The following is a 56,976-nucleotide window of genomic DNA, read 5'->3' on the forward strand; positions in this document are numbered from 1 at the left end:
TGCCGGTTCCGTTCGAGGGCACCGTGATCGAACTACACGGGGCCGCGGGCGACACGCTGAAGGTCGGCACCCCGCTGGTCACCATCCGTGGCACGAACGCCGACGCGGCCGGGCCGGCACCGGCCGCACCGGCAGGTCATGAACAGTATCGGGAGGAGGAGCGCGCAGGATCGGGCAATGTGCTCATCGGGTACGGCACCGGTTTCGATGCCCCGCGCCGACGCCGGCGGGTGCACTCCGTGGACCGATCAACCGCCGCCCCCGGGGTACATGAGCAAGCGGACGTAGTGGGATCGACCAGTACCCCGGTCCCGCCGTCCGCGCCTCGAGTCATCTCGCCATTGGTGCGAAACCTGGCCCTGAGCAAGGGAATCGACCTCTCCGCACTGACCGGAACCGGGCCCGGGGGCATCATCGTCCGCGCCGATGTCGAAAGCCACGCTGATGTCGAGAGCCCGCCCGTACTCACAGCTCCCGTGTCCGGCCCCGCCCGCTTCCATCTCGAGCGGATTCCGCTGAAGGGCCTGCGCAAGACGGTCGCCGACAAGTTGTCCACCAGTCGCCGCGAGATTCCCGACGCGACCACCTGGGTCGATGTCGATGCCACCGAGCTGCTGCGGGCCCGCGCCGCCATCAATCACGGTCTGCCACCCGAGGACCAGGTGAGTCTGCTTGCGGTGGTGGCGCGCCTGACCATCGCGGCACTGTCCAGGTATCCGGAGCTCAACGCGTCGGTGGACACCGAGCACGGCGAGATCATCCGTCACGGCCAGGTGAATCTCGGCGTGGCCGCGCAAACTCCGCGCGGTCTGATCGTTCCGGTCCTCGACCACTCCGACACCATGACCACTGTGGAGCTGGCCCATGCGCTGCGCGACACCGTCGAGACCGCGCGCGAGGGCAAGCTGCCGCCTGCCCGGTTGACCGGAGGCACCTTCACCCTCAACAACTATGGCGTCTTCGGTGTCGACGGCTCGACCCCGATCATCAATCACCCGGAAGCCGCGATCCTGGGAATCGGCCGCATTGTCGACCGGCCGTGGGTGGTCGACGGTGTGCTCACCGTCCGCAAGCTCACCCAGGTCTCGCTCAGCTTCGACCATCGGGTATGCGACGGCGGAGCGGCCGGCGGATTCCTGCGACTGTTCGCCGACTACCTGGAAAACCCCGTCGCCGCGCTGGGGAGGCTGTGATGACCGAAACCCATAGTGATGTCCTGATCCTGGGCGGCGGCTCGGGCGGCTACGCCTGCGCCCTGCGCGCCGCCCAGCTGGGCCTGACCGTTACCCTTGTCGAGGCCGACAAGGTCGGCGGCACCTGTCTACATCGCGGCTGCATCCCGACCAAGGCGCTGCTGCGTGCCGCCGAGATCGCCGAAACAGCCCGCACCGCAACCTCTTTCGGTGTCCTGACTGAGCTTCACGGCATCGACGTCGACGAGCTGCACACGTACAAGAACGGTGTCGTGCAACGCTTGCACAAAGGACTGCGCGGGCTGCTCTCCGGCGGCAAGATCAGGATCGTGGAGGGTACCGGGGTGTACTCGCCGGACCGCTCTGTCACCGTCGACGGCGTGCGCTACACCGGCGAATCGGTCGTCCTGGCGACCGGATCCCGACCGCGTCTGCTCGACGGCATCGAAGCCGGTGCCCGCATCCTCACCAGTGATCAAGCGCTGGAGCTGGACTTCATCCCGCACTCGGCGATCGTGCTCGGCGGTGGCGTCATCGGCGTCGAATTCGCCAGTCTCTGGCGTTCCTTCGGCGCCGAGGTAACGATTGTCGAAGCCCTCCCCCACCTGCTCATGGCCGAAGATCCCTGGAGCTCGACGCAATTGACGCGGGCACTGCGCAGACGCGGAATCACTGTGCGCACGAAAACCCGTGTGGCAGCAGCGAAGGAGGGCGACAACGGGGTGTCGGTGGAGCTGGCCGGGGGCGAAACGCTGGCGGCCGACGTCCTCCTCGTCGCCGTCGGCCGTACCCCGCGCAGCGCCGACCTCGCGGCGGCGGGCATCGCTGTCGACAACGGCTGCGTGGTCACCGACGACCGACTGCTTACGAATGTGTCCGGGGTGTACGCCGTTGGTGACCTCGTTGCCGGGCCCCAGCTGGCGCACCGCGGATTCCAGCATGGCCTGTTCGTCGCCGAGGAGATCGCCGGCCTCTCGCCCGTCCCGGTCGCAGACCACCTCATTCCGCGCGTGGTGTACTCGCACCCGGAACTCGCCTCCGTCGGCCTTACCGAAACCGCCGCCCGCGAACAGTACGGTGCTTGCACCGCAACGGTTTACGATCTCGCCGGCAACGGCAAGAGCCAGATCCTCCGCACCACCGGAGGTGTGAAAGTCGTGCGCGCGGGTGAAACCGGTCCGGTGGTCGGCGTCCATATGGTCGGCGACCGAATCGGTGAGTCGATTGGGGAGGCCCAACTGGCGGTCGCCTGGGAGGCACTCCCCACCGACATCGCGCCCTTCATCCACGCCCACCCCACCCAGAACGAAGCCCTCGGCGAAGCCATGCTCGCCCTGGCCGGCCGCCCACTGCACAGCCACTCCTGATCGCGCAACAACGATCGGCCCGCGGTGAACAGTGTCACCGCGGGCCGATCGTTGTGGAAACTATGAGCATAGGAAGGGTGCCGGCGCCGACGAGGGCCGAGAGCGCGTCAGGCGCGAGTCCGGATCTCGCGGCTGGTGCCTCGGAATTCGGCCACGACGATCTCGCCGCGACGCACGGTGACGTCGTAGATGCCGTTGCGGCCGTAGCGGGCCCGCTCGACGGCTTCGGCGACCAGCTCGTCGCCGGCGGTCGTCGGTTCCAGGTAGGTGATCGACGCGCCAGCGGCCACCGTGGGACGGCCGTAACCATTGCACGCCACCGCGAAGGCGCTGTCGGCGAGGAGAAAGACATAGCCGCCGTGGGTGATGGCGTGGCCGTTGAGCATGTCGTCGGTGATCTTCATGGCGAGGGTGGCGGACCCGGGTCCGTTGGCCAGCAACTGAATTCCGCAGTCTGCCGACGCGGGATCCGCGTCGAGCATGGCACGGGCGAAATTGATTCCGGTGGAATCCTCGCCGACGTATTCGTTCATCGGGTACTCCCTCGGACGAGTTCAGTGGGGGCGGTTGTCGATCAGGCGGCGTACCTTGCCCGACGATCGCTCGAGGGTCTCGGGCGCGAGTACCTCGACGCCCACGGTGATACCGATCTGCTGCTTGACCAGGTGGATCAATGTCGCGGCCGCCACCTCTCGCTCCGCGGCGGTGGCGTCGGGGCGGGCTTCGACTCGCACCGTCAGCCGATCCATCCGGCCGGGCCGGTCCAGCACGCACTCGAATTGGGGTGCCAGCGTCGGCACGGTGAGGACGATTTCCTCGATCTGGGTGGGGAACAGGTTCACGCCGCGCAGGATGATCATGTCATCGCTGCGGCCGGTGATCTTCTGCATTCTGCGCATGGTGCGTGCGGTGCCGGGCAGCAGGCGGGTGATATCGCGGGTGCGGTAGCGGATGACGGGGAATGCCTCCTTGGTCAGGGAGGTGAACACGAGCTCGCCTTCGGCCCCGTCGGGCAGCACCTGTCCGGTCTCGGGATCGATGATTTCCGGGTAGAAGTGATCTTCCCAGATATGCGGTCCGTCTTTGGTTTCCGCGCATTCCATGGCGACGCCGGGGCCGATGACCTCGGACAGCCCGTAGATGTCGAGGGCGTCGATGGCCAGTTGTGATTCGAGTTCGCGGCGCATGGCCTCGGTCCACGGCTCGGCTCCGAACACGCCGATCCGCAGGGACGTCGATGCTGGGTGGATGCCCTGGCGGGTCATGGCGTCGAGCAATGTCAGCATGTAGGACGGCGTCACCATGATGGCGTCGGGCTTGAAATCCTGGATCAGGCGCACCTGGCGCTCGGTCATGCCACCCGACATGGGAATCACGGTGCAGCCCAGTCGTTCCGCGCCGTAGTGGGCGCCGAGTCCCCCGGTGAACAGCCCGTAGCCGTAGGCGATGTGCACGACGTCGGTGGAGCGCACGCCCGCGGCGCGCAGGCTGCGGGCGATGAGATCGGCCCAGTGTCCGAGATCGCCGGCGGTATAGCCGACGACAGTGGGCTGGCCGGTGGTGCCGGAGGAGGCGTGGATGCGCGACACCTGTTCGCGCGGAACGGCGAACATCCCGAAGGGATAGTTGGCTCGCAGGTCGGCCTTGGTGGTGAATGGGAATTTCGCGAGGTCGGACAGTTCTCTCAGGTCCGACGGGTGCACACCGACCGCGTCGAATGCGGTGCGGTAGTGGGAAACGTGCTCGTAGGCGTGCTGTAGTGACCAGCGCAGCCGTTCGAGTTGCAGTGCGGCGATGCGGTCGCGAGAGGCGAATTCGATATCGTCGGCGGGAACCGTGGCGGGAATGGGAGCGACGGTGCTCAAGGGAATGTCCTGTCGGTGTGGTGATCAGGCGTCGAAGTCGACGGTGAGGGCGTCGGTGATCGGGTAGCTCTGGCAGGTGAGCACGAAGCCCGCCGCGATTTCGCTGTCCTCGAGGGCGTAGTTGCGCCGCATGTCCGCCGCCCCGTCGGTGATCTTGGCGCGGCAGGTGCCGCACACTCCGCCCTTGCACGCGAAGGGCAGATCCGAGCGCACCTGTTCGGCAGCATCCAGAATCGTCCGGTCCCGTGGCAGGTCGGCGGTGGTGGAGCGGCCGTCGAGAGTGATGGTGACCCGGCTGCTCGGCCCGGTCGTCCCCGGTTCGTGGTGGGGCTCCGGCGGTGGTGGGGTGTCGCCGACGTAGAACAGCTCGCGGTGGACGCGATCGGCGGCCACCCCGAAGTCGGCCAGCACGGTGACGGTGTCGTCCACCATGCCATGCGGCCCGCAGATCCACGCGTGGTCGATACCGTCGATATCGACCAGCGCCGTGAGGATTTCACGTAGTCGGTCGGCATCGATTCGGCCGCTGAACAATTCGACGTCGCGTGGTTCTCGGGAGAGCACGTGGATGAGCGAGAAGCGTTCGCCGTAGGCGTCTTTCAGGTCGGCGAGCTCGTCGGCGAACATGACCGAGCGGGTGCGCCGGTTGCCGTACAGCAGCGTCACCCGGCTGTCGGGGTTGGCGAGCAGCGAGGCGGCGATCGACAGCAGCGGAGTGATGCCGGACCCGGCGCCCACCAGCAGATGCCGTCCGGCGCTCGACGTGTCGGCGACGAAGCTGCCGGACGGGGGCTGCACCTCTACGCGATCGCCCGGCGTGACCTCGTGGACCAGCCAGTTCGAGAACAGGCCGCCGGATACCTCCCGCACTCCGACCCGGGGCGCCGCGCCCTGAGCAGCGCAGATCGAATACGAACGCCGCTGCTCGACGCCGTCCACCGTCCGCCGCAGTGTGAGGAATTGGCCCGGCCGGAAATGGAATTCGTCGGCAAGCCGATCCGGTACGGCGAAGGTCACCGCGACGGCGTCGTCGCACAGGCGCTGCACGGCCGCGACCTCGAGCGCGTAGAACGCGCGGGATCGGCCGATGGTAGGTGCCGTGGTCGTGGTCACCTCAGATCTCCTTCACATGATCGAACGGTTCGAGACAGTCGCGGCAGCGATACAGCGCCTTGCACGCGGTGGCCGCGAACGGCGAGACGAGTTCGGTCGCGGCCGAGCCGCAGTACGGGCAGCGCACGGAGCGCGAAGGCGCGGTCAGGGTGAGCGGGATGGGCCCGCCGGTTCGCGCCGGCGCCGGGCCCGGCGGGGAGTACCCATGTTCGCGCAGCTTGCGCCGCCCGTCGGGGGTGATCCAGTCGCTGGTCCACGGCGGCGACAGCACGGTGTCCACCCGCACGGCCACGAAACCGTTTGCGCGCAGGTCGTATTCGATGTCGGCCCGAATGGTCGCCATGGCCGGGCACCCCGAGTAGGTGGGGGTGATGGTCACGACGACCACGCCCTCGGGTTCGACCCGTACGTCGCGCAGGACGCCGAGGTCTGCAATGGTGAGCATCGGCATCTCCGGGTCCGCGACCGCCGCGGCCACCGCCCGGGCACGATCTTCTCCGGCGGTGGCGGCCGCGGTCACCATGACGCTTCCGGATGGGCGCGGGCCACGCTCTGCATCTCGGCCAGGATCAGCCCCAGCGCTTCGGTGTGCAGGCCGTCGCGTCCGGCGCGCCCGCCGACAGTGGCGGCCGAAGCCCGCTCGGGTGCAGTGGTTTCCGCAGCCCGCAGAATCGTGGTGAGGGTCTCCTCGACCTCGGTGCGCACCTGCGCGGGGTCCACGGCCACCCCGGCCGCCGCGAGCGCCGTCTCGTCCGAGGAGGTGCTGAACAATTCGGGAACGAAGGGCCAGACCTGGCCGAGCGCCCGGACCAGCCGACCGTGCGACTCGTCGGTCCCCGCGCCGAGCACGACCGCCCATCGGGCCGCGTAATCACGGTGGTAGGTCAGTTCCTTGACCCCCTTGTGCGCCACTGCCGACAGCACCGGATCCCGTGAGTCCCGCAAACGCGCGAACACCGCCAGCCGCCAGGTCGAGAAGACGAGCAGCCTGGTGATCGCCTGCGCGAAGTCGCCATTGTCGAGTTCACACAGGCGCACATTGCGGAATTCTGCGTCGGTACGGAAGAACGCCAACGCATCCTCGGGCGGAATGGGTGAGGTATCCGAGAGGTACGGCACGACGGCGGGATCCGCGGCCGCAGCACGGGCCAGCAGCAGCCGCGCCTGCCCGAGCAGGTCCAGGCCGATATTGGCCAGCGCTACCTCCTCCTCCAATTCTGGTGCGTGCGTGACCAATTCGGTCATCCTCTGGGCGCTGATCAGGGCATCGTCGGCGAGCATGAGACAGTACCGCGCCAGCGCCGAGGCGTCCGCGTCCCCAGGCACGCTCGTGTCCACCCCGGCCAGGGGATCGTCGAAGCTTGTCCCGAAGGCCCAGCGGCCGTCGTCATCGGCGGCGGCGAGACCGTCGAAGGGATTGTCGTGGTCGATCATGGCGGCGCCTCACATGTGGGGGACGGTGTCGGGGATCTCGTAGAAGGTCGGGTGGCGGTAGACCTTGTCGCGGTTGGGCGCGAAGAAGGGATCCTTTTCGGCCGGGCTGGATGCGGCGATGGTGTGCGAGGGCACCACCCAGATGCTCACGCCCTCGTTGCGGCGGGTGTAGACGTCGCGGGCGTGCCGCAGTGCCATCTCGTCGTCGGCGGCGTGCAGGGAACCCACGTGGACGTGGTTGAGTCCGCGCTTGCCACGCACGAACACCTCATACAGCGGCCATTCCGAACGAGTTCCGGTCATGGTCATGCCTCCTGGTTTCCGTTGCGGTGGGCGAATGCCGCGGCTGCTTCGCGCACCCACGCCCCGTCGTCGTGAGCGGATCGCCGGACACCGATCCGCTGCGCATTGCACGCACCGTTGCCGGCCACGACCTGCGCGAACTCGTCCCAGTCGGGTCGGCCGAAGTCGTGGGCGCCGCGGTCGGCGTTCCATGCCAGTTCCGGATCGGGCAGGGTGACACCCAGCGTCGCGGCCTGCGGAACCGTCATGTCGACGAATCGCTGCCGCAGTTCGTCATTGGTGTGGCGTTTGATCCGCCAGCGCATGGACTGCGCGGTGTTGGGTGAGGCGTCGTCGGGCGGGCCGAACATCATCAGTGCCGGCCACCACCACCGGTCGACGGACTCCTGCACCATGGCCCGCTGGGCGTCGGTGCCGCGCATCATGGTCATGAGCAGCTCGTAGCCCTGACGCTGATGGAACGACTCCTCCTTGCAGACCCGGATCATCGCGCGTGCGTAGGGACCGAACGAGCTGCGGCACAGCGGAACCTGGTTGCAGATCGCCGCGCCGTCCACCAGCCACCCGATGACCCCGACATCGGCGAAGGTCAGGGTCGGATAGTTGAAGATCGAGGAGTACTTCTGCTGGCCGGAGAGCAGTTTGCCGGTGAGGTCGCCGCGGTCCGCGCCCAGGGTTTCCGCCGCCGAGTACAGGTACAGACCGTGCCCGGCCTCGTCCTGGACCTTGGCCAGCAGGATCGCCTTGCGGCGCAGCGAGGGCGCGCGGGTGAGCCAGTTGCCTTCGGGCTGCATGCCGATGATCTCGGAGTGGGCGTGCTGGGCGATCTGGCGAATCAGGGTGGCGCGGTAGGCGTCCGGCATCCAGTCGCGTGGCTCGATACGCTGATCGGCGTCGAGTGTGGCGTCGAATCCCGCCTGCAGATCGTCGGAGACAGGGGTGTTCATGACCGAACCCTTCAGTGACCGGTGAAGACCGGGTTTGTCTTGGACAGGAAGGCAGTGACCGCGGCGCGATGGTCCGCGCTCGCGCCGAGCCGCTGCTGGGCGTCGGCTTCGTGTTCCAGCGTGTCGGCCAGATCGGCGTCCGACCGCTCCAGCAGCGCCTTCACCTCTCGGTAGGCGGCGGTCGGTCCTGCGGCCAGGCGGGCCGCGAGTTGGCGTGCCGCGGTGTCCAATTCGGAGTCGTCGACGACCCGATGCACCAGTCCCCATTCCAGGGCCCGGGCGGCGTCGATCCGATCGCCGAGCAGCATGAGCCCGGCGGCGCGCGCGGTGCCGAGGGCACGTGCCAGGCTGTGGCTCAGGCCCGAATCGCTGGCCAGGCCGATGCCGGTGAACGCGGTGGCGAAGATCGACGACTGCCCGCTGATTCGGATATCGCCCGCGAGCGCGATGCCGAGTCCGGCACCGACACAGGCGCCCTGTATCGCGACGACCACCGGTACCTGGATCCCCGCCAACGCGGTGATCAGCGGGTTGTAGTGTTCCCGGACGGTCGCCATGGCGGTGGCCGGGTCGGCGTCCAGCGCGGTCACGTGCTCGGCGAGATCCTGTCCGACACAGAAGTTCCGGCCCTCCGCGCGCAGCAGGACGGCCCGGACGCTGTCGTCGGCAGCGAGGGATCGCAAGGCGTCGAGCAGTTCCTCTTTGAGGGCGCGGTCCAGCGCGTTGGATGCCGCGGGCCGCGCCAGTGTGAGGACGGCCAGGCCATCACTCATTTCCATGGTGGCGGTGGTCATCGAGTCGTTCCTTTCGTTCCGCCGTTCCAGTCGTAGAACCCGCGTCCGGTCTTGCGCCCCAGCTCACCCCGGGCGACCTTGTCGCGCAGCAGCTGTGGGGGTTCGAAGCGGGGTCCCAGGGTGGCGGCGAGGTGTTCGGCGATCGCGAGCCGGACGTCGAGCCCGACCAGATCGGTCGACCGCAACGGGCCCATCGCATGCCGGTAGCCCAGTTCCATTGCCCGGTCGATGGATTCGGCGTCCGCGACACCGTCCTCGAGCATGCGGACGGCCTCCAGACCGAGGCACACCCCGAGGCGGCTGGTCGCGAAGCCCGGGGCGTCGTTCACCAAGACCTCGGCTTTGCCCAGCGCGGCGACCCAGCCGCGCACTCGCTCCGTGACGCCGGGGGCGGTGGCGGGGGCGCGCACCACCTCGACAAGTTTCGACGCGGGAACGGGATTGAAGAAGTGCATTCCGAGGAAGCGGCTCGGGTCCTTCAGCACCGCACCCAGTTCCGTGATGGACAGGGAACTGGTGTTGGAGGCGAGCACCGTGTCCGGCCCGACCGCCCGCTCCGCGGCAGTCAGCACTTCGGCCTTGAGTCGCGGGGTCTCCGGCACCGCTTCGATCACCAGATCCGAATCGGCGGGCAGCTCGGCGATGGCCGCAGCCAGGGTGATTCTCCCCATGATCGTGTCGATATCATCACTGCCGCCCAGCGCATTTCGGTCCGCTGCCGCAGACAGGCCATTGCGAATACGCTGCCGTGCTGCCGCAAGGTCGCCTGATTCGACGACGGTGACATCGCTGCCGAGGGTGGCGAAGGACTGGGCGATGCCCGCGCCCATCCGTCCCCCGCCGATCACCCCGATCCGTACGGCCATCGCAGTGTCGGTCATCGTGTCCTCTTCTCCAGGAATGCGGTCATCCGCTCGTACTTCTCGGCGCTGTCGAACAGCACCGCTTGGGCGATGTCATCGGCACGGGAGCCGTCGGCGACCAGCTTGGTCAGCCGCAAGGCCAGCGGTGACTGGCGCACGACGCGGTCGAGGAGTTCGTGTGCGGCGGTGACGTGTGTCCCCTCCGGGACGACGTCGAGCACCAGCCCGCACCGCAGTGCGCGGTCGGCATCCAGCCGTGCACCACCGAGCAGGACCTGCTTGGCGATCGAGGCGCCAACGAGCTCCGGCAGCCGATAACTGGCGCCCGCCGCGGCCGTGATACCCAGACCTGGTTCCGGATTCGCGAAAACGGCCGTCGGCGTGGCGATCCGGATGTCGCAGGCATAGGCCAATTCGGCGCCTCCGCCGAAGGCGTAACCGCTCACCGCGGCGATCGTCGGCAGCGGCAGCCGCGCCACCCTGTCGAACAGGGTGCGGTTGATCCCGGCCAGCGCTTCGTTCAGTCCCCGGTCACGCAATTCGGTGATATCGGCGCCACCTGCGAAGTGGTCGCCACGACCGGTGAGCAGCAATGGTCTCGGCGTATGTTCCAGCCGCTCGCAGACCCGGTGCAGCTCGGAGATCATCGCGGCGTCAATGGCATTGCGTCGTTCCGGCCGATCCAGGACCACCACCGTGCGGTCGTCGGACTCGGTGACCTCGAGGGTGGAGAACAGGCGGCTCACGGGACCTCCACCAGCATCGCCGCACCCTGACCGACACCCACGCAGAGGGTCGCGAGTCCGCGGCGCGCGCCTTCGCGCTCCATACGCCCCAATAGCGTCAACAGGATTCGTGCACCGGAGCATCCGAGCGGATGCCCCAGCGCGATCGCGCCGCCGTCGGCGTTGACGATCTCCTCGTCCAGCTTCAACTGCCTCATCACGCCCAGCGACTGGGCGGCGAACGCTTCGTTCAGCTCGACCGCACCGAGATCACCGACCGCCCACCCGGCGCGGCCGAGGACTTTGCGGGTGGCGGGCACCGGACCCAATCCCATGACATTGGGCGGCACACCGGCATTCGCCGCGGCGACGATCCGGGCACGCACCCTCAGACCGTGCCGACGTACCGCCTCCGCACTGGCCACCACCAGCGCGGCCGCCCCATCGGACAATGGCGACGACGACCCCGCGGTGACAATGCCCCCCGGACGGAACACCGGACGCAAGCCCACGAGCTTTTCGAGGGTCGTGTCGCGCCGCGGGACCTCGTCGGTGCTCACCTCGCCACCGCGGACCGGGACGGGGACGATCTCCGCCACGAAACGTCCGGCGTCGATGGCCGCAGCAGCGCGCCGCTGGCTGCGCAGTGCGAATTCGTCGCTCTCCGTGCGGGAAATGCCCTCGGCGACAGCCACCTCTTCGGCGGTCTCCCCCATCGCCAATGTCACCTTGCGTACCTCCGGGCCGCTGCCGAGCACAGCCGCATCCGCTCGCGCGAAACGCTCATTGGTGAAACGCCATCCGAGGGCGGTGTCGGTCAGCTCCCCCGGCTTGGCCCATGCCACACCGGGTTTGGCGACCACCCACGGCGCTCGCGTCATCGATTCGGCGCCGCCCGCCACGATCAGATCGGCGTCGCCGCCGCGAATCATGGCGGCGGCGGTCGCGACGGCTGTCAATCCGCTCGCGCACAACCGGTTGACCGTGAATCCTGGCACCGAATCCGGCAGCCCGGCCAGCAGCGCCGCCATCCGGGCGACATTGCGGTTGTCCTCGCCGGACTGATTGGCCGCACCCAGGATCACCTCGTCCACCGCGTCATCGGGGATCGCGGCCCGGCGCACCGCTTCCCGGACCACCAGCGCCGCCATGTCATCGGGCCGGACTTCGGCCAGAGCGCCGCCGTAGCGCCCCTGGGGCGTTCGCGCCCCGTCCACCAGAAAGACCTCGCGCATCCTCACACTCCTGTCCTCGTTTCCATAATTACCGAATGTTCGGTCGGTAATCAAGCCTCGGCCGCGGGTCTGCGCGAAATGCACGCCGGGCACTGAGAAGATGGGCGGATGGCTTCTCCGCGCGTCACCCGCAGGTCCGGCCCCGGCCGGCCCGGCTACGACCTCGACTCCCTGCTGTCGGTCGCCGTCAAGGTCTTCAACGAGAAGGGCTACGACGGCACCAGCATGGAGACCCTGGCGCAGCGGCTCGGAATCACGAAATCGTCCATCTACCACCATGTCTCCGGCAAGGAAGAGCTGCTGGAACTGGCGCTCGGGCGCGCGCTCAACGGGCTGTTCGCGGTCACCACCGAACCCGAGGTCACCTCGGGCCCCTACATCGACCGGCTCGAGCACCTGGTGCGCCGCAGCGTCCACGTGCTGGCCACCGAGCTGCCGTATGTGACATTGCTGCTGCGGGTGCGTGGCAACAGCCCCGTCGAACGCCGCGCCCTCGCCCGCCGCCGCGAATTCGACGATGTGGTCGCGCGGCTGGTCAGCGAGGCCGTCTCGGAGGGCGATCTGCGCCCGGACATCGACCCCGCGCTGATCAGCCGCCTACTTTTCGGCATGGTCAACTCCCTCATCGAGTGGTACAGCCCGCGCGGGGGCACCTCCATCGATCAACTCGCCGACGCCGTGGTCCACATGACGTTCGAGGGCCTGCGCACGCACTGACCGGTCGCGGGTTCCTTGACACGGGCAAGGGCCGCGCGCGATGGTAATTACCGACCGAATGGACGGTAGATCGGAGTTGTTGTGAGCAGGTTGTTGCAAAGCTATGTGAGCGGGCGGTGGCACACTCCGCCGGATGCGGGCCAGTCGATCCTCAGCGCCGTGGACGGCAGCGAGATCGCGCGGGTCTCCTCGACCGGCGTCGACTTCGCCGCGGCGGTGCATCACGCGCACTCGGTCGGGGGGCCCGCGCTGGCGCGGCTGACCTTCCACGAGCGCGCGGGGCTGCTGAAGGCGCTCGGGCAGTCCATCCTGGCGCGCAAGGACGAGTTCTACACGGTGTCGCGAGCGACCGGCGCGACCGACCGGGACTCGGCGATCGACATCGATGGCGGCGCGGGCACCCTGCTCAGCTATGCAAGCCGGGCCAAGCGTGAATTGCCCAATGGCACCGTGTATCTCGACGGCGGGGTGGAACGGCTCGGTAAGCGCGGAACCTTCGTCGCCCAGCATGTCTACACCACCCGCCCGGGCGTGGCGGTGCAGATCAATGCTTTCAATTTCCCGGTCTGGGGTTTCCTCGAGAAGCTGGCTCCGGCGTTCATCGCGGGTGTGCCGAGCATTGTGAAGCCCGCGTCGCAGACGGCGTATCTGACCGAGGCCGTTTTCCGCCACATCATCGAATCCGGTCTGCTGCCGGAAGGTTCGGTGCAGCTGGTGTGCGGTGGCACCGGCGACCTGTTGGATCAGCTGGGTGGCCAGGACTCGCTGCTGTTCACCGGTTCCGCGCAGACCGCCGCGCTGCTGCGCACGCACCCGGCGCTCGTGCACCACGGCACCCGTTTCACCGCGGAGGCCGATTCGCTCAACGCCTCGATCCTCGGCACCGACGTGGAGCCCGGCACTGCGGAATTCGATCTGTATGTGCGCCAATTGGTTACGGAGATGACCGCGAAGGCGGGGCAGAAGTGCACGGCCATCCGGCGCGCGTTCGTTCCGGAGAACCTGGTCGACGCGGTGATCGACGCGGCCCGGGAGCGGTTGAGCAAGGTTGTGGTGGGCGCACCCGGCGACGAGGGCGTCACCATGGGCGCGCTGGCCAGCGTGCAGCAGCGCGATGAAGTGTTGAAGGCCGTCCAGGCCCTCACCGCCAGCAGCGATATCGTGGTCGGCCGAGCCCAGGCGCCGGAGGGACCGGGCGCGTTCCTGTCGCCTATCCTGTTGCGCTGCACGGACAATATGGCCGCCGAACCACACGAGATCGAGCCGTTCGGTCCGGTGGCGACGATCATCGGCTATCGCGATGCCGCCGAGGTGATCGACCTGGCGGCCCGCGGGCAAGGCAGTCTGGTCGCCTCCCTGGTCACCGCCGACGCGGCGCTCGCCCGGGAGATCGTGCTGGGCCTGGCTCCATTCCACGGCCGTGTCCTGGTTCTCGACACCGAGGATGCGAAGGAGTCGACCGGCCACGGTTCCCCACTGCCGGTGCTCGTGCACGGAGGACCCGGCCGGGCCGGGGGCGGTGAAGAGCTCGGCGGTATCCGCGGCGTCCTCCATCACATGCAGCGCACGGCCGTACAGGCGTCGCCGAACAAGCTCTCCGCTATTACCGGGCAGTGGGTCAGCGGCGCCGCCCGGCATGCCGGCGCGGTGCATCCGTTCCGGAAGAGCCTCGCGGAGTTGGCTATCGGTGACACCATCGTTGGCGGTCCGCGGCAGGTCACGGGCGAGGACATCGCGCACTTCGCGGAGTTCACCGGCGACACGTTCTACGCCCACACCGATCCCGTTGCCGCGGCGGCCAATCCGCTCTTCGGCGGCATCGTCGCCCACGGCTACCTGGTTGTATCGCTTGCGGCCGGGCTGTTCGTGGACCCCGCCCCGGGCCCCGTCCTCGCCAATTTCGGCGTCGACCACCTCCGATTCCTCACCCCCGTCAAGGTCGACGACATCCTCACCGTGACACTTACCGCGAAGGCCATCACGCCCCGGGCCACCGCCGACTACGGTGAAGTCCGCTGGGACACCGTGGTGACGAATCAGAACGCCGAACCAGTCGCGACCTACGACGTGCTCACCCTGGTGGCGAAGTCATGACCTACCGCATCGCCATCTGCTACGGCCGCCCCGCGGATCCCGCGGCCTTCGACGCGTACTACGCCGAAACCCATGTCCCGCTGGCTCGGCAGATCCCCGGACTCTCCGCATTCACCTGGGGCCTCTGCTCCGCGCTCGGTAGCGGCGAACCGCCGTACTACATGGTTGCCAGTCTGCACTTCCCCACGGCCGAGGCACTCGATCAGGCATTGGCCTCAACCGAAATGAAGGCCGCCGGCCGCGATGTCCGGAACTTCGCCACCGGCGGTGTCACCATGTTCACCCAATCCGAGCAATCAGTACTGATTCCCTGATCCGCACGCCACCCAGCGGACAGGAGCAGAGCATCGTCCTGCACCCAACCGATGGCGCAGGCGATGCCCTGCTCGGCACACCGATGAAACCGGCGGTGACCCACTGATTTCCAACCGAGGCACCGGCGCCCGGGTACTCCAGTACCGGGCGCCCGTCGCTGCCGCGATTCACTCGCCGGGATCGACCAGGCACAGAATCGTCGGATCGGGTTTCGGGTAGACGACCGCGTTGTGGGCGTCGGTCGCGTCGCCGCACGCGGTGGGGTCGGTGGAGCCCTTGATGATTCGGCCGATCTTGAAATAGGTCAGTTGCGCCTGGTGCCCACCCTGCGCCGCGGCAGTGCCGCAGTCGACCGGCTGCGCCGAGTTGTCGAGGCTGTTCTGGGCCACGCATTCGCCCTCGCGCACCTGCAATTCCAGGCACAAAGTGGTGTTGCGCATGCCGCCGATGGAGCGCACGGTGTCGTAATCGGTACCGGGACACGAGCCGCCACCCGGATCCTTCAGCACCACGCCGACGCGGTAGATCGTCGTCGGGTCGTCACAGGACACCGTCGTCACGTCGACCATGGCGGGCCCGCCGCTGACCTTCACACAGTCACCGGCGGACACCTTCCGCAGCGGATCACGGCCACTGTCTCGGACATGGCCATGATCGGTGACGTGCTGCCAGCCGTACACGACGGTAATCGACAGCGCCAAGCCGACCAGGCCGCCGATCCCACCCAGCCACCTCCGGTGTCGCCTGGGTGGCTGCGGCGGCCACGGGGACGGATAGCCGGTGACGGGCTGCTGCGTCGCAGGCCCATAGCCCTGCGGCGCGTGATGATCGGACGAACTGGTCATGAAAAGCCTTCTTGCTCACTGATTGTGGATTCGGATGAGCGCGCGCGGACTCCGTCACGAAACCTGCGCTCGCACATGAGTTTTACTTACCACTAGGTAAAATTCAAGGTCCTTCAGGGCCGGTGAACGCTGCGCGGGAGCGGCCTGAACACTTGCTCGACGGCGCCGGCCTCGAAGTCGCTCCCCCGGGCCACGAGGTACCCGTCCGGCCACCCCGACGAGCTGCGAGCCACACTGCCGCACAGCCGACAGTGGCGACGATCCCGCCCAGCCCGGAGGGAGATTCGGTTACGGAGCGGCGGATTCCAGGCGGGCGTCGATGGATTCGATGCTCTCGCCCCGGCCGCGCGGGCGGAAGGTCACACCCACGAGGCCGGACATCGCGGTGACGACGACCATCAGGGCCACCAGGACCGTGAAGCCGCGGTGCAGCAGGGTCGGCACGAAGACCAGCATCACGGCGGAGGAGATGCGCGCGAGACCGAAGCTGAGGCCGATCGCTGTGCTGCGCAATCGCGTCGGGAAACTCTCCTGACACCACAGCTTGTAGTGCACCTCACCGGCCAGAGTGTTGCCGATGCCGTATGCGATGAACGCGGCGACGAGCATGGGTGCGCTGGTGTCGACCATGAGCAGCGCAGCCCAGGACGAGGTTTGCGTGACCGCGCCCGCGACGAAAATCGTTGTCCGAGACCGGGTGTCCATCAGCGGCATCATCGCCAGCACCGTGACCGCGATGAGCGGGACCACCAGCAGCGAGGCCCCCAGCGCTCGGGACGAGTCGAGATGGCCCACGGTCTCGAGTGCGTAGAGGCCGAAGGACCCGTAGAAATTGGTGCCGAGGGTGACGCTGACATAGAAGACGAGCAAAAAGAAACTGCCGCGCCTCAGATTCGGCGCGAGCAGCTCCCGGGGGCTGCTGTCCGACGGCTGCCAACGCAGGGATTCGACCATGCGCCGCCGCAGCAGCCAAGTGATCAGCGCGAGCGCCAGCAGGTGCGCGAAGATCGCGCGCGGCAGCTGATCACCGAGCCGGGAACCGGACAGTTCCAGCCCGATCACGGCCAAAGGTCCCAGTGCCCAAAGGAATTGGGTGAAGGTCACCAGCCGCCCCCGCTCCGACGCCGGAGCATTTTCACCGACCAGCGCCAGCGCCGCCGGCACGTCGGCGCCGATGGCCAGGCCCACGATCACCACGCCGACGAACAACATGACCGGGTGGACGGCCAGCACCAGCCACAGCAGCCCGGCGATATACACCAACAGGTCCACGGCGTAGACCCGTTTGCGGCCGTAACGGTCGCCGATCCGCCCACCGGCGATGGCTCCGAGACCGATACAGACGGTCAGCGCGGCGGAAAGAAAGCCCAACTGCCACTCCGACATTCGAAAGCTCGACTGCCAATGCGAAAGCGCCGCGGAGACGGCGATGATGGTGCCGGCGTCCAGATAGGACGCCATGCCCGCCAAGGCCGCCAGCGACCAGGGCCGCGCCACGGCAACGTGACCGGTCGTCGCGGTCATCGGCGAGCGAGCCAGGTAGCGGACTGCCGATCCAGGACGGCTGCCAGATCACCCAGCGCGACACTGTAATCGGCCACGTGCAGGCCGAGTTGTGTGTCGCCGACAGTGCCGAGAACGGCATCGAGATCACCGCCGATCTCCAGCCACGCGACTGAACCGTCACTGCCTGGACCGTAGCGGCAGGTGGACGTCAGCAGGCCGGGATAGCGGGTGAAACCCGTTGCGGTGCTCGGCACCCGGTAGTCGCGGAGCACCGCCGTCAGGTGCCCGGCGGGCGCGATATCGGTGCCCTGCAGCAGATTCCGGGTCGGCATGACCGTATCGAGTGGGGTGCGCGCGGCCGGATCTGCGGTGTGGCGCAGCGCGGCCGGATCGACGCAGGCGATGCGATGGCCGGGGGCCGCGCTCCAGGCCAGGCTCTTCGACCCCGGCTCGTGCCCCGCAGCGTAAGCGGAATAGGCGATGACGCATCCGGCCGGAACGGGTGCGCTCGCGCCGCACAGCGGCAGGTGCTGGAAGGTGGAGTCCGGGTCCGCGCCGCCGCCCGTCGGACGATCGTCGGGCACCTGCATCTTTCCGCCCAGTAGCACCGCGCTGACCAGTTGTGCAGTGGTGTCGGGCCGCCCGTCGATCCGGTCGCGAATCAACTGTTCCAGCGCCACGCTGCCTTGCGAATGGCCGAGCAGGATCACCCCGCGCCGGTCGCCGCCCGGCCCGACATTGTCGTGGGCCCAGTAGTCGTCCCACGCCGCGAGCACGTCGGCGAATCCTGGTCCGGCGTAGCCGTCGGAGCCGGTGACCACATGCTGAGCCAGCTGCGGCAGGGTGTCCTGGCGGTAGAGCGGGGCGAACATGCGGCAGCGATCGAGCAGCGGCCCCACCTGTGCGAGCAACACCGCGAGCTCCTCGGCCCGAGGCTGCGGCCGGTCTCCGGTCACGGGGTTGGGCACCAGGTCCACCGTGGGATAGACGTAGAAGCAGTCCACGCCCGGAGGTGCTGAGGCGGTGGCGGTTTCGTCATCGAGGTCGCTGTGACCGACGGTGGTGACAGACAGTGCGGCTCGGCCGCCATCCGGATACCGTGCCAGCCGGGGCTGGGCCCCGGGCCTGCCGTCGGCATCCTGATCGCAGGGATCGACTGCCGTGCCGGGTCTGCACAACCACACCGTCCCGGTCGTGGCGTCGGGTGGGGCGGCCACGGCCATCCCCGATACCGAGCCGACCGCGAGCGCGGCCGCCGTGATCATGCGGATCACGTGTTTCATCGGATACTCCATGCGATTTCAGAAGCGCGCGGTGAACTTTCCGGCAGCGTGCGGGGTCGCCGTACCCGACCTGTCGACGATCTCCACCGGAACCGGCGAGTCGACCACGACACGGTTGCCGTCGATCTCCACCGACACGACGCCGTACGGCGTGGGCGCGGCGCCCGCTGCCGCGGTCAGCACGCCGGGACGCGGCGCGATGCGGACCCGCGTGAATCCGGGTTCGGCCGGGGTGATGCCGAGGGTGTAGCAGACCAGATCCCGGGTGGGCGTGGCCGACCAGCCGTGACAGTAGGATCCACCTTCCCAGCACTCCCGGAACGCGGTCGGGGCATCGGCGCGCAGGCGGTCCCAGTCCAGGCACAGTTCCGCGATCCGGTCGGCCGCACCCAATCGTGCGATGGCGTCGTGCACGACATAGCGGAAGAACGGCTGCGCCCCGACCACCGAACGCTCGGTGTCCCAATCGGGTTCGGGTCGCACGGACACCGGCTGACCAGCGCTGGGTCCCCGTGCGTCGCCGCCGTGATCGGCCAGTGGGCTGGCGGTGAACATGGCCGATCGATCCAGCAGCAGCCGCAGGATCTCCGGCTTGCGTTCGGGCGGGACGAGATCCGCGCAGACCGCCGCCGCCGCGACGTGCTCGCTCACCGAGGTGCCACGGTGGCCATCGACCAGATTGTCGCGATAGGCGTGCCGCCCCGGGTCCCAGAAGGACTCGAACCCGCGGAGCAGGTGATTGTGAAAGGCGGCCGCCCAGGTGGCCCGGCCATGATCACCGACCCAGCGCGCCATCTCGGCGAAATCCCGTAATCCGCGTGCCAGCAGGGCATTCAGTGCCGCGCTCGCGCCGGATACCTGCACCGGCGACCAGTCGACGAGGACCCACCCGGGCACCTTCTCCACGAGACCGGCAGGACCGCGATAGGGCTCGAAATAGCGCAGAATTCCTTCGGCGGTAGGCAACAGACCGCCGACCAGTTCTCGATCGCCGGTGTAGCGGAACAGGTTGTGCACGGAGCGAATCCAGTGCAGCGACCAGTCCGGAATCGTCGGCACCTGCGTGGTCGCGAAATCACCGGCTACCACCATCGGCAGCAAACCGTCTGCGCGCGGCTGCGCCGCCAGTTGCGGGTTCCACCGAGCCAGCCGCCAATCCTGGTTTGCGATCAGATCGACGGACTGATGCACCACGGCGTCCCCGGTCCAGGATCGCTGTTCCCTTGTCGGGCAGTCGATGTAGGCATCGTGGGAGGTCAGGTCCACGGTGCGCAGACCCGTGCGGTAGACGGCGTCGAGGCGTGGGTCACTGGAGTCGAACGGGGCGACCGGGTCCCGAGGGCGCAGTTGTTCACGGATCCGGAGCGCGATCGGCGTCGTCGCGTCCTCCAGTGCGAGCACGAGGTAGCGTCCGCCGACCGAGTCGGCCGAAAGATAGGTGTCAGCCGAGCCGCGGGCCACGTACCGGAATACCGGCGCACTGTCGAGCGCGGCCACTGTGGGCACCTCGACCAGAGCGCCGTCGATGACCTGACCGCGGGCTGCCTCGAAATGCAGTTCCAGCCTGCCGCTGACGATCATCGCGAAATCGGCGATCAGCAGCTCGCGATCGCCGCCCGCCCCGCCCAGCGCGGCGGCCAGGGCGGCGCGTGGATCATCGCCGGAAGGCGGGGCCGCCCTCTTGTCCATGACTGTCGCGGTGTGGATTTCACCGGTCAGGGCCGGAATGGGCCTGGGCCGCAGGACGCCCCACGGTTCGGTGGGCGGCCGCGTCCCACCGCGCGGGCCGACCACCGAGGACTCGGCCAGCACACGCGCAGACGACCAGGCAGAATCATCGAAATCCGTTGCTGTCCAACGCGGTTCCAGTAGACGGGCATCAAGGTTCTCGGGCAGCTGGGTCAGCAACATGCCCGGCGGGTGACCGGGACGCCAGGCGTCGCCGGTCGCGAACCGCCACGACGGGTCGGTCCCGATGATCTCCTCGCCGAGCCGGACCTCCGCCACCAGGCCGCCGCCACCGATGGTGAAGCTCGGCGGCGACGGCTCCCACCACGGCACCGGATAACCGTAGAAACGGGCGAGTACCGCGACCGTGTTGCCGCCCTCGCGCAGTGTGTGCCGAATGTCGTACTCGTCGAAGCACAACTGGCGCGGCCCGTGCCGCACCGGCCCCGCACCGATGTCGATTCCGTTGACGTACAACCGATACCGGGAATCGGCGGTGATTCGCACCGCGGCCCGGGCGGGCACGCTCGCCAGCTCGAAGCCCCGCCGGAACAGCACTCGCTGGTCGAAGCGACTCGGGTCCAGGGATCCGTACGGCTGCGCCTGACTGGGTCCGCCCAGTGCCGGGCGATCGGACCAGATCCACTGTCCGGTCCAAGTATCTCGCGTGGTCGCCACACTCAGAGTTTTACTTACCACTCGGTAAAACTCAAGATGGTGTTGTAAGAAGAACCCATGAAACCGCAGCCGACAGCGCCACGCCGACGAGGCCGCAAGGAGCGCGCCGACGGCCGTTCCCGCCGTGAAGAGCTGCTCCAAGCCGCGGCCACCCTTTTCGCCGAGCGCGGCTACCGCGACACCAGCATCGCCGACGTGGCCATGCGAGTCGGCGTCACCCAGCAGGCCCTGCTCTATTACTTCGGCAGCAAGGTCGGCCTGCTGCACGCGGTGATCGACGCCCGCGACGACGAAAGCCTCCGATTCGCCGAGGAACTCGCCGCCCTGGGCGGCGTCCGCGCCCTGGACAAACTGCCCGACTTCGCCCGCCGCAATATCGCCGACCCCAACCTCGCTCGCCTGTTCGCGGTCCTACTCGCCGAGAACCTCAACCCCGGCGATCTGGCCCACGACCACTTCGTCCAGCGCTACCGCAACCTGCGCGCCGTCGTCGCCGCACTCGTCGAACAGGGCCAGCACACCGGCGACTTCTCTCCCACCATCGACCCCACACTCAAAGCGATCGAAATAGTCGCCTTCATCGAGGGCGTCAATACCCAATGGCTACTCGACCCCGACTCGATCGACCTGCAAGCCGTCACCGACTCCTTCACCCGCGACCTGATCCGCACCCTCACGGCCAATTAACCAGTAGGGCAACCCCATTCGAGGCATTCGAGCCCGGCGAGACGATCAGCCCGGGCTGGTCGCTGCAATCACTTCTGGTCGCCGTTGTCCGGCGGGGATACGCTGTTCGTTACCAAAGAGTTAACGCATGTTGCGAGGTGCCGGCTACACCGGCGGATATGGGCAGCCGATGCATGAGCGGGATCCGTTCCGCACAGCCCGTGAAGTGTCAGTGCCGGTCGCAGAGGAATTGGCCGCGGCCGGGTTCGAGGATGCCGAGGAGATCGGGCGGGGCGGTTTTGGTGTGGTCTACCGCTGTACCCAGACCGAGCTCGACCGGACTGTGGCAGTGAAGGTGCTGACCGCCGAGCTGGACACCACCGGTCGGGTGCGTTTCTTCCGGGAGCAGCGGGCTATGGGTCGGCTGACTGGTCATCCGAACATCGTCACCATATTGCAGGCGGGCACCACCGCGAGTGGACGGCCGTATCTGGTGATGCCGTATCACCCGTTGGGCTCCCTGGATGCCCGGATCCGTAGGCAGGGTCGACTCCCGGTGGAGACCATGTTGTGGATCGGGGTGAGGATCGCGGGGGCGCTGGAGACCGTGCACCGCCTGGGCATCCTGCATCGAGACGTGAAACCGGGCAACATCCTCCTCACCGATTACGGCGAGCCCGCGCTGACAGACTTCGGAATCGCGCGCATCACCGGCGGATTCCAGACCACTTCGGGCACCCTGACTGGTTCCCCAGCGTTCACCGCCCCGGAGGTACTCGAAGGCGCGGCTCCCACGCCGGCTGCGGACGTGTATGGGTTGGGCGCCACTTTATTCTGTGCGTTGACCGGGCATGCGGCGTTTGAACGGCGTAGCGGAGAGAACGTGGTCACTCAGTTCCTGCGGATCACCACCCAGCCGGTGCCGGACCTGCGCGAGCACGGCATCGCTGCCGACATCTCCACGATCGTTTCGACGGCGATGAACCGTGACCCGCACCAGCGGCCCTCGTCGACCGCGCTGGGGGAGGCACTCCGGCAAGCACAGCGCAACCATGGATTCGCCGTCGATGAGATGGCATTCCGGGACGAACCCGACCGCGAGCACCCGGACCGTAAACCCGCCACCCCAGGGTGGCGTCCCCAGACGGCAGAGGTGGGTCGTCGCACCGCGGGCCTGCCGCCACTGGAGTTGACCAGTTTCGTCAACCGCCGCGCCGAGCTGGCAGAGGTAAGGAATCTGCTGTCCTCGGCCCGGCTGGTGACGTTGACCGGGATCGGCGGGATCGGCAAAACCCGGCTGGCGCTACGAGCCGCGTCGACCGCGCGTCGGGAGTTCGCCGATGGGATATGGCTGGTCGAACTGGCCGACATCTCCGACCCGTCACTGCTCGTCGCCGTGATTGCAGCCACCCTCGGACTGCGCGACGATTCAGCACGACCGCTGTCGCAGGTTGTGGTCGACTTCCTGTCCACACGCCAGTCGCTGCTGGTCCTGGACAACTGCGAACAATTGGTCGCGGCCGTGGCCGAGTCGGTCGAAACCTGGCTACAGGCCTGTCCACATCTGCGAATCTTGACCACAAGCCGCGAACCGCTCGATATCGCCGGAGAGGCGGTACTGCGGGTGCCGCCGCTGACCGCGCCGAACCCGAAACAGGAAACGCCGCTGCGCGGACTGCCCCGCTACAATGCGGTCACCTTGTTCGCCGACCGGGCGACCACAGTCGTGCCAAGTTTCGAACTCACCGACGACAACAAGGACACCATCGCCCACATCTGCGCCCGGCTGGATGGACTACCACTGGCGATCGAGCTCGCCGCAGCCCGGATGCGGACCATGTCCCCTGAACAAATCCTGCAACGCCTGGATGACCGCTTTGCCCTACTAACACGCGGCAGTCGCACGGCACCCACACGCCAACAGACCCTGCGATGGTCCATCGACTGGAGCTACCAGCTGTGCACCCCGGCCGAACAACGGCTGTGGGCGCGACTGTCAGTATTCACTGGAGGCTTCGAACTCGATGCCGCTGAACAAATCTGCGGCACCGACCTGGCACCGGACAGCCCTCTCGACGTGCTCTCCGCACTCGTGGACAAGTCGATCGTGACCCGAGACGAATCCCACGGCGTGGTGCGATTCCGAATGCTCGAGACGGTCCAGGATTTCGGTCGGCAAAAGTTACGCGAGTCCGGTGAGGATCAACTGGTGCGAAGCAAGCACCGCGACTGGTATCAACGGCTGGCGCTGGACGCGGAGGCGGGGTGGATCAGCGACCGGCAGCCGTACTGGTTCGCCAGGCTCGACCGCGAGCTACCGAATCTCCGCGACGCGCTCGAATACTGCCTGGCGGAGAATTCCGAGGAAGCGGCGGAAGCCGGGCTACAGACCGCCGCCGCACTATCTGTGTTCTGGATTTTCCCAGGTCTCTACGGCGAAGCTCGGCGCTGGATCGAGCGGGTCCTGAACCACCCTGCCCGGCAAGCTATACCCGACCGTGTCAGGGCGCTCTATGCAGGCTGCTGCCTGGCGGCGATGCAGGGCGATTTGCCGGCAGCGACGGCCCTGTTGGAACAGGGACTCGTGCTTGCCGAACAGGACCCCACTCCGATGACCCGAGCGCTGATCGCCCAGGCCGACGGCGCCGTAGCGCTCTACCGCGGTGAGCTCGCCCGCGCAACCTCGTCCCTCGAGCGCGCTGTCGAAGTGCTCAGCCCGAATCCGCGAGGATATGTCCATCTTGCTGCTCTGACCCTCCTCGGTTGGGCACACGAACTGGCTGGGGACGCACAACGGGCGATCGAGTATCACCGACAAGTGCTTTCCATCACCCAAGCGTGCGGCGAATTGTTGTACCAGTCGATGGCGTTGTGGGGCAAGGGTGTTGCCGTCTGGCGGCAAGGTGAGCGGTCTCGGGCAATTGAGCTGCTCACGAGTGCACTGCGCGTCAACCAGCGAATGCGCAGCTCGGTTATCGCCGCGGTGAGTCTCGAGTCGCTGGCCTGGACGGCCTGCGCCGGTGGCGATGCCGAGCGTGCGGCCGTGCTCATGGGAGCCGCGCACGAAGTGGACCGGTCGGCGGGGGTCGTTTCGAGCTTCGTCCCAACAATGCGGCAGCATCACGACGAATGTGTCCGGCTGATGCAATCCGCCCTCGGGGCACGCGGATTCGAATCGGCCTTCCAGCACGGCCGAGCGATGGACATGGATGCAGCCGTGGCCTACGCCCTCGGCGAGCAGCCCACCGACACGAAACTCACGTCGGGTCCCTTTGCCGAGCTGACCAAGCGTGAGCGGCAGGTCGCAGACCTCATCGCCCAAGGCTTCACGAACAAGCAGATCGCCGCCAAACTGGTGATCTCCCAACGCACCGCAGAGGGGCACGTGGAACACATCCTGACCAAGCTCGGATTCACCTCCCGTGCGCAGATCGCAGCCTGGATCGCAACAGACGCCGAACAACAGAATCATTGACCTCCTGTCATCGACCGAACCGCCTCGGCGGGCGGGAGACTTGGCGGCGCAGAGTCGGGCAATCGGGTATCTATTTGTGTTGCCGTATCCCCGTGGAGTTGCAGACACCCGCGCTGCCATGCCGCCATGGAAGTCGTTGTCCCCGTCAAGGTCGACCCGCCGCAGCCGGCAACTCCCACTTCCTCATTGCCCAAGACCGCGAGAGTGGCCTCGAGCAAGAGCTGCCCGCCGCTATCGGGCGACCGCCAGCAGCGGCACCGTCGGCCCGGGCGCGTCGAGGCGGATCTGGCCGCGCTCGACCGCAACGGCTACGTCATCCTCGAAAATCTGATTCCCCCACCGGATCTCGATCGGATCCGGGCCGTGGTCACTCCGTTGCTCGAACACACCGGTCTCGACACTTTCGAGGTGAACGCACCCGACGCGTCTACGGCGTGCCGCCCAAGGTCCCGGCCCGGCCCGGGGCCAACTCTCACTTGGTGGTGGGGGCCAGCGGCTGGCTGATCGTGGTGAAGTACTGGACGGCTGCCATGATCACCACCGGGGCGGTGACCAACAGCTGGCCCGCGATCGTGCCGAGGGAGCCGAGGGCCACGATTCCGCCCAAGCAGCCGATCGCTGCGGCCGGGAGGAAACCGCCGAACAGCCCGACAAGGGCGGCCGAAGCGACTGTCGCGCCGGCGATGCCGCCGACGAGGCAACCCACGGCCGCTCCGCCGAGGCCACCGACCAGCGTGCCGACGGTCGCGCCCATGGTGATGGTGCTAACCATCCGGCTCCAGGCGGCCTGTTCGCGGTCGTAGGAATTCTTCCAGGGCGCCTGGTCCTCGAACGGCAGGGCCACGGGGCTGTAGGTGGCGTGTTGCGGATCGAACAGCGGGGTGAGTGTCGCGGTGCGATTCGCTATCCGAGCGTCGATGGGGAAGACGAAATCGTCTATGCGGAAAGACAATTCGGTTCCGGCCAGCACTGTGCCGTCACCCGCTCGTATCGTGAATTCGCCGTTCTCGACGACCATCGATCCCGCGTCGATGTCGATGATGGTGGAGTGTTCGGTGGTGGTTGCGGTGTAGTCGACGGTGGCCGGGTTGGGAGGTGGGGTGGCGGTCGCCTGCCCCGCATCGAGTCCCACGGCCGCGACGAGCAGCATTGATGCCGCTGCAGTCTTCCTCATCGGACGTTTCCTTTTCTTCTTCTCGAACCGGATCGGTCGAGTTCTGGGCACGCCGCATCACGCCGCGACCCGGTCGGGTGCGGCGGGGCGGCCGGTCGAATTCGGGGGTGGCGCTCAGCCGAAATGTTCGGCGAGGGTGGAGATCACGGCAGCGCAGGCCGTGTCGTCGCCGTTGATGCTCGCCCGCAGGGTCTCCCACAAGGCGGCGGTCGCCGTGCCCAGTCGCGGCATGACACAATCGTCGAACTTTGTGCGCAGTTCGCGCTGTGACAGCGGGTTACCGGGACTGCCGCGCCCGGTGTCGATGTCGACGCGGTATTGCCCGCCCTCGCTGTCGATGCCGACTGCGAAGGCCACGACGCGATCGGGGAATGCGGCGGTGGCCTCGGGGTCGGCTTCGAACCGCACACGCCGGGCGGCAGCGAGAATCCTTTCGTCCATGGCGTTCTCACCGTCGAAGTCCGCGAGTCCGACGCCGAGTCCCGATCCGCCGAGCAAGGCCATTGCGACGACCACCGGACCGGAGAAGCGCGCGGCGTAGGCCGTGGGCGGCGCGTATTTCACGGCCTCGGGGAAGGCGATGGTCCGCAGCACCGGTTCCGCCACCCCGATTCGCAGCGCCGCCCCGGGTTCGAGGCGGAATCCCTGAGCCCGCAGTTGTAGTGCGGCGTCGATCGAGGAATGGGTGAACCCGTTGGTAGGGTATGGCTTCGTCGTTACCGACTCGATTCGCCACGCGCCGGCGGTCTCGGTTGGCCACCGGACCTCGGCCGGATCGACGCCGAGGAATGCCTGCAGGAATCCGAATCGTCCTTCCAGCGCGGTCGGCGGCGCAGTGGCGCCCGCGGCGGCCAGCTCGGCTGCTAGAACGCCTGCGGTGGAGGCGAATCCGGCGTGCATCGGTTTGGTCTGGCCGCCGGTGCGGTTGCCTTCGAGAATCCCGCCGGACAGCGAGGCGGCGGTCCCGATCGCGTGGGCGAGTTGCTCCGGGGCCAAGCCGCGCAGTAGGCCCGCGGTCACCGCCGCGCCGATTGGCGTGCACACCGCCGTGGGATGGAATCCGCGCTCGAAGAGGATGGAATTGCCATCGGTGACAGCGGTTTCGCCGAGCCAGAGGCTGATCTCCTCCCCTATCGCGATCGCCCGCAGCAGATCGTGGGCACCGCTGCCCGGTCCTTCGTGCGCGATGGCGATGGCCGTCGGCACGATCACACAGCCGGGGTGCACCAGCGACGGTGTCTGGGCGTTGTCGTAGTCGAGCGCGTGTGCGGCCGTGCCCAGGACCAGGGCGAGCCGGCCGGTGTCACCGCGAGCGCGGGTGGCGCGTCGGATGGAATCGACGGGGGCCTCGCCGATTCCGGCGATCGCGACGGCAACCGTGTCGATCAAGTGCTCGCCCGCCGCCGCGTGGCCCGACTCGGGCACTTCGGATTTCGAGTAGGCCGTGTGCGCCCAATCAGCCACCGCCCCGGACAGTTCACGAAGCATCGCCGACCTCCCCCGGGATCAGCGCGAGCGGCCGGATCGGGGATCCGGTGGCACCGGTAATTCTCAGCGGCACAGCCAGATACAGCACTTCCTGTACGCCGGTGGCCGCGAGTTCCTCGAACGTCAGCACCTCCATGATGTGCACGCCGCGCTCTACCAGCAGTACGCCATGTGCGGGCAGCGCCGCGTGACCGATGCCGGGCAGGATCTGATCGGTGGCGATGGTGTCGCTGCAGACGGCCCGGATCCCGGTGTCGGCAAGGTATTCCGCGGCCTCGGCCGTGATACCGGGAACGCCGGTCTCGTGACCGATGTACGCGGCGGGGTCGTGATAGAGCTGCGGCCAGCCGGTGCGGATGAGCGCGACGTCGCCGACGCCCGGAACGGTGTCACCGAACGCCGCGCGCAAATGCTCGGCGGTGATACCGAATCCGGATTCGAGCCGCGGCACGGCGAGCAGTTTCGGGATGTCGGCGAGCACACCGCGGCACAGGAACGGCGCTACCGTGTCCACGCCGTGCACGGTGAACGAACCACCGACGCTGGCCGCGTGAGCGTCCACGTCGCCGTACATGCGGCCGTCGATGGCGGCGTGGCACAGCGCGTCCAGGTGGGTGCCGACGTGGCCTCCGGTGACGATGAGTTCGTTCGCGCCCGATCCGCCTTGGGCGTTCACCCGGTCGCCGTGCCTGCGCAGCAGGGCCATCCGGAAGCCCGGGTGACTGGGTGAGCAGGGCATGCCGTTCTCGAGCGGCTGTCCCAGTTCGATGGTGCGCAGACCCGCGAGGGCACCGGCGACGGTCCGCAGTTCGGCGACGGAATCGGTGGTGTGGTTGGTCATTTCAGGTCCTCGGAGAAGCGGCCGTCGTAGGCCTTGGTGGCGTCGATGCCGGATTTGTTCAGAACGGTGCTCACGAATTGGGCCGCCTTGGCGGCTTCGCCGGGGTTGATGGCCGCCGTGGCGGGCGTGGCCTTGACGATCGGGTCCCAGCTCTGCGCGAACTGTGAGTCGGTCATTTCGGGAAAGCGGGATCGCAGCAGGGCGGCGGCCTGGTCCGGCCGGCCGTGGATGAAGGCGTCGGCCTTGTTCAGCGCGACAGCGAAGCAGCGCATCACCGGTTCCTTCCGGTTCATGGTGGCGTTGCTGGTGGCCGCGACGCCATAGAGCAGATTGTCCAGGTCGGGGGCGATGCCGGAGGCCAGGCGCAGCATGACGCGCCCGTCTCCGCGCTCGGCGGCCACCAGGGAGGCCGGCGGCCCGATGATGTAGGCGTCGACCGAGCCGTTGGCGAAGGCGGCGACGGTCTCGGCCGCACCGCCCGCGGCGACAATGGTCACATCGGAGTCGGGATTCATCCCCGCATGCCGGAGCAGATACCGCAGGGTTTGGTCGGCTCCCGAGCCGGCCGAGGTGACAGCCACCCGGTGTCCGCGCAGCGCGCGCACGGCGGTGTCGAGATCCACGGCGCCGGGCGGCGCGAAGCGGTTCTTCACGCCGACGTCGGCGGTGTTGCGATCAGCGGTGGCGGCGAAGGCCACCAGCGGCGCGCCGCGTTCGGCCGCGCTGAGGATCGCGGCGAAGGTCGTCAGTGCGACGTCCACACTGCCGCCCGCCAGGGCCTGGATGGCCTCCGAACCCCCACCCATCTCCAGTGTTTCGACCTTCAGCCCGCCCTCGCCGAAGTAGCCCTTGTCCTGTGCGACATACAGTGCCGCGTATTGCAGATTGCCGACCGTGGACTGGCCGATCTTCACCGTCTGCCCCGAACAGCCGGTGACTCTCGTCCCGCCCCCAGCGCAGCCGACGACGGCGGACCCCATGAGGGCGAGCGCGGCGACGACTGCCGCGAGTCTGGTTCTGGTTGACATGGCGATCTCTCTCATTTCCACCGGGAGCTCAGGCTCTCGGCGCGGGTCACCGCGATATTGAGCAGCAGTGCGACCACCACGAGCACGGCGATGGCGGCGAACGTGCCCGCGGTGTCGAAGGTGTTGGCGGAGGTCTTGAGCAGGTGGCCCAATCCCTCGTTGGACGCGGTGATCTCGGAGACCACCGCACCGAGCAGCGAATACGGCACGGCCAGCCGCATTCCGGTCAGGATCCACGACATCGTGTGCGGCAGAATCACTTTCGTCAGCCGTTGCCGGCCGTTGGCGCCGAGCACCGTGACGACTCCGAGCAGTTCGGAATCCGCATCCCGGGCACCGGCGAAGGTGTTGTAGAAGACGAGGAAGAAGCACACCAGCGCGGTCATCACGACCTTGGCCTGCAGGCCGATGCCGAACCACAGGATGAACAGCGGCGCCAGCGCGAGTTTGGGCAGGCTGTTGAGGGCGATAATGAACGGATTGAGCACATCGCCGAGGAATCGGATGCGGCCCAGCAGGAATCCGGCGGCGATTCCGGCGGTCGAACCGAGCGCCAGGCCGATGGCCATGGCCAGCAGGGTCGCTCGCGCATTCGAGGCCAGGGTGCCATCGCGGGTCCACTCGAGCAGCCGCTCTCCGATCGCCCGCGGCGAGGACACCCAGAACGGATCGATGACCGGTCCTGACAGTCCCTGCCACGCGCCCAGCAGCGCGAGGACGATCAGGATCCGGACCACGGACACCACCAGCCGGTGCGTGCGCTGGTTCCGGCGATAACGGGCGTCGAAGTCCGCATCGATCGCGCGAGCCTGCCCGCCCATCGCGGCAGTGGGGACAGCTGCGGCGGTGCTCATGCCGACACTCCCGACTCGACCTCGGGGCTCAATGCCGCCCAGAGGGTTTCGTGCAGGCGCGCATATTCGGGTGCGAAGCGTGCGGAGAACACGTCGCGGGGCTGGGGCAGCTCGACGGGTTCGTCCAGCAGGACACGGCTGGGCCGGGCGCTCATCACCAGCACCCGGTCGCCCAGCGCGATCGCCTCACCCAGGTCATGGGTGATGAACAGCACGGTGGCATCGGTGCGCGAACGCAGATCGAGCAGTTCGCCCTGCAGCACCGTACGCAACTGGCTGTCGAGGGCCCCGAAGGGTTCGTCGGCGAGAATCACTTCCGGCTCGTACACCAACGTGCGGGCGAGGGTGACGCGTTTGCGCATACCGCCGGACAGCTGGCGCGGATACGCGTCACCGAACCCGGCCAGCCCGACCAGATCGAGCACTTCGTCGGTGCGACGGTCGGTCTCGGCCTTGCCCAGGCCGCGCACTTCCAGGGGCAACCGCACATTCGCGCGCACCGTTCGCCACGGCAGCAAATTGTCCTTCTGGGTGACATAGCCGACGCGCGTGTTGGCTCCGGTCACGGTTCTTCCGTCGTAACGAACCTCACCGCGGGTCGGCTCCAACAGCCCGGCCACCATATTGAGCAGCGTGGACTTGCCGCATCCGCTGGGGCCGACGACACAGCAGAACTGGCCGCGCGGAATCGACAGCGACAGCCCCTCGATCGCGCGGAAGGAGCGTGTGGTGTCGCGGAATGTCATTGCAACGTCGGAGAATTCGATCAAGGCCGGAGACCGATCCGACGTGGGGTGATCACTCATGGTCACGTCCTCGTGCACTGGAGGGTTGATATCTTTCGGCCCATTCGAGCGTCAGCCGGGCCGCGGCCACGACCGGTTGATCGACGAATGTGCCATCGTCCAGGGCGAATCCGCCCGCATGGGCATCCGCCTCGGTGACAATGCGCCGGGCCTGCTCGACCTCGGCGGCCGTCGGCGCGAACGCCTCCGCGATAATCGGTAACTGAGCGGGGTGGATCGCGGCGCGGCCGCGCATACCCAGTCGACGTCCCCGCTCACACGACTCCCGCAGCCCCGCAGCGTCTTTGATGTTTCCGAACACGGCCATCGCCGGCGGTGGCAGCTGAGCCGCGGCCGCGGCCACCACAATGCGGCTGCGCGTCCATTCCAGCGCCTGTTCGTCGAGAGCACGCAGCTCGGCCCGCAAATCGCCCTCCCCCAGCGAAATCGCGGCGACGCCCGGGATGGCGGCGATGCGATAGGCGTTCTCGACACCTGCCGCCGTCTCGATCAGGCAGTGGAAACCGGCTCCCGCCCCACCCGTGCCGACGACGCGGATGGCCGATTCGATATCGGCCGGTGCTTCCACCCTCGGGAGACGAATGCCGGCGAGCGCGGGCAGCCCGGCGACGGCGTCGAGATCACGCCGCCCGGTCTCGGTGTGAACATTGTTGACCCGCACGTGGATCCGCGGCGCCCACGGTGCGGGCTCAGCCGCGGTCAGGAACTCGGCCACCGTGGCACGAGCCTGCTGTTTGCGCGACATTGCGACGGCGTCCTGCAGGTCGAGCACCACGACCTCCGCGCCGGAGACCATGGCCTTGCTCATCCGGTCGGGCCGATCGCCAGGGACATAGAGCCAGGTACCCGGGTATCTCATGCGACGACTCCGGCTTCCCGCCAGGCCTCGATCTGCTCGGCAGCGAAGCCGAGGGCTCCGAGCACATCGTCAGTGTCCTGGCCCGGTGCCCGCCCGGGCCAGCGGATTGCGCCCGGGGTCTCCGACAGCCGGAACAGCACATTCTGCATGGCCACCGTCCCCAGTTCCGGATCCGGCAGTCGCACAATGGTTTCCAGCGCCTTGTACTGAGGATCGCCGAAGATGTCGGCGATGTCGTACACCGGGGAGATCGCCGCCTGCGCCTCGGTGAACGCCTGGACGACCTCTGCGGCGTCGCGGTCGGCGATCCAGCTCGCCACCGCACCATCGACCTCGTCGACGTGCTGGACGCGGCCGTAGCCGCTCGCGAACCACGGCTGTGCCACCAGATCCAGGCGACCGACGAGGGTCATCACGCGCTCGGCGATGGACTGGGCGCTGGTCGAAACCGCCAGCCAGCGGCCATCCCGGGTGCGGTAGATATTGCGCGGCGCATTGTTGTCCGACCGGTTTCCGGTGCGGCGCGGCACCACGCCGAGGGCGTCGTAGGTGGTGATCTGCGCGCCGAGCATCATCAGGATCGGTTCGATGATGGCCAGGTCCACCACCTGGCCGCGGCCGGTGCGCTCACGCCCGCGCAGCGCCACCATGATCGCGAAAGCCGTTGCCAGCCCGGCGATTCCATCCGCGAGCGCCAGCGGGGGCAGGGTCGGCGGCCCGTCGGGCTCGCCGGTCATGGCCGCGAATCCGCTCATCGCCTCGGCGAGGGTGCCGAAGCCGGGCTCGTGCGAGCGCGGCCCGAACTGCCCGAAAGCGGTGACGCGGGCGATCACCAGGCGCGGGTTCAGCTCGTGCAGCACCTCCGGCCCGAGATTCCAGCGCTCCAGGGTGCCCGGACGGAAATTCTCGATCAGCACATCGGCGTCGGCGAGCAGTGCCCGCGCGATGGCCTGCCCCTGCTCCGCCGACAGGTCGACGCCGATCGGGCGTTTGTTGCGGCCGAGCTGTTTCCAGACGAGCCCGACTCCGTCCTTTCTCGCTCCGTGACCGCGGCTGGGGTCTCCGCGCCGCGGGTGTTCGATCTTGACGACGTCGGCGCCGAAGTCCGCCAGCATCGTCGCCGCCAGGGGCCCGGCGAACAGGGTCGCCGCGTCCACCACTTTCAGTGACTCAGGACACATCATGGCATTAACTTATAAGTTATAAGATGAGGCGTCAAGGGGTCCGTGGAGGCACTACGATCAGGACAGACGGCGACACGAGAAACAGGAGGCCCGACTCGATGGCACGGCGCAGCGCATCGGCCGCAACCGGAACGGGACAGCCCGACACCGGTACCACCGGATCCGCCCCGACCTACGCCAAGGTCAAACCGCCCGGCAGCCGCGCCAGCTACGTTCAGGACGTGCTCCGGTCGGAAATCCTCAGCGGCGCAATGTCTCCCGGCACGCCGATCCTGCAGGACAAGGTCGCCGAACGCCTCGGCGTGTCCATTACGCCGGTGCGGGAGGCCCTGCGGAATCTGGAATCGGTCGGATTGGTTGTCTACGAGCCGAATTTCGGCGCCAAGGTCGCCGAACTCGCCGCCGGCGAAATGGAAGAGCTGTATCTGCTGCGTGCCGCCGTCGAGGGCCTGGCCGCTCGGCTCGCCGCCACCTCGATCTCCCCCGCCGAAGTGCAGCGGCTACACGAAATCCACGGGGAACTGCGCACCGCGCTCGATGCGGGCGACCCCTCGCGAATGGCCGCCGCCAGCCGGCAGTTCCACGCCCAGATCGCCCGCGCCGGCGGACGCTCCATCATCGCCCGGCACCTGCAGTGGATCTGGGAGAGTCACCCCATCCCCATCGAACAATCAGTGTGGTCGAACCCGAAAGTGGCCGCACAGGCCGTGGACTCCAATGCCAGGTTGCTGGCCCTGCTCGAAGTCGGCGACGCCGAAGGCGCCGAAAACCATATGGTGCAGCAAGTCCGGCTGGCCGCCTCCGCCCGCCTGGCCACCATGCACAGTCGGGAGGAGAAGTCCGGGGCGTGACAACGGCACGAGATCGGCGACGAATCGCAGCTCGGCATCCCTCGTCGCCACCACGGCCGTCCCCGAGCGAGGCCGGGAACGCCGAAAACGCGAAAACCCTGTGGTGCAACAGATCCGGCTCGCGGCATCTGCCCACCTGCCACCATGCACCAGCACCGGCGACCACCCCGGAGATCGTTCCCCGCGACACGGGCGCAACGGCCGACTGGCTACCCGGGCACTACGACACGGCGAGAACGGTTTTCCCGATGGTCGCGCCCGATTCGACGCGGTGATGCGCCCGAACGGCCTGTTCGAGGGGCAGCATCGTATTCACCTCTGCGCGTACGGATCCGCCGACAACCAGCTCGACCGTTTGCCGCAGCGCGTCTCCCGCCAGATCTGGGCGGCCCGCGCTCAGGGCTCCGAGGCTGAAGCCGGCGACGGTGCGGCCGGCGAAGAACAGTTGGACGCGAATTGCGCCGACACGAGGATCTCAGAGAGCAACGCGCGCACGGTCGATCCCATCGAATCGATCATTTCAGCACATAAGGTTCACTGGGCCGCTCAACCACACCCACCGAACCGGATACGATCGGGCAATCCCAATCCGAACCGAATCACGCCGGGCCGAGGCCCGGCGTGAAATCGAAGTCACTACCGACTCCCTATTTCAGGGCGTTCTCGGCGGTACCCCCGGAGATAAAGTCCACAGGTCCCAAGCCTTGGGCCTTGGCCAGTTCCTCCGTCAGGTAGCGAAGCGCCGCAGCATCAAGGATCGAGTGGTAGCTTCCATCCTCGGAGAAATTGACATTGGCACCCTCGACACGCACGAGAATAACTGTGTCCTCGGTGTTCGATTCAGGGCAGACAAAGGTATGTGTGGATGCTGCGGGCTCAAAAAGGTAGGAGCCGGCCGTTTGTGGCTGTTCCGGATATTCGAGGTAATACCACTTGCCCGACAAGGTATAGACCTCAGCAATACCGGTGTGATAGTGGAGTGGAATCACCGCACCGGGCGAGAAGGTCGCCAACACCAGCCATACGCCGGCTTCAACGTCCAGTCGCAGGGGCTGAAAATGCACTCCGGAGCCTAGTGCATCCCTGATCAGCGGCGTTCCATTGACGTTTACCGTCAGAATCTCGGTCTGAGGCAGAGCGACAAAGGGAAGAAGCGCTCCGCTCGACGTCCGGATGGGACCAGGAAAATTCATGTTCAACCTCTCTCATATTTCTCGATAATGAATACGATTGCGAATCTCGAATGAGCGCGAGAGCCTTCCGCGCATCGGAATGTAAAGTCGTGACGATCAGCGCGCCGATCGAGCCCCCCTTTCAGCGCCGCATGATCCCTTGCTCACGCGCGAAAGAGAGTATCTGGCGACGGCTGCCGCTCTTCAAGAGTGCACGAAGAATCGCTTTCAGACCGATCTGACGGAGCAAACCTACCCGGTCGATCTCGTCCCAGTGTTCTACACAGATTCCGTCCTTGATCCGCCAAATATCAATCGAAGTCATTTCGACGTGCTTGCCGGTCGGAGCTATACCGATGAGTGGCCCGGTGTGCGTACCTGTCATAGAAATTCTGGCGACAACCTTATCGCCCTCGGCAACAATATCGTTGATCACCATCCGCCCATCGGGAAATGCAGTCTGGAGGATGTCCGCCATGCGCTTGACCGGCTCACGGCCGTTGGGCGTCGGATTATGCTGAATATAGTCGTCGGACATGAGGGAGTCGAGCAATCCGTGGTTTGCCACAGAAAATGCCTCCATGAGGCGCACCACCACATCCTTGTTGATATCTTGGATATCCAACGTCACAACTTCCTTCCCTGCGAATGATTCTTTGCGGTTATTGGAGGGCAGCCGCAAAATCGGCAAACCTGTCGGCATCACGCAATGCCGGCCCGTGCCCGAAGCAGACCAACTCCGGACCGAGCCCGGCCAGTCTGGCAATGGATTTGCGATTGCCCCGAGGATCCGCCGTCAAGAACTCGAACGGTTCCCGCAATCCGCGGACTCCCGTGAACGGATGGTGGCCGCTCGCAACATCGCCGAGCAGAAGAGTTCGGTCCGACTCGCGCCAGAACGCCAAGTGGCCAACCGTGTGTCCAGGAACTTCGAGGACTTCGAAACTCCCGACCCGATCACCCTCACGAAGCCGCCTGTCGACCGCCGCCGGCGGACCGCCCTGGAGGTGGCTCAATATCCTGGGAGCAGGATGATCCGGAAATCGGTCGTACATCAGCCCGAGCGTCTCGACCGCTGCAGCATCGGCATGACCGACCCATAAAGGGATTCCCAATTCCTCGCAAATTCGCCTGCTCGCCCCGAAGTGATCGGGATGCGCATGCGTTACCGCATGCGCCCGAATATCAAAACGCGCTATATCACGTAGTATGCGTCGGCCGCTGTACCTCGTTCCGGCATCGACGAGAATGCCGTCGATTACGTAGGAGTTGATAGAGTGCCTCGGATACCCGCAAATCTGGTATACATCCTCGGCCAGTTCGATGATCATCGCCATTCCTAAGTGTTCAGGCTACTGGATTTATCAAGCTGGCAACCGTGGTGCGCGCGAGATGATCCGATTCAAACCTCTCGACAACACGTCGACGAATGGCAAGAGCGGGTACAGTGCGCCTGTGAACCATCCATCCGTACTGACGAGATTTGCGCTGCATATCCCGGACTCGTTTGTACCTGCTGGTTTGGAAGCGATGCAACGCGTCCGGAACTTCAGTCGAGTCGACCAGAATTCGAGCCAGTGTGATCGCATCCTCGATCGCCATGGAACCGCCCTGCCCGAGGTCGGGGGTCATGGCGTGCGCTGCGTCCCCGATCAGAACTACTCGCCGCGAGATCCATTTGGGCAGGACTACCTGCTCGATATCGCCGTAATGGATCGCATCCTCATCGGGATTCGAGTCCACGATATACCTGGCCGGTCCCTTGAAATCGCCGAACAGTTCACGCAGGAGATTCATGTTCTCGGACGGATCACGCACTGCGCCGCGAGCGGAAAGAAAAGTAGAGTACGAGTACAGAAGATCTTCACCGATTGGAAGTATCCCCATTCTCCGACCACTACCCCAGAGTTCACACATACCTTCGAACCCCTGCGGTCGCGGGATAACCACCCGAATCGCGGAGTAGCCCACATAATGGCGATCAACCTCTCCGAAGACCAGTTTCCTGACCTTTGAGTTTCGCCCGTCGGCGCCGACGACGAGGTCGTACTCCGCGCTGGTCCCGTCGCTGAATTCCGCGACCACACCCTCGGCGAGCTCCCTCAAGGCGGTCACAGTGATCCCGAGTCGCGGACTATTCTCGAGCGAGCCGGCGAGGACGTCGTGCAGCGCCCCGCGGTGTATCCCGGTGGTCGACGTTCCATAGACATCCGCCACGGAGCCGAACCGGAATCCGTTCATGCGGTTTCCATCCGAGTCCAGGAGAGTCACGCTGTTGAGCTGAACCCCACGCTCCTGGACCGCATTCCCCAATCCAATGGAGTTCAAGGCCAGAACTCCGTTGAATCCGATCGCAATTCCAGAGCCGACCGGGCGCCATTCAGGCGCGAGGTCGATTACATCAGCGGAAGCGCCGTGACGCTTCAAAGCGGCAGCAAACGTCAATCCCGCAATCCCGCCACCGACAATCAAGATCCTCTGTGGTATCGCCACCAATACTCCTTCAGCAACCAGCCTGCTTTACTACACTCGTAGTAGTTCTTGCTACAGTTGTAGACCTACTTACTAGGGCTGTCAAGAGTGGATGGGATACTGACCTCATGCGACAGAGTTCAGATGTCATCGACCGCCGCGCCCGACTGCTCGACGCCGCGATTCAGGTGATCGGCACGAAGGGCCTCGCAGCGGTCACGCACCGGTCGGTGCAGGAGACCGCCGGCGTACCGCATGGGGCTGTCACTTACTACTTCGGTACCCGTAACGATCTGGTGGTTGCCGCAGTCGAGCGCCTCGCCGAACTCGACGAGAAGCGCCTGACCGACCTCATGCACGAGCTGATGCTGGTACTGGCCCGACGCTCACCGGAGCCGGACTACGACTCGCTTCAGCAAGCTCTCGTCGAATGGATCGAAAGTGACCCGATCCACCAAATCGCAAGGTACGAGGTACTACTGGAAGGCACCCGGAATCCTGCGGTTCGAGCCGCCGTCAGCAGCGGCGCTGCCGCGATGTGGCGTGCGGTCAGGCCGATCGCCGTTGCAGCCGGTTCCGACGACCCCGATCAGGACGCCCGCATTATCGTCGCACTGCTCGACGGCCTGATCTTCGATCGATTCACCCGCGCACCCGACGATCTGACTCCCTTGCGCCATGGGCTGGAGCGCGTGCTGAATACCTGGCGTCCGTAGCAGACCGCTGTCGTCGCGCCGCGGGACGCGAATCCGATCCGACCGCGGCGGTCATCGACTCGCAGTCGATCCGCGCCGGCGAAATTGCCGCAGCGCCATCCGATTTCGACGCAGCGAAGAAAGTGGCGGGCCACAGAACGCGATGTCATCGTCAACTGTGTGGGCCTGCTGCTGATTGTGCTCACCGGCGCGAGCACCCCAGGACCGCGACGGCGCCCGGCCGGCCCTGGGACAGCTGTGGGAACCGTCCAACACCATCGGCCTCATCCGGGCCGACGGCGCCTACGCCGGCGGCGTGCGCGCGGCGATCGACCAAAGCTGATCGAGCAGGAGTCGACGCCGGTCGAGATCGGTTGCGACGCGGCAGCCCAACATACGGATAGACCTGCGTCGGGGCTCAGCGCTCCTTACTCACCGCGCCCCGCCTCTTCGTGCGCTGCCCATGAATCACGGCCAGCGCGTGCTTCTGGGCGAGTATGGCCAGGGCCTCGTTCAGTTCGTCGAACAAGGTGCCGGCGGCCTCCCCGTTCCATGCCGGGGGCAGTAGTGACAATGGGAGACCGGGGTCACGGTAGGGCAGCCGGCGCCATTCGGTCAGTATCGGGACGTAGAGCTGGAACGCTTCCTGCGGGGCGATATTCGTCGCAGTGACCTGGTAGAGGACGGGCCGATACCGCTGGAGGAAGTCTGTGTACAGCTGAGTGAGCTCTGGCAGATTCCACCATTGACGCACCTTCGCGCGCATGTCACCGAATCCGAGGTGGCGGCCGGTGAACATGTCGACGTAGCCGGACAACTCGCGACGGTCCAACATCTGACGGGTCTCCCGGGCCAGTGTTCCGGGGCCGACCCAGACGCCCGGTGCCGCCGTGCCGAAGCCGAGCCGGGTCAGGCTCGATCGGAGCGCGTGGCGTTTCTCGCGCTCCGACTCGGGCACCGAGAAAACGACCAGAATCCAACCGTCTTCCTCGGATGCCCTGGCGCGATGGAAGATTCTCACATCGCCTTCGGCCAACGCCTCCAGCGTCGATTCCGACAGGGAGTATCCGACCGCACCGGCGTTCTGCTCGCTCAGTAGTACGCCGCGTCGCTTGAGCCGTGATATGGAGGATCGGACCGCCTGGGCATCTACTCCCAGATCTCCCATCAGCGCGATCACCGACGCCGTGGACAGCCAGTTGCCTTCGGCACGCGCGCACAGACCGAAGATGGTGATGATCAACTGAGCGAGGCGAGCTTCTCGTCCGCGCACATTCGGCACCACTTCCAGCCCTGTCGTCATATTTGCACCATACGTCCCCCGGGTCACGAGGCGCGAATCATTCCCTCCTGCAAGACAGTTGCCAGGTGACGCTGGTCGCGGTCGTAGAAGCGACCGATTCCGACGCCGCGCCCGGCGTCAGCGGCGACCGCTTCCTGTACGTAGAGCAGCCAGTCGCCGACCCGGCCGGGGCGGTGAAACCACATCGCGTGGTCGAGACTGGCGGTGACCAGGCCGGGCCGGGCCCATGGCAGGTCGAGCACTCGCAGGACGGGTTCGAGGATGGTGTAGTCACAGACGTAGGCGAGGGCGGCGAGGTCACGCTGGGTATCGGTGAGGCCGTCGACCGGCCGAAGCGGGTCGAATGGTTTCACCCACACCGCTTGGTGCGGTGCCTTCTTTCCTTCAACCGTCAGGTATACCGGGCCCGGTACGTGGCGCATGTCGAAGCTCCGGCCTTCGGACCAGTAGGTTTTCGACTCATCGGTCATGGTCCCGCCGTGACGGTCGGCGAGATATCGCGCGGAGCTGGGCAACTCGTCCGGATCGGGGACGGGAGTCGCGATGTGCCCGGCGAAGGTGCCGCCGGATTCACCAGCTGCGAAGTTTGCCAGGCAGACGTAGACCGGCCTGTCGTTCTGATAACCCCGAACCTGGCGGGTGCTGTAGCCGCGCCCATCTCGCAGCAACTCGACCTCGTAGCGCACTGCCGCCCCGATATCGGCAGGGCGGAGGAAGTAACTGTGCATCGAATGCAGCGTCTTGCCATCGGTCACGGATCGCATCGCCGACGCCGCCGCCTGAGCCACCAGATCGCCTCCGTACGCCTTGGGCCATGGACATGGCTGAGTGATGGCATCGAAGGCCAGATCGAAGTGCTGCGGCTCGGTCGGCGTCAGCGTGACCGCCGCAGTGAAGATCGCGGATGTGGTCGGGGTTTCGGTCTGCATCGATCCGTCCGTTCAGAGCGTGGCCGGCAGTACGAACTGCGGCAGCAGTTATATAGAGTCAACATTTCGATCGTCACGAACAATCTACATCATGCGACAAGGTGGTGGCCACGCGACGGCAACCACGGCCGCCCGGACGATCGGTGGATGAGCGCCCCTGTCGTTCAGGAGAAGTCGGGATGATCGGCGGCGATTCGGTAACCCCCGGAGTGGAAGACCAGCGGCTGACCATGACAGGTGTCGAACTGCTCGACCTCGCCGATGAAAATGACATGATCACCGGCTTCCACCCGCTGTACGGTCCGGCACTGGAAGCGGGCGATGCTGTTGTCCAGCAATGGAACTCCCGCGATACCGTCGTGGTGGGCCACACCGGCGAACTTGTCCGGCGCGGGCGTGGCGAACTGCCGGGAGAGTTCGTGCTGGTCGACGGCGAGCACGTTCACGGCGAAATGAGACGCCGCGACAAGGTCGGGCAGACTCGGCGCCTTCTTGGCCGGGCACCAGGCGACCAGCGGTGGATCCAGCGAGACCGAGGTGAACGAGTTGGCGGTCACCCCGACCTTGCGGCCGTCGGGTGCGCGTGCGGTCACGACCGTGACACCGGTCGCGTACAGCCCGAGGGCATTTCGCAAGGCCCGCGGGTCGACCGCAGTCGATTCGGACCGGACCACATCGAGCACGCGCTCGGCGTCGGACCGGTCGAACCACCAGTCGTGCACGGCGCTCGGGTCGTCGAATCCAGCCGCGAACAGCCCGGCCACCGCCGGCTCGTCCGCGGCGATCCGCACGAAATCCAGTACATGCTCGGGGATCTCGGTGAGCATGCGGTTGGTCCACGCCACGGACCACCGCCCCCAGTTGCGCCAGAAGGATTCGAATACCTCGTGCATCCACTCGGTGTCGAACGCCTTCGCGCCGTGCCGCAATACCGCATCCAGGTAGATACCTGCCGCATGGACAGCGTTGTTCGCGCCCTGCGCGGTCAGCGGATCATTGAGCACCACCGCGTCGGCCAGGCCCAGCACCGGATGTCCGGACGCGGTGAAGGCCACCGGCCGTCGCACCGTGGGCGTCAACCGGCCGCGCAGCACACCGCCGTCATCGGTCAGCTCGATGTCGCGGGCGCGGGCCGCGATCTTCGGAAACGCGTCGTCGAGGACCTCCACGCATCGTCGCAGATGCTCCTCCGGTGTCTTCACGTTGTCGAAGCGATCGATCGGTCCGCCCGGGATCGCTTCGACGACCAGGATCGAGCACGGGCCGGAGGTGGTGAGCGCAGGCAGCGTGATCACCTCCCCTGCCCCCGGCATCACCGAGATGGTGAGGTCGGCGCCGGAGTCGTCGGGCAGCAGTCCGCGCACGTACGCCACGGCCAGCGCCCGCTTCGGACGGTCGTACGGCGACCGCACCCGATCACGGACGAACATCCGTCCCAGGTCTCCGGCACCGGTCGCCACGATGGTCAGACTATGGTGTGCCGCAAGGGAATCCAGACGTTCCACGGTGACGTCCTCGACGTGGAAGCTCCCGCCCTCGGCGATGAACGCCTCGATCAAGGCGGCGCAGGCCACACGCTGGTCGATCGAGTACGCAGGAGTCTCGAACGCCGAAACCACTTCCCCCACACCGTCGATGCTCAGTGCAAGACGGGCAATAGCGGGGGCATCTTCCTCGACGTCGACGATACGGCTCAGGACCCGTAGGGCCGACCCGAACAAGCATTGACTCGACAGCACCGAACCGGTCCGGACCTCGTCGGGGTGGCGGTCGCCGATCAAGGTCACCGTGCAGCCGTGGCGCCGCAGCCCCAACGCCAGCAGGGCTCCGGCCTGTCCTGCCCCGATGATGGCGAAACGGTGGGGTTCCCGGGCGTTCATGCCGCCGGGGCGAGGTCGTCGAGGTACGACCGCGCGCTGTCGGGGTCCATGAACCAGTGGAAGAAGTCCCGCGGGTCGTCGAAACCGTTCGCGAAGCGACGAGCGATACGCGGACTCGTTCCGGCCGCGCCCAACATCGCCAGCGCGTGTTCGGGTGGGGGAACCAGTAGCCCGTTGGTCCAGGCCACCACGTACTTCGCGTAGTCCCAATACCTTTCGAACGTGTCGTGCATGAACTGCCGGTCGAAGGGGCGCTCGTCGTGCTCGAGGATGCTCGCCAGATAGGAGGCGGCACATTTGGCGGCGTTGTTGGATCCCTGCCCCGTGATGGGGTCATTGAGCACGACGACGTCGGCCATGCCCAGCACGGGAGCTCCCGAAGGAAGCACACCGATCGGCCGGCGCACGGTGGGTGGGAAGCGACCGGCGAGCACGCCGAGGTCGTCGGTGAGCTCGAGGTCGCGGCAACGTTCGGCCTCCCACGGCAGGTAGGTGTCGACGATCTTCTTCGCGGTCTCGAGGTGCTGGTGCGGGTCGGTGACACCACCGAAGCAGTCCATCGGACCGCCGGGCACACCCTCGATGACCATGATCTCGCACGGCCCGGTCGTGGTCAGCGCCGGAAATACGAAGTACTCGCCGATTCCGGGAACCATATTGAACGACACCGCCGAATACGGTTCGCGGGGTGCCATGCCGGTCACGTACGTGAGCGACAACGCCCGTTGCGGTCGGTCGAATGTCGAACGGGCCGAGTCACGTTCGAACATCTGGGCAATGTCACCCTTGCCCGCCGCCACCAGCACCAGGTCGGACTCGCGCGCATATCTCTCGAGGTCGTCGAGGCCGGCATCGTGGATGTCGAGCTGACCACCGCGGTCTTCGAATTCGCCCATCCAGCGTGGCATCTTCACCCGCTGGTCGACAGATTGCGCCGGAAGGTCCAGCCGGGACGCCCAGGAGATCGCCTTACCCCCTTTGTCGTCGGGAACGGTGAACGCGATGCCGTCCACATCCGGACATCCCTGGGCCCAGAAATCCAGACGGAGCGCATGTTCTCGGGCCAGCGAGCTGCCGAACATGCACTGGCTGGAGGTCACCCGGCCGGTGAAGATCTCTTCGGGGGTGCGGTTCGACACGATCCGGACGTCGTATCCGGCATCCAGCAGACCCATGCCGAGCTGCAGGCCGGACTGACCGGCACCGATGATGGTGATGGTACGCATTGTGTTCCTTCGATTTTCGGGTTCGGGTCAGTGCGCCGGAGCGCTCTCGGCGGCGAGTCGCGGGATGGCACTCACCGTCTGCTCCGGGCCGAGAGCGGAGTAGCCGCCGTCGACGGCCCAATCGGCGCCGGTGACGAACGACGCCGCTTCGGAGGCAAGAAAGGCGATCACACGACCCACCTCGGATGGGTCGCCGGTACGGGCGAGCACGTGGAAGGGCGCCGCGACGGAGTCGGTGTGCGCGCGGTCGCCGGCGGAAAGCTCGTCCATGATCTTCGACCAGGTCCAGCCCGGGCTCACCGAATTGACCCGGATACCGTCAGCGGCGTAATCCAACGCCATGTTGCGGGTGACCTGGGCGATAGCGGCCTTGCTTGCCGGGTATACCCACCGACCGGCCTGCGCGACCTTCGCCGAAATCGAGCTCAGGTTGACGATGGCTCCGCGACTCCGCGCCAGATGGGGACGGGCGGTGGCAGCGAACAGCACCGCGCTGACCACATTGACGTCCAGGGTCCGCAACCAGGTTGCCCGGTCGGTGTCGGCGCCATCGTCTCCGTACGAGCAGGCCAGATTGACCAGGACATCGAGCGATCCGAACCTCTCGACCGTCGCGCTGACGCAACGCCGGATGGACTCATCGCTGGTGATGTCGGTCCGGACGAACGCGGCCCGGTCGAACTTCTCGGCAACCGCAGCGCCGCCCACCTCGTCGATATCGGCTACCACCACCTGTGCGCCCGCGGCGACGAGCTCGGCGACGACACCGGTCCCGAACAGGGTGGCGCCACCTGTGACGATCGCCGTTTTCGTGGACAGTGAGATTGAGGTTGACATGCGGCCCTCCGAACAACACCCGCTAATGTGACCCGAGTCACGGTAAGGAGCGGCTGGATCGTCGGCTATCCCGCAAACGCGGAGCTTGTCCGCACAGCGTCGATCCACCGGTTCTTGACACGCATGACGCTGGAATAGCACAAACTGGTAACGCGCAATCATGACGATGGTCAACAAGACGATATGTGCGCGTGTGCCGCCTGGAGGAAGCATGAACGATGATGAGCGCCCGCTCAGCCGATACCGCCTAGCGGCCTCCAGCGACCCTGACGTCGTACGCGACACCGTCGGCCAGGCCTTTTGCGACCACCGGCTGTCACCGCTGAGCCGCAGTACCGGACTCGACGCACACTTCAACGGCCTGCGCTGGAACAGCGTGGGCGTGTACTACCTGGAGTACGGCACCGATGTGCGCATCGACCCACGCGACCTCGACGACTTCTACCTCGTCCAGGTCCCGCTCGTCGGTCGCGCCACGATCACCGTTGGAGCCGAAAGTTTCACCTCCACACCGGAAGTGGCCTCGGTACTCGAACCCGGACCGCGGGTATCGATGTCGTGGGAAGGGGCGAATCGGCAACTGCTGCTGCGCTTGGATCGCGCATCGGTTCACGACGTGCTGCGCAAGAAGCTCGGAAGGGAACCGACCACGCCCCTCGCATTCACCCCGCGGATGGATCTCACGACCCCGGCCGGCCGCACCTGGAGCGGGCTGCTCAAGCTATTGACCGATGCCGTCGGCTCGGCCGAGATCCCGGAGTCCATACCTGTCCGGGAATTCGAAGGGCTCCTCGTCAGCCAGCTGCTGCTCTGCCAGCCGCACAACTACCGCGACGAGCTCGACCGGCGACCACAGCCGACCGTGGCCCGGCCCATCGCGCAGGCCGCGGACCTCATCGAAGCCCACGCCCATGAACCCCTCACCATCGACGACATCGCCGAGGCAATCGGCGTGAGCACACGCACGCTCCAGGACGGCTTCCGCCGCTACTACGACACGACACCGATGGCATACCTGCGCGATGTACGACTGCGGCGCGTGCGGACCGACCTGCTGGCGGCCGATCCGACAACCGCCACGGTGACCGATATCGCGATGCGGTGGGGATTCCTGCACCCCGGCCGTTTCTCGATCCTCTACCGCGATCGCTATGGCGAATCACCGTCGCAGACGCTTCGACTGGAACGTGACCGCACCGTCCGGAAATAGCACACACCACAAGGCAAATCCCCCGCCCGTAGCCGGGCGGGGGACGTAGACAGATCCTGCGTGAAAGTCCTCAGCGACTCGCACCGACGTCCGGCTGCCAGCGGCGCCGGAGGGTCGTTGCCCCTGCAGCAGCGCGGATCAACTGAAGACGAGGGGGCGGACCATCGGTGCGACCGCTGGGCGGTTTGCGGTTGCCAGCGCGGAAGGGCGCGGGCCATTCCGCCGCCTCACCGACATACTGCTGGTCCACCGCGGCGTGCAGTGTCCACTGCGGATCCCACAGGTGAGCACGGCCGATCGCCACCAGGTCCGCACGCCCGGCGAGCAGGACCGAATTGACATCGTCGTAGGAGGAGATGGCACCCACCGCCACCACCGAGATGCCGTGGGGCACACCGACCTCCTGCCGGATCCGGTCCGCGAACGGCGTCTGATAACTGCGCCCGAACGCAGGCTTCTCATGCTTGACCACCTGGCCGGAGGACACATGCAGCACATCGGCTCCGTGTTCGGCGAACGCACGAGCGATCTCGACCGCGTCGTCGACGGTGTTGCCCCCCTCCGCCCAGTCGGTGGCCGAAATGCGGACCGACAATGGCCGAACCGCGGGCCACACCGCTCGGATCGCGTCGAAGACGCGCAGCGGGAAGCGTAAACGGTTCTCGAGTGAGCCGCCGAAATCGTCGGTGCGCTGATTGGCCAGCGCGGAGAGGAAAGAAGACAGCAGATATCCATGCGCACAGTGCAGTTCGAGCAGATCGAACCCGGCGCGAGCGGCCGCCTGGCCCGACCGGGCGAACTGTTCGGTGATCTCGTCCATCTCCGCGCACGTGATCTCGCGCGGGGTGCGACTGTCGGGTCCGTACGGGATGGCCGACGGGGCGACGGTGTCCCAGCCGCCGGTGTCCAGCGGGTCGTCGATGCCCTCCCACATGACCTTGGTGGCGCCCTTGCGGCCGGAATGCCCCAGTTGCACACCAATCTTCGATCGGGAATTGGCATGCACGAAATCCACGATCCGGGCCCACGCCCGCTCTTGTTCGGTGGTGTACAGCCCCGCGCAACCGGGCGTGATGCGCCCCTCGGGCGACACACACACCATCTCGGTCATGACCAGCCCGGCGCCGCCGAGCGCCTTGCTGCCCAGATGCACCAGGTGGAAATCGGTGGGCACGCCGTCGACGGCGGAGTACATGTCCATCGGCGAGACAAGGATCCGGTTGGGTAGCTCGATTCCCTTGAGCCGCAAGGGATAGAACATGGGCGGACGAGTTTCGTCGCCGATCACCGCGGCGTTCTGCGGCGTATCGTCCTGGATCGAGAGGTACCACCCGTCGATCCGGTTCACGAATCCGTTGTCACGCAGCCGCAGGTTGTCGTAGGTGATGCGGCGACTGCGCGTGAGAAGATTGAAAGCGAACTGATCCGGCGCTTGAGCGGTGTAGTTGCCGATCGCTTCGAACCACTCCAGGCTGGCCTGGGCTGCCCGTTGAATGGACTCCACGACGGGCCGTCGTTCCTGCTCGTACTTTTCCAGGCCAGTTGCGACGGAGTCGTTTTCGTGCAGACAGGCGGCGAGCGCGAGGGCATCTTCCATGGCCAGTTTCGTGCCCGAGCCGATGGAGAAGTGTGCGGTATGCGCGGCATCGCCCATCAGCACGACATTGCCGTGCCGCCACGTCCGGTTGCGGACCGTGGTGAAATCGATCCACCGCGAGTTGTTGGCCTGCAGACCGTGGCCGTCCAACTCGTCGGCCAGGATCTCCGCCAGTAGCGTGATGGACTTCTCGTCGTTCTCGCCGGGCAAGAACGCGCGCTCGGCGAACACATCGAAACCGGCTTTCCGCCACACGGATTCGTGCATCTCCACGATGAATGTGCTCTGCTCGGCACTGAACGGATAGCCGTGTACCTGCATGACCCCGTACGGGGTGTGCTTGATGAAGAACTCGAATGCCTCGAACACCCGGTCGGTGCCCAGCCACATGTACTTGTTGTGCCGCCGATCCAGATCCGGGCCGAACATATCCGCGAAACGGGTCCGCACCACGGAGTTGAGACCATCGGCCGCAAGCACCAGATCATGGGTGGCGGACAGCTCCTGCACATCCGGCGCGAGCGTGCGGAAATGGATGGTGACACCCAGATCGGCGCATCGCCGCTGCAAGATGCGCAGCAACTCCTTGCGGCTCATCGCCGCGAACCCCTGGCCGCCGGAGGTGCGGACCTCACCCCGGTAGTGGATATCGATGTCGCTCCAGCGGGCGAATTGCTCGCTCATCGCACGATAGATCTCCTCGTCGGCATGCTCGATGCCACCGAGGGTCTCGTCGGAGAACACCACACCGAAACCGAAGGTGTCGTCGGGAGCATTGCGCTCCCAGATGGTGATGTCGTGGGTGGGGTCGAGTTGTTTCATCAAGGCGGAGAAGTACAGCCCCGCGGGCCCTCCGCCGATCACGGCGATACGCATGAAAGCCTCACACTCTTCGGGTCGAAGTCGGTTCGAATTCAGGTGGCTGCCGGTTGGACTCGGCCGAGCCGAAGTCGGGCAGCGGGGCGCCGCGTAAGGCCGCGGCAATGTTGTCGGGCCATGGCATCGAGCCCCGGTCGGCGTTGGGCACATGGGCGGCTGTCAGGACGCCGCGGGCCGCGATCGTCGACGGTTCCGGCAGTGACGGCTGGGTCACCGCGGGGATCCTGGTGATGATGAAGTCGTACCGGAGCGAGGATCGGCCGACATTGCCCACCGACAGGCTGATGGACGCGGTATCGCCGAACCAGAGGCGCTCCAGGTAGTCGACTTCGTATCGCACTCGTGGAATACGGCCGAACAACCAGCGCAGCCCGATTCGGTCGAGCAGTGCGGCTTCGGCCGCCTCCACCCAGCGCACGACCGTACTGTGGTGGTAGTGCCCGGCCGCATCGGTGTCCTGCCAGTCCACGACACGCTCGATCGCGATGTCGGTCATCGCGTCCCCCAGTTCTCGCGCACCTTGAACCGCTGTAGCTTGCCGCTGGGATTGCGGGGCAGACTGTCGACGAATTCGATACTGCGCGGGTACTTGTACGGTGCCGCAGTGCTTTTGGCGAAGTCCTGGAGCTCCCGAGCCTTCGCCGCGTCGCCCGCGACGCCCGGCCGGAGCACCACCGCCGCGTGTACGATCATGCCTCGGTCCTCATCGGGAACACCGATCACAGCACTCTCGACCACATCCGGGTGCTGGTCGAGGACTGCCTCGACCTCCGGTGCACCGATGTTGTACCCGGCCGAGACGATCATGTCGTCGCTGCGGGCGTGGTACCAGAAGTAGCCGTCGGCGTCGCGAGTGTAGGTGTCGCCGGTCATATTCCAGCCCTTGCGCACATACTGACGCTGACGGGAATCGGCCAGATACCGACACCCGGTTGGTCCCTGTACCGCCAGCCCGCCGGGAGTGCCGTCCGGTACCGGATTGCCATCGTCGTCCTGGATCTCGGCGCGAAATCCGGGCACGATCCTACCGGTGGAGCCGGCGCGGATGTCGTCGTCAGCCGCCGAGATGAAGACATGGAGCAGCTCGGTGCCGCCGAGACCATTGATGATCTTCAGCCCGGTCCGTTCGTGAAACCGCTCGAAAACGGCTTCGGGCAGATGTTCACCGGCCGAAACGCACCGGCGCAGGGATTTCAGGCGCTCCGGATCGTCGCGCTTGATCAAAGACTTGTAGGCGGTCGGCGCGGTGAAAAGCACTGTCACCGAGAACTTCTCGATCGCGGCGACGAGCGCATCCGGATCGGGTTTCTCCAGCAGCACGACCGACGCTCCGACAGATAGCGGGAAGGTCACCAGCCCACCGAGGCCGAACGTGAATGCCAAGGGCGGTGTCCCGATGAAGACATCAGCGCCGTGCGGTCGCAGCACATGTGCGGAGAAGGTGTCCGCAATGGCCAGCACGTCGCGGTGGAAGTGCATGGCGACCTTCGGCATTCCGGTCGTACCCGAGGTCGGCGCGAGCAGCACCACGTCGTCGGCACCGGTCCGGACATCGGTGTAGGCGACCGGTTTCGCTGCCGCCCTGCGGATCAGGTCATCGTCGCCCGGCCCGCCGACCGAGGCGATACGCAAGGCCGTGTCGGCCGCGGACAGTTCGTCGAGCAGCCGGTGATCACAGAGAGCCAGCGCCGGGCGGGTCAGCTCGATCAGTTTGGTCAGCTCGGGAGCACGCAGCAGGGGCATGGTGGTCACCACCACCCCACCCGCCTTGACGACACCGAACCAGCAGGCAACCAGCCACGGGGTATTGGGGGCGCGCAACAGCACACGGTTCCCGGGAACCAGGCCGTAGTCGTCGGTCAGCACATGCGCAATCTGGTTCGCACGATCGAGAAGATCGCCGTAGGTCCACGTTTCGGACTCTGTGTGCAGGCAGGGCCTGGCCCGGCCATGGACCGCTACCGTCGCATCGAGCAAGGCGCTCGCGCAGTTGAGTCGATCGGGGTAGTTCAACCCTGCCAGGTCGAAGACCAGATCGGGCCAGTCGGCTTCGGGCGGGAGATTGTCCCGGCAGAAGGTGTCTTTGTGGGCGGAGGGTGTGAGCGTCATGCTCGGCCCTTTCGAACTGGTGAGGCCACTACAATCTCATTGCTTCCGGTTGACCGCCGTCGATGTCGCGCCATGTTCCGAGGCCGCACCGAGCCGGCGACATCAGGCCGGTTCGGAGCCCAGCGCGGCTACGGCCTGAATCTCCACGAGCGCTTCGGGTTGCCAGAGCGCGGTGACACCGATTCCGGCCATCGCCGGGTACGCCTCGCCGACCAACTCGCGCCAGAGCCGGCCGATTTCCTTGGCGTTGGCCTGATAGCCGGGAATGTCCAGCAGATAGATGGTCACCGACAGGAGATTCTGGGGCTTTCCGCCCGCAGCCTCGAGCGCCGCGATCACATTGGCCAGCGCCTGCCGGAACTGGGCGACGATCCCGCCGTCGACGATCGTCCCCTCGGGTGTCAAGGCAGTCTGGCCCGCCAGGTGAACGATGTCGCGAAACCGCGTGGCGTGGGCGAACCCGGAGGGTTTCGCCAGCTCGGGCGGATTGATGTGGTCGACGAGCATGATCGCCTCTTTCTCACGGAGACCCACCGGGCGGCGAGTTGATTCGAAGTGGGGGTGGCCCGAACCACGATATGGTGTTAGCTTGATTGCCGTCAATAGAACGCTATATACGGGCTCGCGCTCCTGGCGTTCGAAGCCGCCGCGGGCAACCCGGCCGAATTCCTGGAGTCTCCAGCGATGCGTTTGCGAACAGTTCTCCGCGACGACCACGGCAGTCGCGCCGAAGTCCGCGCCGACGGACAGTGGTACGCGACGGCGGCCGCCGACGTCGGCGCACTGCTCTCGGACCAGAACTGGCGCTCGGTCCGACCGCTGGCCGGCGCGCAGCCGCCACCCGGGCGGGCGGCGCCGGTCGTGACAGCGCCGACCAAGATCGTGTGCTGCGGCCACAATTACCGCGCCCACATCGCCGAGATGGGTCGATCCGCGCCCGAATTCCCTACCCTCTTCGCGAAATTCGCCGACACCCTCACCGCCTGGGACGCCGACATCGCCCTGCCCGGCCCGGCCGAGGCGGTGCTGTTCGACTGGGAGGCCGAACTCGCGATCGTCGTGGGCGCCACCCTGCGCCGCGCAGATCGCGACACCGCGCGGGCAGCCATAGCCGGATACACCGTCGCGAACGACTTCTCGGTGCGCGACTGGCAGCGGCGGACTTCGCAGTGGTTGCAAGGCAAGGCATTCGACGCCACCACTCCACTGGGTCCCGATCTGGTGACGCCCGACGAGGCCGACCCCACCGATGGCCTCCGCATCGTCTGCCGAGTCAACGGCACCGAGGAGCAGGCCGGCACAACCGACGACCTTGTCTTCGACCCGGCGACCCTGCTGTCGTACATCTCCGCGTTCACCGTGCTGCGTCCCGGTGACGTCGTATTGACCGGAACCCCGGGGGGTGTCGGCATCGCGGCGGACCCGCCGCGCTACCTGCGCGCCGGCGACGTCGTCGAGACCGAAATCGAGGGCATCGGCCTGCTACGCAATCGAATCACCCTGTCCCCCAAGGATATCGAGCCCGCCCAGCGGGACGGAAAGGAATCATGATGACCAGCGACTCCACCATCCAGGTCGCTCCGATTGTCACCAGAGCCGGCGCGGAGTACACCGAGACGGCACAGTCCGGTGGCGCGGTGCGCGTCTCGGGCGTGAGCCCGCAGCACACCCCGGCGACCAAGATCTGGTACGGCAAGGTGACCAACGAACCCGGCTACCGATCCTTGCCCCATCACCACGGCGAAGCCGAGACCGGCGGCTATGTCCTCACCGGGAAGGCACGCATCTACTACGGGGAGAACTATCAGGAGTACGTCGACATGAGCGAAGGCGATTTCGTCTTCGTGCCACCGTTCATGCCGCACGTCGAGGTGAACATGAGCACCACCGAGAAGCTGGTCTGGCTGACCTGCCGCACTCCGGACAATATCGTTGTCAACCTGCCCGATGTCGACGATTCCGTCCTGGTCGGATACCGGTGGGCGTGAGATTCGAGCTCGGGTCGCACCATCGGCCCGGGCCATCGGACCGCACGATCCGGACAGATGCCGCGCGCAGCGTATAGCCGAGCACGTGCCGCAACCCTACCGTGCGTCCTATGACCGACATCACAACCGAAGCCGACGCGATCATCGTAGGCTCAGGTGTCAACGGCCTGGTGGCCGCGGCCGAGTTGGCACTGGCCGGCTGGTCGGTGCAGTTGCTGGAGCGTAATGCGGAGATCGGCGGATTCATCGCCACCGAGGAACGCACTCTTCCCGGCTACCGACACGACACCTATTCGTCCTGGCATCCGTTGTTCGTCTCCGGCGCCGCCTATGCGAGCCTCGGACCCCACCTGCACGAACACGGACTCGAATTCCGCAACACCGAAGAATGGGTGACCGCCAGCGTTGCCGATGACGGCCGCGTCACCATCGCACACCGCGATCCGGAACGCACCGCCATGGAGTTCGCCGACCCCGCAGACCGAACCGCATATCTCGCGATGCTGGCCCGGCTTGCCGCGAATGCGGCACCGATCGGCGGACTGATGGATGCCGAACTGCGCTCGCCGTCCACGCTCCGACCGCTGGCCGGTCTGATCCGCGGTGGGCGACGCGGCACCGAAGACTGGCTGCGGATGGCGCTCAGCAGCGGTCGCGGATTCGCGCGCCGCGAGTTTCGCGGCCACGAGGTCGATCACCTCTATGCCCCGTGGCTACTGCACGCCGGTCTCTCTCCGAACCATGCTTCGGGCGGACTGATGATGGCATTGCTCGCGGCCACCCTGCACGGGGCCGGACTGCCGGTGGTTGCCGGCGGATCCGGCGGGCTGCTGACGGCGTTCGAGTCGCTGCTGCATTCCCTCGGCGTAGAGGTGCGAACGTCCACCTCGGTGGAGCGGATCCTAGTGGACCACGGCCGAGCAATCGGGGTCGTCGCCAATGGCCACGCCACATACGCCCGCCGCGCGGTGCTCGCTTCGGTGACGCCAACCGCCTTGTACGACAAGCTGTTACCACCTGACGCGGTGTCATCCACCATCCGCTCCGAGGCTGCGACCTTCCGCTACGGCCGCGCGGAAATGCAAGTCCATGTCGCCTTGTCGGCGCCGCTGGACTGGACCGATACCCGATTGCGGAACATTCCGTTGATTCACATGTCCGATGGATCCGACAGCACCGGAATCGCCTGCGCCGAGGCCGAAGCCGGGCTGCTCCCCCGCCGACCGACCGTCGTCGTCGGCCAGCAGTACCTGCTCGACCCCAGCAGGGTGCCGGACGGTGCGGCCGCACTCTGGCTGCAACTGCAGGAAGTCCCATTCGCACCGGTAGGCGATGCGGCCGGAGCGCTGGACACAACTCATGGCTGGACTCCGGCGCTGGCACGGAGTTTCGCCGATCGGGTCTTGGCGCGAATCGCCACCCACGCCCCCGACCTTCCCCGGAAACTGCTCGCGGTCGACGTCATCACCCCGGCCGATTTGGCCGCACACAATCCGAATGCCGTCACGGGCGATCCCTACGGGGGTTCGTGCGAATTGGACCAAAGCTACCTGTGGCGCCCCCTGCCCTCCGCCGGACGGCACGAGACACCCGTGTCCGGATTGTGGCAGATCGGCGCATCCACGCATCCCGGCCCCGGCTTGAGCGGCGGATCGGGACACCTCGTAGCGCGAACGCTCACACGAAATCGCAAGCTGCGCAGACTGTTCCGCACACGTTGAACAGCGCCCCGGTGGACTGCGCCGGCCGGACAGCCGCCGCGTGCAGCGGATAGCTCGGCCCGACCGGCCGCACCAGACTTCGAAACCAGTTACCTCACTACAGGAGCCACGATGTCTCTGCTCAACGCCGTCATCGAAGCGACCCGCTCCGGCGCTGTCGACATCATCGATCTCACTACTCCGTTGCAGGAGTCAACCCCGATCCTGCAGCTGCCGCCGCCGCTGGCCAACACCGTCCCGTTCCGGCTCGAGGAGATCAGCCGCTACGACGACCGCGGGCCCGCCTGGTACTGGAACAACATCCACACCGGCGAGCACACGGGCACCCACCTCGACGCACCGGTGCACTGGTTGAGCGGCCGTGACGGACACGATGTCTCACAAGCCCCGATGCGCACACTGTTCGCGCCCGTTGCCATGATCGACATGACCGCTGAGGTCGCGGCCGACCCGGAATTCCTGTTGGAAATCGATCACATCCGCCGCTGGGAGAAAGAGCACGGACCGCTCCCGGCGGGCGGCTGGCTACTCTATCGGACCGGATGGGAATCCCGAGGTGAGGATGCCGCCGCGTTCACCAATGACGGCCACACACCCGGCGTTTCCGCCGCCTGCGCCGCATGGCTGGCCGAAGAGTCCGCACTGACCGGACTCGGCGTGGAAACCGTCGGCACCGACGCCGGCGCGGCCGCCGGGTTCGAACCGCCCTTCCCGTGCCACAGCCAGCTACTGGGCGCCAACAAATGGGGCCTGACCAGTCTGCGCAACCTCGCCCGGCTGCCCGCCACCGGCGCCCTGCTGATCGTGTCCCCGCTGCCGATCGTCGGCGGGTCCGGCAGCCCGGCACGGGTGCTCGCGCTCGTCGAGCGCGACGCCGGATAAGGGAGGGAAAACCATGGCGGAACGGTCTTTTGCGAACGAGGTCGGCACACTGCGCCAAGGCTCCGGCACGACCCTGCACGTGGAGGGAATCCTGGCCGTCACGAAGGCGCTGCTGCAGTCCGGCGTCGCCTATGTCGGCGGCTACCAGGGCGCACCGATCTCCCATCTCATGGACGTGCTCGGCGATGCCAAGGCCGTACTCGACGAGCTCGGCGTCTATTTCGAAAACAGCGCCTCGGAAGCTACCGCGGCGGCGATGCTGGCCGCATCGGTGCACTATCCGCTGCGTGGCGCGGTGACATGGAAGTCAACCGTGGGCACCAACGTTGCTGCCGACGCCCTGGCGAATCTGGCCAGCGGCGGCGTCACCGGCGGAGCACTCATCATTCTGGGCGAGGACTACGGCGAGGGCTCCAGCATCATGCAGGAGCGTTCGCACGCCTTCGCGATGAAATCGCAGATGTGGCTGTTGGATCCGCGGCCGAACATCACCGCGATCGTGGACGCGGTCGAATCCGGCTTCGAATTGTCGGAGGCGAGCAACACCCCTGTGTTCTTGCTGCTGCGGCTGCGCTCTTGTCACCTGCACGGAGCGTTCCAGGCCGAAGACAACAAGCGGCCTCCGATGACGGTCACCGAAGCGACCCGGCGGCCCACTCGCGACGTGAGTCGAATCGTGTTGCCGCCCGCCAGCTTTCAACATGAGAAGGAGAAGATCGAAAACCGGTGGCCTGCCGCGGTGAAACACATCCGCGACCACGGGCTCAATGAGGTGTTCGGCGATGACCTCGCCGACGTGGGAATCATCGTTCAAGGAGGGCTGTACAACACCCTCAATCGCTCGATGGAACTGCTCGGATGCTCGGATGCGTTCGGCAACACGCGGGTACCGCTGTACGTGATGAACGTCGCCTACCCGGTGATCGACGAAGAAGTCATCGAATTCTGCACCGGCAAGCGCTCGGTGCTACTGATCGAAGAAGGCCAGCCCGACTTCATCGAACAGAACATCAATGCCATCCTGCGCCGTGCCGGCATACCCACCGAACTGCACGGCAAGGACATGCTGACCATGGCGGGCGAATACACCTCGCTGGTCGTCACGCGTGGAGTGCACAGCTTTCTCAGCAGCTATCTGCCCGAGGTGATCACTGCCGAACCCGCGCTGCTGCGCTCGGCCGACGATCCGGCCAGCCCGTTCGCCGTCCGGGTCGAGCCGCACACTGTGCGGCCCCGACCGCCCGGGCTGTGCACCGGATGCCCGGAGCGACCCATCTTCAGCGGATTGAAACTCGCCGAACGCGAAACGGGCGAACATCACATCAGTGCCGACATCGGCTGTCACTTGTTCTCGATCAACGCGCCGTTCGATCTCGGGGCGACAACCATGGGCTATGGCCTCGGTTCGGCGGCTGCGGCGGCGCTGAACTCGAAGGGCTCCGACCGCCGAACCATCGCGATGATGGGCGACGGGGGCTTCTGGCACAACGGGCTGAGCAGCGGCGTCGGCAACGCGGTGTTCAACAAGAACGACCAGCTACTGGTAGTCGTCGACAACGATTACGCGGCCGCCACCGGAGGTCAGGACGTGCTCTCCTCGCACGCCGACCTGCCGACCCGCTCCACCAAACACCCCATCGAGAGGGCCGTCCGCGGCATCGGTGTCAAGTGGGCCAAGACAATAGACAACACCTACGACGTCACCACCGTGCGCGACACCTTCGTCGATGCGCTCACCACCGATGAGGCAGGGCCGAAAGTCCTTGTCATGCACAGCGAATGCCAGCTCAACCGGCAACGACGTGAGAAGCCGCAGCGGGCACAGGCATTGCGGGCCGGGGAACG

53 protein-coding genes (1 of these 53 only partly in view) are annotated in these 56,976 nt (G+C 66.5%); 15 read left to right on the forward strand and 38 right to left on the reverse strand.

Translation table 11 applies throughout. The features are described 5' to 3' along the window. Together ACFXKA_RS35035 and lpdA are read left to right on the forward strand one after the other, a co-directional pair. Window positions 1-1,193, forward strand: a 1,193-nt coding sequence (locus ACFXKA_RS35035; RefSeq protein WP_379430589.1) for a dihydrolipoamide acetyltransferase family protein, incomplete at its 5' end; no start/stop codon positions are given. Next, window positions 1,193-2,560: a dihydrolipoyl dehydrogenase gene (gene lpdA, locus ACFXKA_RS35040; RefSeq protein ID WP_379430590.1), complete on the forward strand. Its 1,368-nt coding sequence runs from the start codon at window positions 1,193-1,195 to the stop codon at window positions 2,558-2,560. The genes ACFXKA_RS35035 and lpdA, both read left to right, overlap by 1 nt. A 107-nt stretch (window positions 2,561-2,667) precedes the next feature. On the opposite strand, the gene paaI is transcribed toward lpdA, so the two are convergent. From paaI to ACFXKA_RS35095, 11 genes are read right to left on the reverse strand one after another with little or no spacing between them, the layout of a single operon-like run. Then, window positions 2,668-3,093, reverse strand: a complete 426-nt coding sequence (gene paaI / locus ACFXKA_RS35045; protein ID WP_379430591.1) for a hydroxyphenylacetyl-CoA thioesterase PaaI — start codon at window positions 3,091-3,093, stop codon at window positions 2,668-2,670. A 21-nt stretch (window positions 3,094-3,114) separates the two neighbouring features. Continuing rightward, a complete protein-coding gene (gene paaK / locus ACFXKA_RS35050) occupies window positions 3,115-4,425 on the reverse strand; it encodes a phenylacetate--CoA ligase PaaK (protein WP_379430592.1) in 1,311 nt (436 codons plus the stop codon). A gap of 24 nt (window positions 4,426-4,449) precedes the next feature. Then, window positions 4,450-5,538 carry a 1,2-phenylacetyl-CoA epoxidase subunit PaaE gene (gene paaE, locus ACFXKA_RS35055; RefSeq protein ID WP_379430593.1) on the reverse strand — a complete coding sequence of 363 codons (1,089 nt, stop codon included), beginning with the start codon at window positions 5,536-5,538 and terminating at the stop codon, window positions 4,450-4,452. A gap of 1 nt (window position 5,539) precedes the next feature. After that, complete coding sequence (gene paaD, locus ACFXKA_RS35060; protein ID WP_379430594.1) at window positions 5,540-6,061, reverse strand: 1,2-phenylacetyl-CoA epoxidase subunit PaaD; 522 nt, start codon at window positions 6,059-6,061, stop codon at window positions 5,540-5,542. Further along, window positions 6,055-6,972 (reverse strand): 1,2-phenylacetyl-CoA epoxidase subunit PaaC, encoded by a 918-nt coding sequence (paaC, locus tag ACFXKA_RS35065; protein WP_379430595.1) that lies wholly within the window; start codon window positions 6,970-6,972, stop codon window positions 6,055-6,057. The genes paaD and paaC overlap by 7 nt, the downstream gene beginning before the upstream one ends. A gap of 9 nt (window positions 6,973-6,981) precedes the next feature. Beyond that, window positions 6,982-7,275, reverse strand: coding sequence for a 1,2-phenylacetyl-CoA epoxidase subunit PaaB (gene paaB / locus ACFXKA_RS35070; RefSeq protein ID WP_379430596.1), 294 nt, complete (start codon window positions 7,273-7,275; stop codon window positions 6,982-6,984). 2 nt (window positions 7,276-7,277) lie between these two features. Beyond that, window positions 7,278-8,222 carry a 1,2-phenylacetyl-CoA epoxidase subunit PaaA gene (gene paaA, locus ACFXKA_RS35075; protein WP_354845671.1) on the reverse strand — a complete coding sequence of 315 codons (945 nt, stop codon included), beginning with the start codon at window positions 8,220-8,222 and terminating at the stop codon, window positions 7,278-7,280. 11 nt (window positions 8,223-8,233) lie between these two features. Continuing rightward, on the reverse strand, window positions 8,234-9,016 hold the full coding sequence (locus ACFXKA_RS35080; RefSeq protein WP_379430597.1) for an enoyl-CoA hydratase/isomerase family protein: 783 nt from the start codon (window positions 9,014-9,016) through the stop codon (window positions 8,234-8,236). Next, window positions 9,013-9,897, reverse strand: a complete 885-nt coding sequence (locus ACFXKA_RS35085; RefSeq protein WP_379430598.1) for a 3-hydroxyacyl-CoA dehydrogenase family protein — start codon at window positions 9,895-9,897, stop codon at window positions 9,013-9,015. The genes ACFXKA_RS35080 and ACFXKA_RS35085 overlap by 4 nt, the downstream gene beginning before the upstream one ends. After that, the gene (locus ACFXKA_RS35090; RefSeq protein ID WP_379430651.1) at window positions 9,894-10,616 is read right to left on the reverse strand and encodes an enoyl-CoA hydratase/isomerase family protein; all 723 of its coding nucleotides are present in this window, start codon (window positions 10,614-10,616) and stop codon (window positions 9,894-9,896) included. Before ACFXKA_RS35090 ends, ACFXKA_RS35085 begins: the two co-directional genes overlap by 4 nt. A gap of 5 nt (window positions 10,617-10,621) precedes the next feature. Next, window positions 10,622-11,839: a thiolase family protein gene (locus ACFXKA_RS35095; protein WP_379430599.1), complete on the reverse strand. Its 1,218-nt coding sequence runs from the start codon at window positions 11,837-11,839 to the stop codon at window positions 10,622-10,624. 108 nt (window positions 11,840-11,947) lie between these two features. Here ACFXKA_RS35095 and ACFXKA_RS35100 point away from each other — a divergent pair, with 108 nt between their 5' ends. From ACFXKA_RS35100 to ACFXKA_RS35110, 3 genes are all read left to right on the forward strand, one after another. Continuing rightward, the gene (locus ACFXKA_RS35100) at window positions 11,948-12,556 is read left to right on the forward strand and encodes a TetR/AcrR family transcriptional regulator (RefSeq protein ID WP_354845682.1); all 609 of its coding nucleotides are present in this window, start codon (window positions 11,948-11,950) and stop codon (window positions 12,554-12,556) included. 81 nt (window positions 12,557-12,637) lie between these two features. Then, window positions 12,638-14,650 carry a phenylacetic acid degradation bifunctional protein PaaZ gene (gene paaZ / locus ACFXKA_RS35105; protein WP_379430600.1) on the forward strand — a complete coding sequence of 671 codons (2,013 nt, stop codon included), beginning with the start codon at window positions 12,638-12,640 and terminating at the stop codon, window positions 14,648-14,650. Then, a complete protein-coding gene (locus ACFXKA_RS35110; RefSeq protein WP_379430601.1) occupies window positions 14,647-14,964 on the forward strand; it encodes an EthD family reductase in 318 nt (105 codons plus the stop codon). The genes paaZ and ACFXKA_RS35110 overlap by 4 nt, the downstream gene beginning before the upstream one ends. A 168-nt stretch (window positions 14,965-15,132) precedes the next feature. On the opposite strand, the gene ACFXKA_RS35115 is transcribed toward ACFXKA_RS35110, so the two are convergent. The 4 genes from ACFXKA_RS35115 to ACFXKA_RS35130 form a co-directional block, all read right to left on the reverse strand. Then, window positions 15,133-15,810, reverse strand: coding sequence for a hypothetical protein (locus ACFXKA_RS35115; RefSeq protein WP_379430602.1), 678 nt, complete (start codon window positions 15,808-15,810; stop codon window positions 15,133-15,135). Window positions 15,811-16,098: 288 nt separating this feature from the next. Next, window positions 16,099-17,334 (reverse strand): MFS transporter, encoded by a 1,236-nt coding sequence (locus ACFXKA_RS35120; protein WP_379430603.1) that lies wholly within the window; start codon window positions 17,332-17,334, stop codon window positions 16,099-16,101. Further along, window positions 17,331-18,599: a DUF3089 domain-containing protein gene (locus tag ACFXKA_RS35125; RefSeq protein WP_379430604.1), complete on the reverse strand. Its 1,269-nt coding sequence runs from the start codon at window positions 18,597-18,599 to the stop codon at window positions 17,331-17,333. Before ACFXKA_RS35125 ends, ACFXKA_RS35120 begins: the two co-directional genes overlap by 4 nt. An 18-nt stretch (window positions 18,600-18,617) precedes the next feature. After that, a complete protein-coding gene (locus tag ACFXKA_RS35130) occupies window positions 18,618-21,005 on the reverse strand; it encodes an alpha-L-rhamnosidase N-terminal domain-containing protein (RefSeq protein WP_379430605.1) in 2,388 nt (795 codons plus the stop codon). Between the two features lie 57 nt (window positions 21,006-21,062). On the opposite strand from ACFXKA_RS35130, the gene ACFXKA_RS35135 reads away from it, so the two are divergent. Both ACFXKA_RS35135 and ACFXKA_RS35140 read left to right on the forward strand, forming a co-directional pair. Continuing rightward, window positions 21,063-21,692 carry a TetR/AcrR family transcriptional regulator gene (locus ACFXKA_RS35135; RefSeq protein ID WP_354845700.1) on the forward strand — a complete coding sequence of 210 codons (630 nt, stop codon included), beginning with the start codon at window positions 21,063-21,065 and terminating at the stop codon, window positions 21,690-21,692. A 127-nt stretch (window positions 21,693-21,819) separates the two neighbouring features. Next, entirely contained in the window at window positions 21,820-25,146 is a 3,327-nt protein-coding gene (locus tag ACFXKA_RS35140) for a protein kinase (RefSeq protein ID WP_379430606.1), read from the forward strand. Window positions 25,147-25,377: 231 nt separating this feature from the next. Here ACFXKA_RS35140 and ACFXKA_RS35145 read toward each other — a convergent pair whose 3' ends face one another. From ACFXKA_RS35145 to ACFXKA_RS35185, 9 genes are all read right to left on the reverse strand, one after another. Further along, window positions 25,378-25,533, reverse strand: a complete 156-nt coding sequence (locus ACFXKA_RS35145; protein WP_379430607.1) for a hypothetical protein — start codon at window positions 25,531-25,533, stop codon at window positions 25,378-25,380. A gap of 85 nt (window positions 25,534-25,618) precedes the next feature. Next, entirely contained in the window at window positions 25,619-26,320 is a 702-nt protein-coding gene (locus tag ACFXKA_RS35150; protein ID WP_379430608.1) for a hypothetical protein, read from the reverse strand. Between the two features lie 114 nt (window positions 26,321-26,434). After that, window positions 26,435-27,808, reverse strand: a complete 1,374-nt coding sequence (locus tag ACFXKA_RS35155) for an MmgE/PrpD family protein (protein WP_379430609.1) — start codon at window positions 27,806-27,808, stop codon at window positions 26,435-26,437. Next, window positions 27,798-28,649: a cyclase family protein gene (locus tag ACFXKA_RS35160; protein WP_379430610.1), complete on the reverse strand. Its 852-nt coding sequence runs from the start codon at window positions 28,647-28,649 to the stop codon at window positions 27,798-27,800. The genes ACFXKA_RS35155 and ACFXKA_RS35160 overlap by 11 nt, the downstream gene beginning before the upstream one ends. Then, window positions 28,646-29,677, reverse strand: a complete 1,032-nt coding sequence (locus ACFXKA_RS35165) for an ABC transporter substrate-binding protein (RefSeq protein WP_379430611.1) — start codon at window positions 29,675-29,677, stop codon at window positions 28,646-28,648. The genes ACFXKA_RS35160 and ACFXKA_RS35165 overlap by 4 nt, the downstream gene beginning before the upstream one ends. An 11-nt stretch (window positions 29,678-29,688) precedes the next feature. Further along, window positions 29,689-30,531, reverse strand: a complete 843-nt coding sequence (locus tag ACFXKA_RS35170) for an ABC transporter permease (RefSeq protein ID WP_379430612.1) — start codon at window positions 30,529-30,531, stop codon at window positions 29,689-29,691. After that, window positions 30,528-31,337 carry an ABC transporter ATP-binding protein gene (locus ACFXKA_RS35175; RefSeq protein ID WP_379430613.1) on the reverse strand — a complete coding sequence of 270 codons (810 nt, stop codon included), beginning with the start codon at window positions 31,335-31,337 and terminating at the stop codon, window positions 30,528-30,530. The genes ACFXKA_RS35170 and ACFXKA_RS35175 overlap by 4 nt, the downstream gene beginning before the upstream one ends. After that, window positions 31,330-32,196 (reverse strand): HpcH/HpaI aldolase/citrate lyase family protein, encoded by an 867-nt coding sequence (locus tag ACFXKA_RS35180; RefSeq protein WP_379430614.1) that lies wholly within the window; start codon window positions 32,194-32,196, stop codon window positions 31,330-31,332. Before ACFXKA_RS35180 ends, ACFXKA_RS35175 begins: the two co-directional genes overlap by 8 nt. After that, entirely contained in the window at window positions 32,193-33,380 is a 1,188-nt protein-coding gene (locus tag ACFXKA_RS35185) for a CaiB/BaiF CoA transferase family protein (RefSeq protein ID WP_379430615.1), read from the reverse strand. The genes ACFXKA_RS35180 and ACFXKA_RS35185 overlap by 4 nt, the downstream gene beginning before the upstream one ends. Before the next feature lie 98 nt (window positions 33,381-33,478). Here ACFXKA_RS35185 and ACFXKA_RS35190 point away from each other — a divergent pair, with 98 nt between their 5' ends. Then, complete coding sequence (locus ACFXKA_RS35190) at window positions 33,479-34,231, forward strand: GntR family transcriptional regulator (RefSeq protein ID WP_379430616.1); 753 nt, start codon at window positions 33,479-33,481, stop codon at window positions 34,229-34,231. Between the two features lie 220 nt (window positions 34,232-34,451). Here the strand turns inward: ACFXKA_RS35190 and ACFXKA_RS35195 are convergent, their stop codons facing one another. The 5 genes from ACFXKA_RS35195 to ACFXKA_RS35215 form a co-directional block, all read right to left on the reverse strand. Further along, window positions 34,452-34,688, reverse strand: a complete 237-nt coding sequence (locus ACFXKA_RS35195) for a zinc-binding dehydrogenase (RefSeq protein ID WP_379430652.1) — start codon at window positions 34,686-34,688, stop codon at window positions 34,452-34,454. Window positions 34,689-34,878: 190 nt separating this feature from the next. Continuing rightward, window positions 34,879-35,424 carry a 2,4'-dihydroxyacetophenone dioxygenase family protein gene (locus ACFXKA_RS35200; protein ID WP_379430617.1) on the reverse strand — a complete coding sequence of 182 codons (546 nt, stop codon included), beginning with the start codon at window positions 35,422-35,424 and terminating at the stop codon, window positions 34,879-34,881. Window positions 35,425-35,545: 121 nt separating this feature from the next. Beyond that, a complete protein-coding gene (locus tag ACFXKA_RS35205; protein ID WP_379430618.1) occupies window positions 35,546-36,034 on the reverse strand; it encodes an ester cyclase in 489 nt (162 codons plus the stop codon). 31 nt (window positions 36,035-36,065) lie between these two features. Then, window positions 36,066-36,734, reverse strand: coding sequence for an MBL fold metallo-hydrolase (locus tag ACFXKA_RS35210; RefSeq protein WP_379430619.1), 669 nt, complete (start codon window positions 36,732-36,734; stop codon window positions 36,066-36,068). A gap of 16 nt (window positions 36,735-36,750) precedes the next feature. Beyond that, entirely contained in the window at window positions 36,751-37,896 is a 1,146-nt protein-coding gene (locus ACFXKA_RS35215; protein ID WP_379430620.1) for an FAD-dependent monooxygenase, read from the reverse strand. Between the two features lie 107 nt (window positions 37,897-38,003). Between ACFXKA_RS35215 and ACFXKA_RS35220 the strand changes: the two genes are divergently transcribed. Beyond that, window positions 38,004-38,591 carry a TetR/AcrR family transcriptional regulator gene (locus ACFXKA_RS35220; protein WP_379430621.1) on the forward strand — a complete coding sequence of 196 codons (588 nt, stop codon included), beginning with the start codon at window positions 38,004-38,006 and terminating at the stop codon, window positions 38,589-38,591. Window positions 38,592-38,988: 397 nt separating this feature from the next. Here ACFXKA_RS35220 and ACFXKA_RS35225 read toward each other — a convergent pair whose 3' ends face one another. The 5 genes from ACFXKA_RS35225 to ACFXKA_RS35245 all read right to left on the reverse strand — a co-directional run bounded on the left by ACFXKA_RS35225 (window position 38,989) and on the right by ACFXKA_RS35245 (window position 44,919). Then, window positions 38,989-39,873, reverse strand: coding sequence for a PaaX family transcriptional regulator C-terminal domain-containing protein (locus tag ACFXKA_RS35225; RefSeq protein WP_379430622.1), 885 nt, complete (start codon window positions 39,871-39,873; stop codon window positions 38,989-38,991). A 23-nt stretch (window positions 39,874-39,896) separates the two neighbouring features. Further along, entirely contained in the window at window positions 39,897-40,802 is a 906-nt protein-coding gene (locus ACFXKA_RS35230; protein ID WP_354845726.1) for an acyl-CoA thioesterase domain-containing protein, read from the reverse strand. A 164-nt stretch (window positions 40,803-40,966) separates the two neighbouring features. After that, complete coding sequence (locus ACFXKA_RS35235; protein ID WP_379430623.1) at window positions 40,967-42,682, reverse strand: flavin reductase; 1,716 nt, start codon at window positions 42,680-42,682, stop codon at window positions 40,967-40,969. Continuing rightward, entirely contained in the window at window positions 42,679-43,908 is a 1,230-nt protein-coding gene (locus tag ACFXKA_RS35240) for a styrene monooxygenase/indole monooxygenase family protein (protein ID WP_379430624.1), read from the reverse strand. The genes ACFXKA_RS35235 and ACFXKA_RS35240 overlap by 4 nt, the downstream gene beginning before the upstream one ends. Before the next feature lie 27 nt (window positions 43,909-43,935). Further along, window positions 43,936-44,919, reverse strand: a complete 984-nt coding sequence (locus tag ACFXKA_RS35245) for an SDR family oxidoreductase (protein ID WP_379430625.1) — start codon at window positions 44,917-44,919, stop codon at window positions 43,936-43,938. Window positions 44,920-44,956: 37 nt separating this feature from the next. Between ACFXKA_RS35245 and ACFXKA_RS35250 the strand changes: the two genes are divergently transcribed. Continuing rightward, window positions 44,957-45,955, forward strand: coding sequence for an AraC family transcriptional regulator (locus ACFXKA_RS35250; protein ID WP_379430626.1), 999 nt, complete (start codon window positions 44,957-44,959; stop codon window positions 45,953-45,955). Window positions 45,956-46,025: 70 nt separating this feature from the next. Here ACFXKA_RS35250 and ACFXKA_RS35255 read toward each other — a convergent pair whose 3' ends face one another. The 4 genes from ACFXKA_RS35255 to ACFXKA_RS35270 all read right to left on the reverse strand — a co-directional run bounded on the left by ACFXKA_RS35255 (window position 46,026) and on the right by ACFXKA_RS35270 (window position 51,047). Next, window positions 46,026-48,428, reverse strand: coding sequence for a bifunctional salicylyl-CoA 5-hydroxylase/oxidoreductase (locus ACFXKA_RS35255; protein WP_379430627.1), 2,403 nt, complete (start codon window positions 48,426-48,428; stop codon window positions 46,026-46,028). A gap of 7 nt (window positions 48,429-48,435) precedes the next feature. Then, a complete protein-coding gene (locus tag ACFXKA_RS35260; protein WP_379430628.1) occupies window positions 48,436-48,927 on the reverse strand; it encodes an acyl-CoA thioesterase in 492 nt (163 codons plus the stop codon). Beyond that, window positions 48,924-50,540: an AMP-binding protein gene (locus tag ACFXKA_RS35265; RefSeq protein WP_379430629.1), complete on the reverse strand. Its 1,617-nt coding sequence runs from the start codon at window positions 50,538-50,540 to the stop codon at window positions 48,924-48,926. Before ACFXKA_RS35265 ends, ACFXKA_RS35260 begins: the two co-directional genes overlap by 4 nt. A 102-nt stretch (window positions 50,541-50,642) precedes the next feature. Then, window positions 50,643-51,047, reverse strand: coding sequence for a RidA family protein (locus ACFXKA_RS35270; RefSeq protein ID WP_379430630.1), 405 nt, complete (start codon window positions 51,045-51,047; stop codon window positions 50,643-50,645). Between the two features lie 177 nt (window positions 51,048-51,224). Here ACFXKA_RS35270 and ACFXKA_RS35275 point away from each other — a divergent pair, with 177 nt between their 5' ends. From ACFXKA_RS35275 to ACFXKA_RS35295, 5 genes are all read left to right on the forward strand, one after another. After that, on the forward strand, window positions 51,225-52,091 hold the full coding sequence (locus ACFXKA_RS35275; protein WP_379430631.1) for a fumarylacetoacetate hydrolase family protein: 867 nt from the start codon (window positions 51,225-51,227) through the stop codon (window positions 52,089-52,091). Continuing rightward, on the forward strand, window positions 52,091-52,528 hold the full coding sequence (locus ACFXKA_RS35280; protein WP_379430632.1) for a cupin domain-containing protein: 438 nt from the start codon (window positions 52,091-52,093) through the stop codon (window positions 52,526-52,528). The genes ACFXKA_RS35275 and ACFXKA_RS35280 overlap by 1 nt, the downstream gene beginning before the upstream one ends. Before the next feature lie 110 nt (window positions 52,529-52,638). Beyond that, window positions 52,639-54,249 (forward strand): phytoene desaturase family protein, encoded by a 1,611-nt coding sequence (locus ACFXKA_RS35285; RefSeq protein WP_379430633.1) that lies wholly within the window; start codon window positions 52,639-52,641, stop codon window positions 54,247-54,249. 111 nt (window positions 54,250-54,360) lie between these two features. Then, a complete protein-coding gene (locus tag ACFXKA_RS35290; protein ID WP_354845758.1) occupies window positions 54,361-55,131 on the forward strand; it encodes a cyclase family protein in 771 nt (256 codons plus the stop codon). Window positions 55,132-55,144: 13 nt separating this feature from the next. Next, a protein-coding gene (locus ACFXKA_RS35295; RefSeq protein ID WP_379430634.1) for a thiamine pyrophosphate-dependent enzyme crosses the window boundary here: on the forward strand, window positions 55,145-56,976 show its 5' portion. The gene runs 334 nt beyond the window's last position; 1,832 of the gene's 2,166 nt are visible here — the first part of the coding sequence; the start codon lies at window positions 55,145-55,147; the stop codon falls past the right edge of the window.

Source organism: Nocardia sp. NPDC059228, from assembly GCF_042754245.1.
Classification (GTDB): Bacteria; Actinomycetota; Actinomycetes; order Mycobacteriales; family Mycobacteriaceae; genus Nocardia.

Coding starts and splice junctions, on each gene's coding strand:
- ACFXKA_RS35095 (WP_379430599.1), bottom strand. CDS start 11,839: ATGCGCGAGGTCTTTCTGGTGGACGGGGCGCGAACGCCCCAGGGGCGC.
- ACFXKA_RS35230 (WP_354845726.1), bottom strand. CDS start 40,802: ATGCAGACCGAAACCCCGACCACATCCGCGATCTTCACTGCGGCGGTC.
- ACFXKA_RS35210 (WP_379430619.1), bottom strand. CDS start 36,734: ATGATCATCGAACTGGCCGAGGATGTATACCAGATTTGCGGGTATCCG.
- paaD (WP_379430594.1), bottom strand. CDS start 6,061: ATGGTGACCGCGGCCGCCACCGCCGGAGAAGATCGTGCCCGGGCGGTG.
- ACFXKA_RS35270 (WP_379430630.1), bottom strand. CDS start 51,047: ATGCTCGTCGACCACATCAATCCGCCCGAGCTGGCGAAACCCTCCGGG.
- ACFXKA_RS35275 (WP_379430631.1), top strand. CDS start 51,225: ATGCGTTTGCGAACAGTTCTCCGCGACGACCACGGCAGTCGCGCCGAA.
- ACFXKA_RS35240 (WP_379430624.1), bottom strand. CDS start 43,908: ATGCGTACCATCACCATCATCGGTGCCGGTCAGTCCGGCCTGCAGCTC.
- paaB (WP_379430596.1), bottom strand. CDS start 7,275: ATGACCGGAACTCGTTCGGAATGGCCGCTGTATGAGGTGTTCGTGCGT.
- ACFXKA_RS35125 (WP_379430604.1), bottom strand. CDS start 18,599: ATGAAACACGTGATCCGCATGATCACGGCGGCCGCGCTCGCGGTCGGC.
- ACFXKA_RS35285 (WP_379430633.1), top strand. CDS start 52,639: ATGACCGACATCACAACCGAAGCCGACGCGATCATCGTAGGCTCAGGT.
- ACFXKA_RS35235 (WP_379430623.1), bottom strand. CDS start 42,682: ATGAACGCCCGGGAACCCCACCGTTTCGCCATCATCGGGGCAGGACAG.
- ACFXKA_RS35290 (WP_354845758.1), top strand. CDS start 54,361: ATGTCTCTGCTCAACGCCGTCATCGAAGCGACCCGCTCCGGCGCTGTC.
- ACFXKA_RS35255 (WP_379430627.1), bottom strand. CDS start 48,428: ATGCGTATCGCCGTGATCGGCGGAGGGCCCGCGGGGCTGTACTTCTCC.
- ACFXKA_RS35220 (WP_379430621.1), top strand. CDS start 38,004: ATGCGACAGAGTTCAGATGTCATCGACCGCCGCGCCCGACTGCTCGAC.
- ACFXKA_RS35150 (WP_379430608.1), bottom strand. CDS start 26,320: ATGAGGAAGACTGCAGCGGCATCAATGCTGCTCGTCGCGGCCGTGGGA.
- paaC (WP_379430595.1), bottom strand. CDS start 6,972: ATGATCGACCACGACAATCCCTTCGACGGTCTCGCCGCCGCCGATGAC.
- ACFXKA_RS35110 (WP_379430601.1), top strand. CDS start 14,647: ATGACCTACCGCATCGCCATCTGCTACGGCCGCCCCGCGGATCCCGCG.
- paaI (WP_379430591.1), bottom strand. CDS start 3,093: ATGAACGAATACGTCGGCGAGGATTCCACCGGAATCAATTTCGCCCGT.
- ACFXKA_RS35085 (WP_379430598.1), bottom strand. CDS start 9,897: ATGACCGACACTGCGATGGCCGTACGGATCGGGGTGATCGGCGGGGGA.
- ACFXKA_RS35260 (WP_379430628.1), bottom strand. CDS start 48,927: ATGACCGACATCGCGATCGAGCGTGTCGTGGACTGGCAGGACACCGAT.
- ACFXKA_RS35160 (WP_379430610.1), bottom strand. CDS start 28,649: ATGACCAACCACACCACCGATTCCGTCGCCGAACTGCGGACCGTCGCC.
- paaA (WP_354845671.1), bottom strand. CDS start 8,222: ATGAACACCCCTGTCTCCGACGATCTGCAGGCGGGATTCGACGCCACA.
- ACFXKA_RS35250 (WP_379430626.1), top strand. CDS start 44,957: ATGAACGATGATGAGCGCCCGCTCAGCCGATACCGCCTAGCGGCCTCC.
- ACFXKA_RS35200 (WP_379430617.1), bottom strand. CDS start 35,424: ATGAATTTTCCTGGTCCCATCCGGACGTCGAGCGGAGCGCTTCTTCCC.
- ACFXKA_RS35190 (WP_379430616.1), top strand. CDS start 33,479: ATGGCACGGCGCAGCGCATCGGCCGCAACCGGAACGGGACAGCCCGAC.
- ACFXKA_RS35170 (WP_379430612.1), bottom strand. CDS start 30,531: ATGAGCACCGCCGCAGCTGTCCCCACTGCCGCGATGGGCGGGCAGGCT.
- ACFXKA_RS35265 (WP_379430629.1), bottom strand. CDS start 50,540: ATGACGCTCACACCCTCCGCCCACAAAGACACCTTCTGCCGGGACAAT.
- lpdA (WP_379430590.1), top strand. CDS start 1,193: ATGACCGAAACCCATAGTGATGTCCTGATCCTGGGCGGCGGCTCGGGC.
- ACFXKA_RS35280 (WP_379430632.1), top strand. CDS start 52,091: ATGACCAGCGACTCCACCATCCAGGTCGCTCCGATTGTCACCAGAGCC.
- ACFXKA_RS35120 (WP_379430603.1), bottom strand. CDS start 17,334: ATGACCGCGACGACCGGTCACGTTGCCGTGGCGCGGCCCTGGTCGCTG.
- ACFXKA_RS35165 (WP_379430611.1), bottom strand. CDS start 29,677: ATGTCAACCAGAACCAGACTCGCGGCAGTCGTCGCCGCGCTCGCCCTC.
- ACFXKA_RS35080 (WP_379430597.1), bottom strand. CDS start 9,016: ATGACCACCGCCACCATGGAAATGAGTGATGGCCTGGCCGTCCTCACA.
- ACFXKA_RS35225 (WP_379430622.1), bottom strand. CDS start 39,873: ATGACGACAGGGCTGGAAGTGGTGCCGAATGTGCGCGGACGAGAAGCT.
- ACFXKA_RS35180 (WP_379430614.1), bottom strand. CDS start 32,196: ATGAGATACCCGGGTACCTGGCTCTATGTCCCTGGCGATCGGCCCGAC.
- ACFXKA_RS35115 (WP_379430602.1), bottom strand. CDS start 15,810: ATGACCAGTTCGTCCGATCATCACGCGCCGCAGGGCTATGGGCCTGCG.
- ACFXKA_RS35155 (WP_379430609.1), bottom strand. CDS start 27,808: ATGCTTCGTGAACTGTCCGGGGCGGTGGCTGATTGGGCGCACACGGCC.
- ACFXKA_RS35100 (WP_354845682.1), top strand. CDS start 11,948: ATGGCTTCTCCGCGCGTCACCCGCAGGTCCGGCCCCGGCCGGCCCGGC.
- ACFXKA_RS35135 (WP_354845700.1), top strand. CDS start 21,063: ATGAAACCGCAGCCGACAGCGCCACGCCGACGAGGCCGCAAGGAGCGC.
- ACFXKA_RS35175 (WP_379430613.1), bottom strand. CDS start 31,337: ATGAGTGATCACCCCACGTCGGATCGGTCTCCGGCCTTGATCGAATTC.
- ACFXKA_RS35140 (WP_379430606.1), top strand. CDS start 21,820: ATGTTGCGAGGTGCCGGCTACACCGGCGGATATGGGCAGCCGATGCAT.
- ACFXKA_RS35185 (WP_379430615.1), bottom strand. CDS start 33,380: ATGATGTGTCCTGAGTCACTGAAAGTGGTGGACGCGGCGACCCTGTTC.